Source organism: Paraburkholderia solisilvae, assembly GCF_902859875.1.
Classification (GTDB): domain Bacteria; phylum Pseudomonadota; class Gammaproteobacteria; order Burkholderiales; family Burkholderiaceae; genus Paraburkholderia; species Paraburkholderia solisilvae.
On record NZ_CADIKF010000016.1, the window covers coordinates 57,672 to 115,342 of the forward strand.

Annotated in this window: 51 protein-coding genes (1 of these 51 only partly in view); 34 read left to right on the forward strand and 17 right to left on the reverse strand. The window is 59.7% G+C overall.

The features are described 5' to 3' along the window. Positions 1-973, reverse strand: the 5' portion of a protein-coding gene (locus HV675_RS12180; protein ID WP_246270206.1) for an MFS transporter. It extends 281 nt beyond the left edge of the window; the window shows 973 of its 1,254 coding nt (coding positions 1-973); it begins with the start codon at positions 971-973; its stop codon lies off the left edge, out of view. 363 nt (positions 974-1,336) lie between these two features. On the opposite strand from HV675_RS12180, the gene HV675_RS12185 reads away from it, so the two are divergent. The 19 genes from HV675_RS12185 (at position 1,337) to HV675_RS12275 (ending at position 19,936) form a co-directional block, all read left to right on the forward strand. After that, positions 1,337-2,137: a transporter substrate-binding domain-containing protein gene (locus HV675_RS12185; protein WP_175111167.1), complete on the forward strand. Its 801-nt coding sequence runs from the start codon at positions 1,337-1,339 to the stop codon at positions 2,135-2,137. 117 nt (positions 2,138-2,254) lie between these two features. After that, a complete protein-coding gene (locus tag HV675_RS12190; RefSeq protein ID WP_175111168.1) occupies positions 2,255-2,935 on the forward strand; it encodes an amino acid ABC transporter permease in 681 nt (226 codons plus the stop codon). Next, positions 2,932-3,582 (forward strand): amino acid ABC transporter permease, encoded by a 651-nt coding sequence (locus tag HV675_RS12195; protein ID WP_175111169.1) that lies wholly within the window; start codon positions 2,932-2,934, stop codon positions 3,580-3,582. Before HV675_RS12190 ends, HV675_RS12195 begins: the two co-directional genes overlap by 4 nt. After that, complete coding sequence (locus HV675_RS12200; RefSeq protein WP_175111170.1) at positions 3,569-4,288, forward strand: amino acid ABC transporter ATP-binding protein; 720 nt, start codon at positions 3,569-3,571, stop codon at positions 4,286-4,288. The genes HV675_RS12195 and HV675_RS12200 overlap by 14 nt, the downstream gene beginning before the upstream one ends. A gap of 525 nt (positions 4,289-4,813) precedes the next feature. After that, a complete protein-coding gene (locus tag HV675_RS12205; protein WP_175111171.1) occupies positions 4,814-5,863 on the forward strand; it encodes a porin in 1,050 nt (349 codons plus the stop codon). A gap of 182 nt (positions 5,864-6,045) precedes the next feature. After that, positions 6,046-6,792, forward strand: coding sequence for a GntR family transcriptional regulator (locus HV675_RS12210; RefSeq protein ID WP_175111172.1), 747 nt, complete (start codon positions 6,046-6,048; stop codon positions 6,790-6,792). Continuing rightward, positions 6,789-7,574, forward strand: a complete 786-nt coding sequence (locus HV675_RS12215; RefSeq protein WP_175111173.1) for an ABC transporter ATP-binding protein — start codon at positions 6,789-6,791, stop codon at positions 7,572-7,574. The genes HV675_RS12210 and HV675_RS12215 overlap by 4 nt, the downstream gene beginning before the upstream one ends. 61 nt (positions 7,575-7,635) lie before the next feature. Next, on the forward strand, positions 7,636-8,394 hold the full coding sequence (locus HV675_RS12220) for an ABC transporter permease (protein WP_246270207.1): 759 nt from the start codon (positions 7,636-7,638) through the stop codon (positions 8,392-8,394). Positions 8,395-8,457: 63 nt separating this feature from the next. Further along, positions 8,458-9,471 carry a zinc-binding dehydrogenase gene (locus HV675_RS12225; RefSeq protein ID WP_175111175.1) on the forward strand — a complete coding sequence of 338 codons (1,014 nt, stop codon included), beginning with the start codon at positions 8,458-8,460 and terminating at the stop codon, positions 9,469-9,471. A 12-nt stretch (positions 9,472-9,483) separates the two neighbouring features. Next, positions 9,484-9,930 carry a PaaI family thioesterase gene (locus HV675_RS12230; protein ID WP_175111176.1) on the forward strand — a complete coding sequence of 149 codons (447 nt, stop codon included), beginning with the start codon at positions 9,484-9,486 and terminating at the stop codon, positions 9,928-9,930. A 19-nt stretch (positions 9,931-9,949) separates the two neighbouring features. Beyond that, positions 9,950-10,861 carry a VOC family protein gene (locus HV675_RS12235; RefSeq protein ID WP_175111177.1) on the forward strand — a complete coding sequence of 304 codons (912 nt, stop codon included), beginning with the start codon at positions 9,950-9,952 and terminating at the stop codon, positions 10,859-10,861. After that, on the forward strand, positions 10,848-12,395 hold the full coding sequence (locus HV675_RS12240) for a class I adenylate-forming enzyme family protein (RefSeq protein ID WP_175111178.1): 1,548 nt from the start codon (positions 10,848-10,850) through the stop codon (positions 12,393-12,395). Before HV675_RS12235 ends, HV675_RS12240 begins: the two co-directional genes overlap by 14 nt. A 43-nt stretch (positions 12,396-12,438) precedes the next feature. Beyond that, positions 12,439-14,034 carry a UbiD family decarboxylase gene (locus tag HV675_RS12245; protein WP_175111179.1) on the forward strand — a complete coding sequence of 532 codons (1,596 nt, stop codon included), beginning with the start codon at positions 12,439-12,441 and terminating at the stop codon, positions 14,032-14,034. A 75-nt stretch (positions 14,035-14,109) separates the two neighbouring features. After that, on the forward strand, positions 14,110-15,117 hold the full coding sequence (locus tag HV675_RS12250) for an ABC transporter substrate-binding protein (RefSeq protein ID WP_246270208.1): 1,008 nt from the start codon (positions 14,110-14,112) through the stop codon (positions 15,115-15,117). Positions 15,118-15,353: 236 nt separating this feature from the next. Further along, a complete protein-coding gene (locus HV675_RS12255) occupies positions 15,354-16,082 on the forward strand; it encodes a GntR family transcriptional regulator (RefSeq protein ID WP_175111180.1) in 729 nt (242 codons plus the stop codon). 74 nt (positions 16,083-16,156) lie between these two features. After that, positions 16,157-17,152, forward strand: coding sequence for an ABC transporter substrate-binding protein (locus HV675_RS12260; RefSeq protein ID WP_175111181.1), 996 nt, complete (start codon positions 16,157-16,159; stop codon positions 17,150-17,152). Further along, entirely contained in the window at positions 17,149-18,405 is a 1,257-nt protein-coding gene (locus HV675_RS12265) for an aromatic ring-hydroxylating dioxygenase subunit alpha (RefSeq protein ID WP_175111182.1), read from the forward strand. The genes HV675_RS12260 and HV675_RS12265 overlap by 4 nt, the downstream gene beginning before the upstream one ends. Next, complete coding sequence (locus HV675_RS12270; RefSeq protein WP_175111183.1) at positions 18,398-18,907, forward strand: aromatic-ring-hydroxylating dioxygenase subunit beta; 510 nt, start codon at positions 18,398-18,400, stop codon at positions 18,905-18,907. The genes HV675_RS12265 and HV675_RS12270 overlap by 8 nt, the downstream gene beginning before the upstream one ends. Positions 18,908-18,919: 12 nt before the next feature. Beyond that, positions 18,920-19,936: a D-2-hydroxyacid dehydrogenase gene (locus HV675_RS12275; RefSeq protein ID WP_175111184.1), complete on the forward strand. Its 1,017-nt coding sequence runs from the start codon at positions 18,920-18,922 to the stop codon at positions 19,934-19,936. 176 nt (positions 19,937-20,112) lie between these two features. Here HV675_RS12275 and HV675_RS12280 read toward each other — a convergent pair whose 3' ends face one another. After that, positions 20,113-20,862: a sulfite exporter TauE/SafE family protein gene (locus tag HV675_RS12280; RefSeq protein WP_175111185.1), complete on the reverse strand. Its 750-nt coding sequence runs from the start codon at positions 20,860-20,862 to the stop codon at positions 20,113-20,115. 94 nt (positions 20,863-20,956) lie between these two features. Between HV675_RS12280 and HV675_RS12285 the strand changes: the two genes are divergently transcribed. After that, positions 20,957-21,853 (forward strand): LysR family transcriptional regulator, encoded by an 897-nt coding sequence (locus HV675_RS12285; RefSeq protein WP_175111186.1) that lies wholly within the window; start codon positions 20,957-20,959, stop codon positions 21,851-21,853. A 244-nt stretch (positions 21,854-22,097) separates the two neighbouring features. Here HV675_RS12285 and HV675_RS12290 read toward each other — a convergent pair whose 3' ends face one another. The 3 genes from HV675_RS12290 to HV675_RS12300 all read right to left on the reverse strand — a co-directional run bounded on the left by HV675_RS12290 (position 22,098) and on the right by HV675_RS12300 (position 26,143). Beyond that, positions 22,098-22,994 (reverse strand): helix-turn-helix transcriptional regulator, encoded by an 897-nt coding sequence (locus HV675_RS12290; protein ID WP_175111187.1) that lies wholly within the window; start codon positions 22,992-22,994, stop codon positions 22,098-22,100. A 647-nt stretch (positions 22,995-23,641) separates the two neighbouring features. Then, positions 23,642-24,637, reverse strand: coding sequence for an aldo/keto reductase (locus tag HV675_RS12295; protein WP_175111188.1), 996 nt, complete (start codon positions 24,635-24,637; stop codon positions 23,642-23,644). 129 nt (positions 24,638-24,766) lie between these two features. Next, positions 24,767-26,143 carry an FAD-binding oxidoreductase gene (locus HV675_RS12300; RefSeq protein ID WP_175111189.1) on the reverse strand — a complete coding sequence of 459 codons (1,377 nt, stop codon included), beginning with the start codon at positions 26,141-26,143 and terminating at the stop codon, positions 24,767-24,769. A 362-nt stretch (positions 26,144-26,505) separates the two neighbouring features. On the opposite strand from HV675_RS12300, the gene HV675_RS12305 reads away from it, so the two are divergent. The 4 genes from HV675_RS12305 (at position 26,506) to HV675_RS12320 (ending at position 31,655) form a co-directional block, all read left to right on the forward strand. Then, the gene (locus tag HV675_RS12305; RefSeq protein ID WP_175111190.1) at positions 26,506-27,369 is read left to right on the forward strand and encodes an alpha/beta fold hydrolase; all 864 of its coding nucleotides are present in this window, start codon (positions 26,506-26,508) and stop codon (positions 27,367-27,369) included. Positions 27,370-28,053: 684 nt separating this feature from the next. Next, positions 28,054-29,130, forward strand: a complete 1,077-nt coding sequence (locus HV675_RS12310) for an AraC family transcriptional regulator (RefSeq protein WP_246270209.1) — start codon at positions 28,054-28,056, stop codon at positions 29,128-29,130. A gap of 495 nt (positions 29,131-29,625) precedes the next feature. Further along, complete coding sequence (locus HV675_RS12315; RefSeq protein ID WP_175111191.1) at positions 29,626-30,654, forward strand: SMP-30/gluconolactonase/LRE family protein; 1,029 nt, start codon at positions 29,626-29,628, stop codon at positions 30,652-30,654. Positions 30,655-30,866: 212 nt separating this feature from the next. Then, a complete protein-coding gene (locus tag HV675_RS12320; RefSeq protein WP_175111192.1) occupies positions 30,867-31,655 on the forward strand; it encodes an alpha/beta fold hydrolase in 789 nt (262 codons plus the stop codon). Between the two features lie 76 nt (positions 31,656-31,731). Here the strand turns inward: HV675_RS12320 and HV675_RS12325 are convergent, their stop codons facing one another. From HV675_RS12325 to HV675_RS32850, 3 genes are all read right to left on the reverse strand, one after another. Next, positions 31,732-32,703, reverse strand: a complete 972-nt coding sequence (locus HV675_RS12325) for an AraC family transcriptional regulator (RefSeq protein WP_175111193.1) — start codon at positions 32,701-32,703, stop codon at positions 31,732-31,734. 371 nt (positions 32,704-33,074) lie between these two features. Continuing rightward, positions 33,075-33,989 (reverse strand): LysR family transcriptional regulator, encoded by a 915-nt coding sequence (locus HV675_RS12330; protein ID WP_175111221.1) that lies wholly within the window; start codon positions 33,987-33,989, stop codon positions 33,075-33,077. A gap of 203 nt (positions 33,990-34,192) precedes the next feature. Then, positions 34,193-34,498, reverse strand: a complete 306-nt coding sequence (locus HV675_RS32850) for an alcohol dehydrogenase catalytic domain-containing protein (protein ID WP_343056781.1) — start codon at positions 34,496-34,498, stop codon at positions 34,193-34,195. Between the two features lie 60 nt (positions 34,499-34,558). Here HV675_RS32850 and HV675_RS12340 point away from each other — a divergent pair, with 60 nt between their 5' ends. Together HV675_RS12340 and HV675_RS12345 are read left to right on the forward strand one after the other, a co-directional pair. Further along, positions 34,559-35,452: a LysR family transcriptional regulator gene (locus HV675_RS12340; RefSeq protein ID WP_175111194.1), complete on the forward strand. Its 894-nt coding sequence runs from the start codon at positions 34,559-34,561 to the stop codon at positions 35,450-35,452. Between the two features lie 314 nt (positions 35,453-35,766). After that, positions 35,767-36,216, forward strand: a complete 450-nt coding sequence (locus HV675_RS12345; protein ID WP_175111195.1) for a MarR family winged helix-turn-helix transcriptional regulator — start codon at positions 35,767-35,769, stop codon at positions 36,214-36,216. Between the two features lie 345 nt (positions 36,217-36,561). Here the strand turns inward: HV675_RS12345 and HV675_RS12350 are convergent, their stop codons facing one another. From HV675_RS12350 to HV675_RS12365, 4 genes are all read right to left on the reverse strand, one after another. Beyond that, positions 36,562-37,239 carry a metal ABC transporter permease gene (locus HV675_RS12350; protein WP_175111196.1) on the reverse strand — a complete coding sequence of 226 codons (678 nt, stop codon included), beginning with the start codon at positions 37,237-37,239 and terminating at the stop codon, positions 36,562-36,564. Positions 37,240-38,023: 784 nt separating this feature from the next. Continuing rightward, positions 38,024-38,512: a MarR family winged helix-turn-helix transcriptional regulator gene (locus HV675_RS12355; protein ID WP_175111197.1), complete on the reverse strand. Its 489-nt coding sequence runs from the start codon at positions 38,510-38,512 to the stop codon at positions 38,024-38,026. 315 nt (positions 38,513-38,827) lie between these two features. Continuing rightward, entirely contained in the window at positions 38,828-40,375 is a 1,548-nt protein-coding gene (locus HV675_RS12360; protein ID WP_175111223.1) for a DHA2 family efflux MFS transporter permease subunit, read from the reverse strand. 32 nt (positions 40,376-40,407) lie between these two features. Continuing rightward, complete coding sequence (locus HV675_RS12365) at positions 40,408-40,839, reverse strand: MarR family winged helix-turn-helix transcriptional regulator (RefSeq protein WP_175111198.1); 432 nt, start codon at positions 40,837-40,839, stop codon at positions 40,408-40,410. A 1,226-nt stretch (positions 40,840-42,065) separates the two neighbouring features. Between HV675_RS12365 and HV675_RS12370 the strand changes: the two genes are divergently transcribed. After that, entirely contained in the window at positions 42,066-43,895 is a 1,830-nt protein-coding gene (locus HV675_RS12370) for an extracellular solute-binding protein (RefSeq protein WP_175111224.1), read from the forward strand. 443 nt (positions 43,896-44,338) lie between these two features. Here the strand turns inward: HV675_RS12370 and HV675_RS12375 are convergent, their stop codons facing one another. Further along, positions 44,339-45,511 (reverse strand): amidohydrolase family protein, encoded by a 1,173-nt coding sequence (locus HV675_RS12375; RefSeq protein ID WP_175111199.1) that lies wholly within the window; start codon positions 45,509-45,511, stop codon positions 44,339-44,341. A gap of 240 nt (positions 45,512-45,751) precedes the next feature. Between HV675_RS12375 and HV675_RS32755 the strand changes: the two genes are divergently transcribed. The 5 genes from HV675_RS32755 to HV675_RS12395 all read left to right on the forward strand — a co-directional run bounded on the left by HV675_RS32755 (position 45,752) and on the right by HV675_RS12395 (position 51,305). Next, positions 45,752-45,877 (forward strand): hypothetical protein, encoded by a 126-nt coding sequence (locus HV675_RS32755; protein ID WP_281364050.1) that lies wholly within the window; start codon positions 45,752-45,754, stop codon positions 45,875-45,877. A gap of 471 nt (positions 45,878-46,348) precedes the next feature. Further along, on the forward strand, positions 46,349-46,909 hold the full coding sequence (locus HV675_RS12380; RefSeq protein WP_175111200.1) for a (2Fe-2S)-binding protein: 561 nt from the start codon (positions 46,349-46,351) through the stop codon (positions 46,907-46,909). Positions 46,910-46,919: 10 nt separating this feature from the next. Beyond that, positions 46,920-47,924 carry an FAD binding domain-containing protein gene (locus HV675_RS12385; protein WP_175111201.1) on the forward strand — a complete coding sequence of 335 codons (1,005 nt, stop codon included), beginning with the start codon at positions 46,920-46,922 and terminating at the stop codon, positions 47,922-47,924. 19 nt (positions 47,925-47,943) lie between these two features. Next, entirely contained in the window at positions 47,944-50,184 is a 2,241-nt protein-coding gene (locus HV675_RS12390; protein WP_175111202.1) for a xanthine dehydrogenase family protein molybdopterin-binding subunit, read from the forward strand. A 311-nt stretch (positions 50,185-50,495) separates the two neighbouring features. Beyond that, the gene (locus HV675_RS12395) at positions 50,496-51,305 is read left to right on the forward strand and encodes a lysophospholipid acyltransferase family protein (RefSeq protein WP_175111203.1); all 810 of its coding nucleotides are present in this window, start codon (positions 50,496-50,498) and stop codon (positions 51,303-51,305) included. Positions 51,306-51,355: 50 nt separating this feature from the next. On the opposite strand, the gene HV675_RS12400 is transcribed toward HV675_RS12395, so the two are convergent. After that, complete coding sequence (locus HV675_RS12400) at positions 51,356-52,402, reverse strand: sensor domain-containing diguanylate cyclase (RefSeq protein WP_175111204.1); 1,047 nt, start codon at positions 52,400-52,402, stop codon at positions 51,356-51,358. 319 nt (positions 52,403-52,721) lie between these two features. After that, positions 52,722-53,033, reverse strand: coding sequence for a DUF4148 domain-containing protein (locus HV675_RS12405; RefSeq protein WP_175111205.1), 312 nt, complete (start codon positions 53,031-53,033; stop codon positions 52,722-52,724). 609 nt (positions 53,034-53,642) lie between these two features. Here HV675_RS12405 and HV675_RS12410 point away from each other — a divergent pair. Next, the gene (locus tag HV675_RS12410) at positions 53,643-54,731 is read left to right on the forward strand and encodes a helix-turn-helix domain-containing protein (protein WP_175111206.1); all 1,089 of its coding nucleotides are present in this window, start codon (positions 53,643-53,645) and stop codon (positions 54,729-54,731) included. A gap of 211 nt (positions 54,732-54,942) precedes the next feature. Further along, the gene (locus HV675_RS12415; RefSeq protein WP_175111207.1) at positions 54,943-55,143 is read left to right on the forward strand and encodes a copper chaperone; all 201 of its coding nucleotides are present in this window, start codon (positions 54,943-54,945) and stop codon (positions 55,141-55,143) included. A gap of 52 nt (positions 55,144-55,195) precedes the next feature. Here the strand turns inward: HV675_RS12415 and HV675_RS12420 are convergent, their stop codons facing one another. Continuing rightward, entirely contained in the window at positions 55,196-56,218 is a 1,023-nt protein-coding gene (locus HV675_RS12420) for an ABC transporter substrate-binding protein (protein ID WP_175111208.1), read from the reverse strand. A gap of 295 nt (positions 56,219-56,513) precedes the next feature. Beyond that, on the reverse strand, positions 56,514-57,650 hold the full coding sequence (locus HV675_RS12425; protein ID WP_175111209.1) for a phosphatidylinositol-specific phospholipase C1-like protein: 1,137 nt from the start codon (positions 57,648-57,650) through the stop codon (positions 56,514-56,516). Positions 57,651-57,671 lie beyond the last annotated feature (21 nt).

Here is a 57,671-nt window from a genome sequence, read left to right on the forward strand (position 1 = left end):
ATATCAGCACGACCATCGCAATCGGGCTATGCATCAGCAGGCCGATGAGCGCCAGCACGCCGATCAACGCGCCGAGCGTCAAGCGCAACGCACCCATCAGGTTGCGGTCGGCAAGCCGTCCGCCGACCGGATTGCCAACCGTCATGCCGAGCCCGAAGAGCAGCAATAATGGTGCGACCACCTTGGCGCTCATGCCGGTCACTTCGGTGAGCATCGGCGCGATATAGGTGAACGCGGTGAACGTGCCGCCGAACCCCAGCACGGTGATGAGCAGCGCGCGCAGGGTGCCGGGCTGCGTCAGCGTGCGCAGCTCCCTGCCAAAGTGGTGATCCTCCGGACGCTTGAGATGCGGCACCAGCGCGAGGATGGCGAGCGCCGCGAGGATGCCGATCGCCGTGACCGCGATGAAGGTCGTGCGCCAGCCGAACCATTGACCGATTGCGGTTCCCGCAGGCGCGCCGAGAATGTTGGCGACGGTCGCGCCGAGGAACATCGTCGAAATTGCGCTCGCTTGCCTGTCCGGAGCCACGAGACTCGCCGCCACCACCGCGCCGAGACCGAAGAATGTTGCCTGTGCGAGGGCTGTCACCAGACGGGCCAGCAAGAGCAGCTCGTAGTTCGGAGCCAGCGCGCACGCAATATTGCCGATCGCAAATAGCACCATCAAGCCGATCAGGACTGGCTTACGTGGGAGGCGCGCGAGGAACGGCGTCAGCAACGGCGCGCCGATCACCACGCCCATCGCATAGCCCGTCACGAGAAATCCCGCATTGGGGATGGAAATATGGAGGTCGCGAGCGACATCGAGCAGCAACCCCATGATGACGAACTCGCTGGTGCAGATAGCGAAAGCGCCTATCGCTAACGCAAAGATCGCAACTGGCATGACAATTCTCCGATTGGACAGGACACGCGCCGTAGTTTCCGGACTATGGAGAACTGCATAAAGTAGGCTGCGCTGTTTTAACTTCACAGCGGCATTAAGGAATCGACTCGCGCGCGCGATGGCCGGCAGGCGCTTCTATACGGACCGCTCTCCGCTGTCGATCGCGTATGTCGCGTTAAAAGTTAATGCTGCGTAGATCGCGCCCTATTGGTGCATGCGCGAAACTGGTGCGTCGTTAGCCCTCCCTGGCAGGGCGCGGCGGGAGGCCTATCCGCATCATCCGGCATGAGCTGATCGTGTTGCACTGCCGTCCAGGCGCCGGCGCGCGAGTCTCGTCACGCTTGGCGCGCTTATTGCTCCAAGGCTCCGCGGCGCTCCGGCGCATCGGACCGCCACGCATCGCGACGGCATGCTGCGTGCCGTCCGCAACCTCCCTTGGAATTCAGAACAATGAACCGCATCCGCCGCCTCTGGCTTGCAGCTATCTCCTTCGCTGTCGTTATCCCAACGCTTCTGTTGAACGCCACGCCCGCCTATGCCGATGCGCTTAGCGCAATCATGCAAAGCGGCACGCTGCGCGTGGCCGTGCCGGAGGACTACCCGCCTTTCGGCTCGATCGGCCCCGACATGCAGCCGCGCGGATACGACATCGATATGGCCGCGCTGATCGCGAAGTCGCTCAAGGTGAAGCTGCAGCTCGTTCCGGTGAATAGCGCGAACCGCATTCCGTATCTGCAAACCAGCAAGGTCGACCTCGTGATCTCGTCGCTCGGCAAGACACCCGAGCGCGAGAAGGTGATCGACTATTCGACGGCCTATGCGCCGTACTTCCAGGGCGTGTTTGGGCCCGCGAGCGTGAAGGTGACAAGCGCCGCCGACCTGACGCCTGGTCTGACGGTGGGCGCGACGCGTGGCGCCCTGGAGGAAATCGCGCTTACGCAAATGGCGCCGAAGGCCAACATTCGCCGCTTCGAAGACAACAACGCCACGATTCAGGCGTTCCTGTCGGGCCAGGTCGACCTGGTCGCGGCGGGTAACGTGGTGGCCGCCGCGATTCTCGCGAAGAATCCGCCGCGCCGGCCAGAGATGAAGTTCGTCATCAAGAGCTCGCCTTGCTTCGTTGGCTTGAACAAGAACGAACCGGCGCTGCTTGCAAAGGTCGACGACGCGATCGCGCATGCCAAACAGGACGGCACGCTCGAAGGCATTGCGCGGAAGTGGCTCGGCCAGCCGCTCCCCGCGGGTCTTTGAACCGGTATCGATGGTTGTTGCGCGGCAGACGTAGGGCGGCGGTTTGAGCGCTCATGCCGCGCGCGTGCGCGCCGGCAGCGGCGCAAGATCGATCTTGTCGAACGGATTCCGTTTCTCATGAGTTATCAGCTTGAATTCAGCGACCTGGCCGCTTATGCCGGCCTGTTCGCAAGCGGCGCCGCCGTGACGCTCGGGCTCACCGCGGCTGCCACCGCACTCGGGTTCGCGGTCGGCGTGGGTGGCGCGGCCGCGTGCAACACGCGCGCACCGGGCCTCGCGTGGTTGCGCGGCGCGGTCGGCGTGTATGTCGAGGCGATCCGCAATACGCCGTTTCTTATCCAGCTATTTTTCCTGTTTTTCGGCTTGCCCGCGCTCGGCGTTCATATCGACGAATACGCAGCCGCGGTGCTCGCAATGACGCTCAACCTCGGCGCGTACAGCGTCGAGATCGTGCGCGCGGGCATGTCCGCCGTGCCGCGCGGCCATCTCGAGGCCGCTGCGGCATTGGCGATGTCGCCCGCACAGACGTTTCGCCATGTCGTGCTGCCGCAGGCATTCGCGAAAGTGTTTCCCGCACTGGTGAGTCAGATTGTCATCACGATGCTCGGCTCCGCTGTCGTCTCGCAGATCTCGGTCGCGGATCTCACCTACGCGGCAAGCTATATCCAGTCGCGCAATTTTCGCGCATTCGAGACGTACTTCGTGATTACGCTCGCGTATCTCGGGCTTGCGCTGCTGCTGCGCTTTGCGCTGAATGCCGCCGGCCAGCGTCTGTTCGCGCGGAGAACCTGGCGATGATCGAATTCACGTTCTGGCAGATTCTGGAGAATCTTTTGCTCGCGGCGCGCTGGACGATCGTGCTGTCGCTCGTTTCCTTCATTGCCGGTGGAATCGTCGGCGTCGCGCTACTGGTCATGCGAGTGTCGAACTCGCGATGGCTGCGTGCAATCGTGCGCGTCTACATCGAGATCTTTCAGGGCACGCCGCTACTGATGCAGATATTCGTGGTCTTCTTCGGCCTTCCGCTTGCCGGCATCGACGTTGAACCGTGGCTCGCCGCAACGCTTGGCCTGACGTTTTTCACGAGCGCCTATCTGGCCGAGATCTGGCGAGGGTGCGTCGAAGCAATCCCGAAAGGGCAATGGGAGGCATCGGAGAGTCTCGCGATGAACTACTTCGAACAGCTTCGGCATGTGATTCTGCCGCAGGCGGCACGCATCGCGATTGGGCCTACCGTCGGCTTCGGCGTGCAAGCGATCAAAGATACCGCGCTCGTCTCGATCATCGGCTTCACCGAGCTCACGAAGGTCGGCGCGGCCATATCGAACGCGACGTTTAGACCGTTCCTCGTGTACGGACTCGTCGCAGTCATCTATTTCGTACTCTGTTATCCGCTCACGCTGTCTGCGCGTGCGCTACAAAGGAAATGGCATGCCGCTCGTTGAAGCCAAAGGTGTGGAAAAGAATTTCGGCACGAATCAGGTCCTGAAAGGCATCGACTTCGCGGTCGAGCGCGGGCAGGTGGTGACGATCATCGGGCGCAGCGGGTCGGGCAAGAGCACGTTCCTGCGCACGCTGAACGGGCTCGAAGGGATCGACGCCGGTACGATCGAAATAGACGGCGAGCACATCGATGCGCGGCATGCGGATCTGCGCGCGCTACGCAAGAAAGTCGGCATGGTGTTCCAGCAATACAACCTGTTCCCGCATCTGTCCGTGGGGCAGAACGTCGCGCTCGCGCAGACCGTCGTGAAGAAGACGCATCGCGACAAGGCGTATGCCGTCGCTGAAACCATGCTCGAACGGGTCGGCCTCGCGGACAAGTTCGACGCTTATCCTGAGCAGTTGTCGGGCGGCCAGCAGCAGCGCGTCGCGATCGCGCGTGCACTCGCGATGAAGCCGGCCGTGCTGCTTTGCGACGAGATTACCTCGGCGCTCGACCCGGAACTGGTCGCCGAAGTGCTGGGCGTAGTCGAGAGCCTTGCACATGAGCACATGACGCTGATCATGGTCACGCATGAAATGCGCTTCGCCAAAGCGGTCAGCGATCGCGTCGTATTCATGCATCAAGGACGCGTATGGGAAAGCGGCAAGCCCGAGGACATCTTCGAACGGCCGTCGACCGTGGAGTTGCGGCGTTTCATCCAGTGACGCGCGTAAAGCCGCCTGCCTGACCGCGTTACAACGCACACGTTCCGTGCGCACTCCTCGCCATGAATGGCAGGCGGATCCTGCCGTTCATGCATCACCACTCTCCGGTTTGATTGGCCGGCTGCCAGGATTCGCTTCTTCGAGCCGCTGACCTCCGCCTGCGCAAAGCGATCGTCACGACAGACGGCTTCTCTCGTACATCGACAGCTTCGACGCCGCGGCGACGATACCTGAATATCGCGCAGATAAACCGTCGCGAATCTTCTCGCACATCCGTTCTCTTCCCTCATTTTTTCGCTCTTCGTGAGCATTTCACGGCGAAAAAATATTGAAATTCTTCTTGTGCCGGATTTTTTTGTCATTCTAAATTCCCCGAAACGAACGATCTACCTGTTGCTCGTGAGCATCTCACAGAGCACTCGATAAAGCGCATGGAAATATCCCGATCGGAAAAGCAATTTATTTTATGTTCAATATTATTAGGTATCCAAATTTAAATATATTCATACAACCGGATTTTGGAAAATGATTAAATTAAAACCAGGCTGTTCAGCGGCTGTGCTCGTGCTTGCGGCGATCGCGTCCAAACCCGCCTGTGCGGAAGTCACGCTCTACGGAATTCTCGACACGTTTGTCGGCTACACCAACGCCGGCGGCAAGGGCGCGCAGACCGCGGAACAGAGTGGCGGACTCTACGCAAGCCGGGTGGGGCTGAGAGGGAGTGAGGACCTGGGCGGCAGCCTGCGTGCGACGTTCGACCTCGAGAACGGCATTCTGACCAACAACGGCTCGGCCACGAATTCGACGCAGGCGTTCAGCCGCAACGCGTGGGTGGGTCTCGCGAGCCGCTACGGTGAAGTGCGCTTTGGCCTGCAGAATTCCGCGCTGCTGATCATGCACAGCAGGTTCGATGCATTCAACGGCGGCACATATGGCTCTCTGCTGCACAACGCATCGACGTTCACGTTCCGGTACAACAACATGATCACGTACTGGTCGCCGAATGTGGCGGGCTTCACCTTTTCCGGCGGTGTGAGTCTGGGTGGCCAGACATCGCCGCACGATGCGTTGAATGCGTACGTGGGTGCGATCGACTACCAGCGCGGTCCGGTTTACCTCGGCGTAAGTCACGCCGAGCAGAACGGCGCAAACGGCGAGGTGCTGACGAAAACCACCTTCGCCGGCGGCAGCTATCAGTTCGGCAATCTGACCGGCTACGTTGGCTTCTATCGCGGCAACAACCTGGGCGCGAATCTCAACACGAATGTCGCGGGCACCTATCACAGCGTGTACTGGCTATCGGCCGGATACATGGTTACGCCTGCATTACACCTGATGGCAGGCATTGGCTATGTGCAGGACAGCACTGCGCAACATGACAACGCCGGCGAGGTCAGCATCGGCACGTACTACAACCTGAGCAAACGCACGCTTCTTTACGCGACCGTGGCTCGGCTCGTCAACCGTCATGGTGCGAGCTACGCGCTGATCGGGAATGGGCCGTTCACGCCCAATACACCGGCTCGCGGTGAAGGCGTTACCGGCGCTCAATTGGGCATCGTGCAGTTTTTCTAACGATGGGAATCGCGATCGCAGAGGAATGCACGTTCGAACGAATGCGCCTGCTTTTTCTCATCTGAGCAGCTCAAAAGCATTCAATTTTTTCGCGTGCAATTTTTTTATGGCTGTTCTAAGTTAACTCAACGCCTGCCCAGTAGTACGTCTGTGAGCAGCTCACGAGTCGAAGGAGAGATGTCGTGAAAGAGTCAGCCGTAGCGTTGCCTGTGCAGTTGATCGATTGTTCGAGCGAAGCGAAGCTGCTTAGCGAGCGTGCGTGCTCAACCATCCGGCATGACATTCTGTCGTGTGTGATCGAGCCCTCGGCGACACTGACTGAAGCTTCGCTGATGACGCGTTACGGAATCGGCAAGGCGACTTGCCGGGTTGCGCTGCAGCGGCTCGCACAGGAAGGTTTTTTGCGAGCGGTGCCGCGGCAGGGCTACGTGGTGCGGCCGATCACGCTGAAAGACGTCGAGGAAGTATTCGCACTGCGGTTGCAGCTCGAACCGCTTTCCGCGCGGCTTGCGTCGGGCAGGGCCGATATCGGTCTCTTGAAGGGACTCGAACGCGCTTGCCGTAACGACGATGTTTCTCTCGGCATCAGCAACCGCATCGGCATTTTCATGGATGCAAACGCGGCCTTTCATATGGCGATCGCGGAATCGTCGGGCAACAGCCGGCTCGTGAAGACCTTGGGCGGCTTGCTCAACGAGATGGCGCGGCTCGTTGCGCTTGGCTTTGGCGTGCAGAACACGAAGCCTGAAATACGTCACGACCACACAAAGATGATCGAGGCGCTCGAAAGCGGCAACGGACGCCGCGCTGAACAGATCGCTTACAGGCACGTCGCGACGTTTCGCGACATGACAATGGAGAAAGTGATGGCCAGTCTCAGAGACACCCACGCCGGCTCACCGATCGTGCCGTTGCGAGGCACGCGATGAGCGCGTTGCCGATGCGGGCGATGGCGGCAACGCTTGCGAGCGAACCGGTACGCGTTGCGGTCGAGCTGGCGCATGTATCGAAGCGCTACGGCAAGCTGGACGTGCTCGACGACATTTCGCTTGCGGCGCCGGTCGGCTCGGTGCTGGCCATCGTCGGCGCATCCGGCTGCGGCAAGAGCACGCTGCTGAACATCATCGCCGGGCTCGTGAAGGCCGATAGCGGCAAGATGCGAATCGACGGGGTGGCGGGCAAGCGCTCCGAGGACACGCGCGTGATCGGCTACATGTTTCAGGAGGACCGGCTGCTCCCGTGGCGCACGATTGCCGCCAACGCGGAATTCGGGCTCGAGGCGGGGTCGCTCAATGCAAACGTGCGCCGCGAGCGCGCGCTCGAAATGCTGCATATGACCGGCCTCCAGGGTTTCGAAAACGCGTATCCGCACGAACTGTCCGGCGGCATGCGCAGCCGCGTCGCGCTTGCGCGCAGCCTCGTCGTCAAGCCTTATATCCTGCTGATGGACGAGCCGTTCTCGAAGCTCGACCCGCAGATGCGCTCGCAAATGCACGCCGAACTCCTGCGCGTGCGCGAACAGCTGAAGATGACCGTTGTGTTCGTCACGCACGACGTCGAAGAGGCAATCGTGCTGGCCGACCGTGTCGTCGTGCTGCGGCCTCGCCCAGGACGGGTGCGCGACGTGCTCGATATCGAACTCGCGCGTCCCCGCAACCCGCTTGCGGCTGAAGTAGCCGAAACCGTGCGCCATGTGCGCGCCCTTATCTAAGGACAATGCGATGTCATCCGTTTTCGCAGCACGCTCTGCTTCGCCGACGCGATCCGCACGGATGGGTGGGCTTATACGCGTCGCGTTGCAGCGTCTGTCGCTTGTCGCAATCTTGCTGGTGTTATGGTGGCTCGCCGCGCAACGCGTACCGGCGTTCATTTTGCCGGGTATCGGCAAAACCTGGGACGCGTTGCGCGAACTCATCGCGTCCGGCACCTTCACCGAAGATCTGGGCATCACGTTGTACCGCGTTGTCGCGGGCTTCCTGCTTGCTGCGCTGATCGGCGCGCCGCTCGGTATTCTGCTCGGTTCGAACCGGCGCCTCGGTCTGTACTTCGAACCGGCACTCTCGGTGCTCAATACGGTTTCCGCGGCTATCTGGGCAATCTTCGCGCTGATCTGGTTCGGCATCTCGAACGGCACGACGATCTTCGTGGTGTTCATGGAAGCGATGCCGCTGATCCTGACCAACGTCTGGCAGGGTTCGCAAAGCGTCAACGCGGAGTACGTGGAACTCGCACGCAGCTTCCAGATGTCGCGTGCCAAGGTGATGGCGAAAATCTATGTTCCGACCGTGCTGCCGTACTTCTTTTCAGGCGCGCGGCTCGCATTCGGGTTCGGCTGGCGGGTGTCGCTCGTTGCCGAAACGATCGGCTCGTCCAATGGCGTCGGCTACCGGCTGCGCCAGGCCGCGGACCTCGTGCAGACCGACCAGGTCTTTGCGTGGACACTGACGTTGATTGTGTTAATGGTCTTGCTCGAATACGGCATTCTGAAACCGATCGAGAACTATCTGTTCCGTTGGAAGAAGCGGGTGTGATCCGCTGACAGGAACCCATCAAGACACTGGATAATTACTTCCGCTATATATATAGGATTCCATATGAGTGAAAAGATGAAAGCGCTGATTCTCGATGAACACGGCGATGTCGACAAGTTGCGAGTCGGCGAAAAGCCGATGCCGAGGGCGATCGCGCAGCACGTCGTGATTCGCGTGCGTGCGTCGTCGTTCAACTACCACGACGTGTTCACCGTCCGAGGCATGCCCGGCATCAAGGTGCCTTTGCCGGTCGTGATCGGGCTCGACATGGCGGGGGAGATCGTCGAAGTCGGCGACGATGTCGAAGGATGGAAGGTCGGCGCGCGCGTGCTCGTGAACCCGCTCAATAAAAAGAAAGGCCTGATGGGCGAAATGCTCGACGGCGGCATGGCCGAGTATTGCCTCGTCGCTGCCGATCAATTGATCGCGATGCCCGACGAAGTGAGCTTCGAACAGGCAGCGTCGTTGCCGGTCGCCTATGGCACCGCGCACCGGATGCTCGTCACGCACAAGACGATCAAGGCGGGCGACCGCGTCGTGATTCTCGGCGCGAGCGGCGGCGTCGGCACGGGCTGCGTCGTGCTCGCCAAGATGCTCGGCGCCGAAGTCGTGGCCGCGGCGGGCAGCGCCGATAAGGCCGAGCGGCTGAAGGCGCTTGGCGCCGACCACGTGATCAACTACAAGGAAGCCGATTTTTCGAAGTGGGTCATCGAAAAATACGGCAAGCCGCAGCGCCGCAGCTATGAAGGCGGCGCGGACGTCGTGGTCAATTTCACGGGCGGCGACACGTGGGTGCCGTCGCTCAGATGCATCAAGCGCGGCGGCAGTCTGCTCGTCTGCGGCGCGACGGCCGGACACGATCCGAAAGAGGATTTGCGCTACATCTGGAGCTTCGAGATCCGTGTGATCGGCTCGAACAGTTTCTATGACGACAACCTGTCCGCATTGATGGAGTTGATCCGCACGAAACAGATTTCCGTGCAGATCGACAAGGTGCTGCCGCTCGAACAGGCGGCAGAGGGGCTGCGCATGATTCGCGATCGCGAAGTGCTCGGCAAGATCGTCGTTACGCCTTAAGCGGGGGCCGGCATGACAGAAGCGAAACAACTGGAAGCCGCAGACGTCGAAGCGATGCTCACGCGCGGTCCCTATCATCAATGGCTCGGTTTGCGGGTGCTGAGCGTCGGCGACGGGGAAATCGAAATCGCGGCGAAATGGCGCGAAGAATGGGTGGTGAACCCGGAGCGACGCTATACGCACGGCGGAATTCTGGCGGCGCTCGTCGATCTGACCGCGGACTGGGCGCTGGTGTCGAAAACCGGCAGAGGCGTACCGACGATCGACCTGCGTGTCGACTATCACCGCGCAGCGATGCCGGGCGATCTGGTCGCGCGCGGCAAGGTCGTCAAGTTCGGCAGCTCCGTGTCGGTCGCGGAGGCCGCCATTTATGACCAGTCGGGCGTGTTGCTCGCGAGCGGCCGCGGCGTCTACTCGACCGCGCCGGCGCCGGTTGCCGCTCCCGTGTCGAAAGCGTGACGTCGGCGTGAGTCTGCGTATGAACACGAGCACGTCGAGTGCACCCGGGCAGACGCTCGATCACGTCGTCGTCAACGCGATGTTCGACATCGACGCCGCGGCGGCCTGCTTTGCCGAACTCGGCTTCGCACTGACGCCGCGCGGTTATCACTCGCTCGGCTCCGTCAACCATCTGATGATGTTCGGCGACCACTACCTCGAACTGGTCGGTTTGCCGGCCGGTTCGATGCGGCTGCGGCGCGAAATACTCGAAAGCCGCCTCGGCATCGACGGGCTCGTGTTCAGAACGGACGACGCGAGCGCGACATATGCAAGGCTGATCGCCGCGCACCTCCACGCAACCGAACCTCAATCGTTCTCGCGACCAGTGGAAATCGACGGCGTCGAACAAGTGGCGAAGTTCGCGACGACGCGCCTCGAGCCTGGTGAACTGTCCGCGGGACGCGTCTATTTTTGCGAGCATCTGACGCCGCAATGGGTGTTTCGCGATGAATGGACGAAGCATCCGAATCGCGCAACGCGGCTTGCCGAACTCGTGGTGGTGAGCGCGGATCCGCACAGTGAAGCGCAACGCTATGCATTGACGGCCGGCGAGGACAGCGTGACGGCCACGCCAGGTAGCGCCGGTGTGCGATTGAGCCTGCGCGGCTTCGATTTACGGTTCGTCGGCGAAGCCGCGTATCAAGCCCGCTACGGGCCGCTTGCGTGCCACGCCGCCGGCCGTGCGAGCTACTTCGGCGCGCTCGTGGTCGAAACCGCCGGACTGCGTTCCGTGCGGGAGAAACTGGCGTCGATGGCGCAACGCGACCCCGCATCGGTGAAGGTTGCGCACGCAACGACAGGCGACGGCGTAGCGGCCGTTCGCGTGCTGCTTTCCCCACTCAACACTTTGATCGAATTTATCGGAACTGTCGAACATGCACATTCCTGAGAATCTCGGCGACCTGATCGACACCGCACGCGATCCGCACAAGCTCGCGCTGGTCGCGCTCGGGGACCTGGACGAAACGGAGGACGGCTGGCGCGATACGCGCATCACGTATGGCGAACTCGATGCGCTCGCCAACGGCGTCGCGCGAGCCCTCGAACGGCGAGGACTGGCACGCGGGCAGCGCGTCGCGATTCTGGCCGCCAATTGCGCGGAGTACGTGGCGGCGTTGCTCGGCATCATGCGCGCGGGGCTGGTCGCGACGCCGGTCAACTTCAGGTTTCCGCAAGCGCTGTCGACCTTCGTGATACGCGACAGCGACGCGCAACTGGTGTTTTGCGATGCGGCGCGGCTCGCCGATTGCCCGGCCGATCTGCCGACCGTGGTGTTCGATACGGACGGCGCCGACGGGTTTGCGTCGTTCGTGGACCCTGGCGCGTACGACGCGGTCAGACCGGAGCCGGGCGCGCCGGCGATGTTTCTCTATACGTCAGGTTCCACCGGCAAACCCAAAGGCGTGATGCTGTCGCACGACAGCCATCTGTGGGTCGCGCGTACGCGCGCCGCCGCGCAGCCGCCGCAGGCGCATCGCTTCCTCGTCGCGGCGCCGCTTTATCACATGAATGCGCTGACGCTGGTGCTGATGTCGTTACACGGCCACGGCACGGTGGTGCTGCTGCCTCAGTTCAAGGCACGTGCCTACATCAGCGCGATCGAGCGCTATGGCGTCACATGGCTCACGTCGGTTCCGCCGATGATCGCGATGATGCTGCGTGAACCCGATCTGCTCGCGCGCACCGATCTGGCGTCGGTGCGTTTTATCCGGATGGGCTCGGCGCCGGTCGGCGAAAGCCTGCTCGCGCAGATTGCTGCGGTGTTCCCGAATGCAAAAGTAACGAACGTCTATGGAACCACCGAAGGCGGTCCGATCGTGTTCGGCCCGCATCCGGACGGCCTCGAGCCGCCGCCGCTTTCGGTCGGCTACCCGCATCCCGAAGTACGGGTGAGGCTGCTTGATGTGCCCGAAGGCGCGTCTGAAAGCGGCGCCGCGACCGGCGTGCTGGCGGTCAAAAGCCCGGCCGTCATGCTCGGCTATCACAACCGCAAGGATCTGCCGGTGCCGCTGACCGACGACGGCTTCTATGTGACGGGAGACGTGTTTCATCGCGACGAGCAGGGCTTTTACACATTCGTCGGCCGCGCGGACGACATGTTCGTTTCCGGCGGCGAGAACATTTTCCCCGGCGAAGTCGAACGCATGCTCGAAACGCACCCCGCTATCGCGCAGGCCTGTGTCGTGCCGGTCAACGACGACATCAAGGGCACCAAACCGGTGGCATTCGTCGTGCGCCGCGCGGGCAGTGCGCTGACCGAGGACGACGTGAAGCAATACGCCCTCGCGCACGCACCGGCGTATCAGCATCCGCGGCGGGTCTGGTTCATCGATACGCTGCCGCTCGCGTCGACCAACAAGATCGATCGGGCGGTATTGAAGCACACCGCCCATGCGGAATTGTCCGCAAGCGGAGCCGCCTGATGTCCAGGCCGAACTTCGCATTCACCTCATCGAGGAGACCGGCATGAAAGAAAATTTTCGCGAGTTTCTGGAGCGGCTCAGGGCCGGCCAGGAATTGATCGACATCCGTCAGTCAGTCGATATCCGGCACGTCGGTACGCTCGTCGACCAGAGCGACAAGGCGCTGCTGTTCCATAACGTGATCGGCTACGGGATGCCGCTGCTGTCCGGCATCATCCGCACGCAGAAGCGCGCAATGATGGCGATGGGCTGCGACAGTTACTTCGAAATCGAGAAGATGCTGCAGCGTGGCATTCAGAATCCGATCGCGCCCATCTATGTCGACACCTCGCCGACCAGGGACGTGATTCTCAAGGGCGACGATGTCGATCTGTTCCGCCTGCCCATTCCGATGTCGTCGATTTTCGATGGCGGCCCGATGATCACGGCGGGCATCGTGATCTCGCGCGATCCGGAATACGGCCTGAACAGCGGCATATATCGCTTCATGGTGAAGGAAAAGGCGCTGACCGGCATCGACATCGTGACGCCGAACAATATGCGCATGTTCGCGCAGCGCGCCTATCAGCAGGGCAAGCCCTGTCCGATTTCGATTTCGATCGGCAACCACCCGATGGAGATCATGGGGGCGGGCTACCGTGCGCCGATCGGCGTCGACGAAATGGCGATCGCGGGCGGCATTCGCGGCACGCCGGTCGAACTCGCGCCGTGCGAGACCGTGGATCTGCCGTATATCGCGGACTCCGAAGTTGTGATCGAAGCGGAAATCCTGCCGACCGGATGGACCCAGCCCGAAGGCCGTTTCGGCGAATTCACCGCGTTGATGGGCGGCTTGCACTGGAACCCGAACGTGCGCATCAAGGCGATTTTGCATCGGCGCGACGCCATGTACTACTCGCTGCATATGCCGTGGGAGAACACCTGGCTCGCCGCGCCGACCCGTTATCAGGCGATTCGCAGCGCATTGCGCACCGCGGGCGTGCAGGTCAAGGACATCAACGTCACGCTCGGCGGCCGCGCGTTCTGGCACGCGGTGATTTCCATCCGCAAGCAGGCGGGCGAGGGGAAGAATGCGCTGCTCGCGGCGCTTTCGGTGATGGACCTCAAGCACGTGGTGGTGGTCGACGACGACATCGACGTATTCAACGGCGAGGAGGTCGAATGGGCGATCGCCACGCGCGTGCAGGGCGATCGCGATCTGATCGTGATTCCAGGCGCTCGCGCGAAACCGCTCGATCCGAGCTTGCCGGTCATGCCGCCCGGACAGGTGCCGACGGGCGCGAAAGTGGGCATCGACGCGACGATTTCCGAAGGCATTCCGCACGAACGCTATGAGCGAATCTCCTATGCGTACGCGGATACCGCGCACATCGCCGACTACATCGCGGGCAAAGCCGACGAGGGAGCGGTGTCCGGCCCCGGCAAGGTCGAAGATGCGGCCCGGGATGCGCTGGCGTCGATCGGCGAAACCCCGCTCTACTACACGGCGCTTGCCGAACGTCTTTCCGGTTACGACTTCCAGACGCTTGCGCGCGCACTGGGGCTGCTGCATGAGCGCGGGCAGATCTGGAAAACCGCGGAAGGCAAGCTGTGCATCCGCGGTTCGCGCTTCGACGCGGTGCCGCCGGCTGCACGGTAATAGAAGGCAGCCGGCAATTCACCTTCAACCGGGGTCGCGCCGCTGCGGCGCGCGCCTCTTTAAAGAAGAGCGGACATGATGCATTTTCACAAGCATGCGTCGCGGCTGTTGTGCGCCGCGGCGTTTTGCCTCGTTTCGATCGCCGTACAGGCCGCGCCGCTTCGTATCGGCTATTGGACAAGCGGTGTGAGCCTCGGTCTCGGCGCGGTGCTCGAGACGGGCGATTTCCTCAAGAAAGCGGGCATCGACGACGTGCGCTTCGTGCACTTCGCTGAAGTCAACGCGCCGGCAAGCGGGCTCGCGGCCAATGTGATCGACATCAGCTTCAGCGTGGCCGGCGCGAGCGCATTCAGCATCGCGGCGAGCGGCGTGCCGATCAGGATATTCGGCGCCACGGCGCCGGCGGACGTGACCTTCGTTGCGCCTGCAACGTCTCCGGTGACATCGCTTGCCGCCTTGCGCGGCAAGAAGATCGGCATGTCGCCCGCGGGCAGTTCGGTGGCGCTGATGACGGCCGCGGTGCTGCGCGCGAACTACGGCTTCACGCCGGCGGATTACGCGCTCGTGCCCGGCAATGAGGCCCGGCTTGCGCAGTTTCTTGCGCAGCAGCAGGTAGATGCGGCCGCGTTGCGCTCGGTCACCGTCGCGCAGTTGACGGAGGTCAAAACGAAACGGCTCGGCACGCTGGCCGACGAATGGCGCAAGCTCACGCACTCGAACGCGATGCCGTACCTCGGCGTCGGTGCTGCGCGCAGCGAACTGGTTCAGCGCGATCCGCAAACGGTGGCGAAATTTATCGTCGCGATTCATAACGCGATCGCATGGGGCAATGCGCATCCGGACCAGGTCGCCGCGATTCTGCAGAAAGTCGCGAATCTGCCGGCTAACGATGCGCGTATTTATGCCGCGCATTGGGCCGAACTCAACACCATTTCGTTCGAGCCAGCCGATATCGAAACGCTCAAGCGCGAACAGCAGATTTTCGCGGCAAGCGGCACGATCAAGGGGACGCTGCCGCAGGATGTATTCGACAGCGGGCCGTATCAGCTCGCGGCGAAGATCATCGCCGCGCAGAAGCCGTAAGCGCTATGCGCGGCCCGAATCGATTACACGCCTGGCAGGGTGCTCGATCTGTTTGACATGGATGCCCGCATGGTGCGCCGGTGGCAAGGAACCGTTAGTTGAATCGAAAATATTTTGACCGCTGTACTTCGAAAATTGCCTCTCTTAGAATGGGTTTCAAAGGCTGTGAGGTGCTCACAAAATCACGTAAGCCTAACAAACGAAACAACAACGACGGGTGAGTAAAGCGAGGTCCTATGCGAGCAAAGATCGTATCAGCGGGTAAGGCGGCGGGCGAGAGCATGCTGCTTGGCGAATCGACGTATATCGCCATCCGGCAGGCCATTCTGTCCTGCACATTGCAGCCGGGCAGCATGCTGACTGAAGCGGAATTGATGGATCGATACGGCGTCGGCAAGTCCACCTGCCGTCTTGCGCTTGCGCGCCTGACGCACGACGGCCTCGTTCGCTCGGTGCCGCGGCATGGCTACGTGGTCGTGCCGGTCACGCTGAAGGACGTCGAGGAAGTATTCGCGTTGCGCCTGATTCTCGAACCGGAAGCGGCGCGGCTTGCGGCCGGCCAGGTCGACGCGAAGGCCCTGATGCGGATCGACAAGGCCGCGCGCGGCAATACCGCGTCGAAGAATCACGGTAATCAGATCGGTTTCTTTCTCGATGGAAATCGCGCGTTTCACTTGCATATAGCGATGGCGTCCGGCAACGAACGTCTCGCTCGCAATATCTCGGTGCTGTTCGACGAAATGGCGCGGCTGGTCGCACTCGGCTTCAGCGACGAAGACGACAGCCCCGAGATTTCCGGGGATCACCGGCTGCTTGCCGAAGCGCTCGGCGCCGGGGATGGCAAGACTGCATCGCGCATCGCGCGGCGGCATGTCGAACGGTTTCGCGACATGACGATGGAGCGCGTATTGCGCAGCATGAAGCAGGACTTCGAGCACGCACCGCTGATGGCGATAGGGAAGTAGGCGCGCAGCAGGATTCGGGTCCTCGATTCGAGGTGTCTCACTCAGGCCGCATGGCCGCACTCGCGTTCGACACAATGAAGATATCTCGCGTGATCTCGCAGTTTCTGGCGGTGTGCATCTTCGCGCTCGGCGCCGTGCGCGGCGCCGCGGCGACCGAATTGCGCGTCGGCTACTGGACGAGCGGCATCAGCCTCGGCTTCGGCGCCGTGCTCGAAGCGCAGAAGTTCTTCGAGAAGCAGGGCCTGCAGGTGAAGTTCGTGCATTTCCCTGATGTGAACGGCCCCACCACGGCACTCGCTTCCAACGCGATCGATCTCGCGTTCGGTGCGAGCCTCGCCGGCGCATTCAGCCTTGCGCAGCAGGGCGTGCCGGTGCGCATCGTCGCGGCCACGCAGCTCGTCGACGCCGAACTTGTCGTGCTTGCCGATTCGCCGATTCGCAGCCCCGCCGAACTGCGCGGCAGGAAGATCGGCATGTCGCCGCTCGGCAGCGGGACGACCGGTGTCAGCACCGCGGTGCTCGACGGCAACTATGGGCTGAAGCTGGCCGATTACCGGCTGGTGGCGGGTGACGAGCCCCGTCTCGCGCAGTTTCTGCTGCAGAAGAACGTCGATGCCGCGGTGATGCGCCCGACGACGGTCGCGCAAGTGGCCGACCGCGCGACCCGGATTCGCGTGCTCGGCACCTTGTCCGACCAGTGGAAGCAGATGACGCGGTCGTCGTCGCCGCCGTATATCGGCGTAGCGGTGATGCGTGACGAGTGGCTGAAAAGCAATCCGGCCGACGCGGCAAAGGTGCTGGCGGCGATGCGCGAAGCGGTGCAATTCGGCGCTGCGAATCCGGATGCGGTCGTGTCGATCATGAAGAAGGCGGCCAACCTGAACGATAGCGGCGCGCGCTTTTACGGCGAGCACTGGACCACGATGAACACGGTCGCACTCGGGCCGGACGACATCGCCACGCTCAAGCGAACGTTCGACGTATTCAAGGCGGCGGGCACGCTAAAGGGCGATCTGCCCGCGGATCTGTTCTACCCGAAACCCTATGTTGACGCGGAGAAAATGAAATGACGACGAGTTCCGTCGCGCTGCCGGCCAGCAGAATCGTATGGCCTGCCGAGGGCATGACGCGCGTGCCGCTGCGCGTGTTTTCCGATACGCACACCTATGAACGCGAGCAGGACGCGGTGTTTCGCGGTCCGACTTGGAGTTTCCTCTGCCTCGACATCGAGATACCGAACGCCGGCGATTACGTTACGACGAAAATCGGGCACACGTCCGTGATCGTCGTGCGGCACGAGGACGGCGGCATCCGCGCGTTGGTGAACAAGTGCGTGCATAAAGGTTCGGTGCTGTGCTACGAAGCGCAGGGCCATCGCAAACGGCCGAACTTCGTATGCCCGTACCACAACTGGGTGTACAACTTCGAAGGAGCGCTCACGAGCGTCGCATTCGAAAAAGGTGTGCAGGGCAAGGGCGGTATGCCCGACGATTTCGACAAGACGCAGTTCCGTCTGACCACATTGCGCGTCGCAAGCATCCGCGGTCTCGTGTTCGGCTCGTTTTCCGATGCGGCGCCGCCGCTCGAAGACTACCTCGGTCCGACGATGGTCGCGCACATCGAGCGCACGCTATACGGCAAGTTGAAGATTCTCGGCCGCTACAGCCAGGTGATGCACAACAACTGGAAGCTGTACGTCGAGAATAGCCGCGACAACTATCACCCGAGCCTGCTGCACGCATTCTTCTCGACCTTCAAGATCAACCGCCTGTCGGCGGAGGGCGGCACGTTGCAGGACGACGCCAGCCGGCATCACATCACGTTTACGAAGCGCTTCACGGACGCCGGCGATGCCGTGTACGACTCCGGCATCATCCGCGCGATGCGCGACGACTTCGGGTTGAAAGACCCATCGCTGATCGATCAGTGGATGGAGTACCCGGACCAGATCACCAACGCGATCCAGAGCATCTTCCCCGGTTTCGTGCTGCATCAGATCATGAACTCGATCGGCGTGCGTCAGGTGGTGCCGCTCGCGGTCGACCGCTGCGAGTTGATCTGGACGGTACTTGGTTTCGAGGAAGACACGCCGGAACAGACGCTGATCCGCCGTAAGCAGAGCAATCTCGTCGGTCCGGCCGGGTTTGTGTCGATGGAGGACGGCACGATCGGCGCCTTCGTCGAAAAGGGCATTCGCGGCGACCTCGACGATGCGGCGGTGATCGAGATGGGCGGCAAGGGCACCGGGCCGATGGCGACCCGCGCGACGGAGACGTCGGTACGCGGCTTCTGGAAATTTTACCGGGAATTGATGCATGTCTAGTACGACCACGCGTTTTCCAGACATCGAAGTCGATGCGCGCATTCAGGCGTGCATCAGCCGCCTGAATGCGCACTATTGCAGCGCGATCGACAACGGCGATCTCGACCGGTGGCCCACGTTCTTTGCCGACGATTGCACGTATCGCATTCTGACCCGCGCCGATTTCGACGCGGGCCGCGATTTCGGCATCTGGTTCTGCAACACGCGCGGCATGCTGCTCGATCGAGTCAGTTCGATACAGTCGGTCAACGTGTTCGAGCCGCACGTGTATCGCCACGTGATCGGCCCGACGGAAATCACGGGCATCGACGCGGACGGCACGATTCGTTGCGAAACCAGCTATATGGTCGTACGCACGGGCTACGAGGGCGCGATGGTGGTCTTCAGTGCCGGCCGGTACGTCGACGCGGTGAGCATGGAAGGCGACGCGGCGCTCTTGCGAGAACGCACGGTGGTGACCGATTCGTGCCGCTACGATACGCTCGTCGCGTTGCCTTTGTGACGGGTCATGCCCATGCATAGTACGACGAAACGTTATCGTCTTCATCTCGAAAGCCAGAGCCGGCAAGCCCCGGCGTTCCATCTCGATGCCGCGGCATGGCATCAGGCGTCGCTGCGGCACGCGGAGCTGGCTGCGTTGCTCGATGTCTCGTTCGGCTGGGACGGCGAGCGGTTCGCTTCACCCATCGACGATGTCGATTTTCTGCTGGCGTCGCGTTTTCCGCACGCGGCGGTCAACGATGCACGGCGCTTGTGCTGGATTCATACGACAGGCGCCGGAGTCGATCAGCTGTTACCGCTCGATCGCCTCCGCGACGATCTGATTCTGACGAACAGCAGCGGCATTCATATCGACAAGGCCGGCGAGTTCGTGCAGATGACCTTGCTGATGTTGAATGCGCAACTGCCTGCGGTGATGCGCGCGCAGCATGAACGTCGCTGGGACGCGCGGCTCACCGCGCCGATTCGCGGCAAGACGGTGCTCCTGATCGGTCTGGGCGATCTAGGACAAGCGGCGAGCGGCGCGGCGAAGGCGCTCGGTTTGCGCGTGATCGCGTTGAACCGGAGCGGCCGCGCGCCGGTCTCGCTGCTATCGGGCAGTGGCGCGCCGGATCTGCTGGAGCCGGTGTCCGAATTGGACAGATGGCTTCCCGAAGCGGATTTCGTCGTCGTCACTGCGCCTTTGACGCCCGCCACGCGCGGCTTGCTTAGCGCCGCACGGCTTGCGACGATGCGCGCGGGTGCGTGCGTCGCGAACCTGTCGCGCGCCGCGCTGATCGACTATCCGGCATTGTTCGAGCGTTTGCGCGCGGGGACGTGCGGCGGCGCGGTGCTCGACGTATTCGACCCGGAACCGCTGTCGGGAGATAGCCCGGTTTGGGATGTGCCGGGTCTGATCGTCACGCCGCATATTTCCTGCGATGCGCCGGACTATAGCCAGCGCGTGCTCGACGTGTGGTTCGGCAACTTCGCGAGATGGCTGCGCGGCGAGCCGCTTGCGAACGTCGTCAGTCGCGAGCAGGGGTATTGAACCGATCGGTACGGGCCGGTACAACGGTAGTCCAACGCGGCGTACGTATTGGGGACGCGGCCACCGGAAGTCTTCTTCACCCGCGCATAGATATCGGCGGTGGCGCTGGTGGCGTACGCGATGTCGGGAATGGCAATACGGCTCGTCGTGTGAACTCTTCGTCGGGTGGCCGGAACTCAGGAAAACGGACGCAGCGTCAGTTCGAAGCCCCGGACCACGAGAAAGAGGAGAAAGCAGCGGCGGAAAGCTTTCGGGCTGATCTTCTGCCGCACAATCGAGCCCAGCCACATTCCAACGAGAGCGGGAAGAACAGCCAGCAACGATAGACCGAACTGGTCAAGCCGGAACGCGCCATGGGCCAGAAGCCCTCCTCCGAGAGCAACCGTGGAGACGGTGAACGAAAGGCCAAGAGCCTGTACAAGTTCGTCTTTCTGTATGCCTAACGACTGGAGATAGGGTGCGGACGGAATCACGAAGACGCCGGTGGCGCCAGTCACCACGCCAGTAACAATGCCGATGACGGGTGAAAGCCATGACTCCAGCCGTTGCGGGACCGAGAGCGTCGGCGAGAATAGCGCATAGACCGCATAGGCAATCAACGCGAATCCCAGCGTACGTCCCGACCAGACAGGGTCGACGATCACCAGCAGCCGGGTACTCAGAACGGTGCCGATCGCGATGCAGAGCATCATTGCCCACAGCCGCCGCATCAGGCGGAGTTTGTCCGGCCCAACCAGCATTTGCCATACGTTGGTCGCGAGTGACGGGGCTACCAGGATTGCCGCCGCTGCGACCGGCGACATGGCGGTACTGAGCAGGCCCACAGCAACCGTGGGCAGGCCCATTCCGGTCACACCTTTAACCACGCCGGCTCCGAGAAACGTGGCAAGGAGCAGGCAGGTCAATCCGATGGTCAGAGTATTCATGCAGGGTATTACGCCTTCAACCGGGAACTGGCACAATGCGGCTTTTCCGATATCACCTTCGGATTGTCCGAAGGAACTCTGTCCTGGTGAGGGTATGAGATTCGATCTTACGGATCTGCGCCTGTTCGTTTGTGTGGTCGATGCTGGCAGCATCACAGCTGGAGCCCGGCAGGCAAATCTCGCATTGGCGTCGGCAAGCGAGCGGATCAGTAACATCGAGTCAGATGCCGGTGTCGTTCTGCTTGAAAGAAGCCGCAGGGGAGTGGTAACCACCGAGGCAGGAGAGGCGTTAGCGCACCATGCGCGTCTGATACTCCGACAGCACAGCCTGTTGCAGGGAGAACTGCGCGACTTTGGCGCCGGTGCGCGAGGTACGTTGCTGCTGTACGCGAATACGGCGGCGTTGATGGGCCTCCTGCCGCAGAAGCTCGCGCCATGGCTGGCTCAGCGTCGGCGCCTGAACATTGATCTGAGAGAGCGTTCGAGTACCGAGATTGTGAGGATCATCGGCGCGGGCCTGGCCGAAGCGGGTGTGGTATCGGATGCGGTCAATCCCACAGGCCTCACACTCCAGCCCGTCGCGAGCGACCATCTCGTCCTGATTGTTCCTGTTGCGCACAGACTCGCAGAATCGAAGGCAATCGGCTTTGCCGATGTCACGGATGAACAGTTTATTGGCCTGGAGGCTGGGAGCGCGCTTCAGAACCATATCGACGAACATGCTGCCGAGCTGCACAAGACGCTAAAACTCCGGATCCGTATGAAGAGCTTCGAGGGATCGTGTCAGATGGTGTCGCAGGGAGTGGGGGTCGCGATCATACCACTGGCCGTCGCTGGGCGCTTTCGACGCAGATATCCGTTCAAGGCTATTACGATCAGCGATAACTGGGCACGCAGACGGCTTTGTCTGTGCTTCCAGCAATGGGACACGCTGTCTGCGCCGATGCAAAGCCTGCTGGCGCAGCTTGGCGGCAAAGCGCGGACCCTGTAGCCGCGCGGCCGGCTGCGGGTGAATGCCATCTGGATTTGCTCGCCGAAAGGTCCATGTCGCAGTGCGCCGATTTCATGTTCACTCCACCGACATGCGGCGTCGCTGTCCAATCTCTCAGGACAGCCTGGTGCCGCCACCGTCGCTGCGATCTGCCGCGCCGACCGCTCTACGACGTTTCTTCTTGCAGTTGCCGCTCACGGAGAACAAAACCGAAGTCGCACGACGGACGTGGCAATCGCCGGCGTTATCGGCCATTTTCAGCATCCTCTTTAGAGGTGAAAGTCGCGTTAGATTCCACCGCCCTCAGCGACACATAGCCACTGGGAGACATGCCGAATCGCTCTTTAAACACGCGACTGAAATGAGCATGGTTCGTGAATCCGCAGCTGTAGGCAATCTCACCGATTGAAATGTTTGACCGGTCGCGTCTCCGGAGAAGATCGGCAGCGCGGTCCAAACGGCATGACCATACGTAACGCATCACGGTTTTGGAGCGGTCTTTGAAGAGGCGATTTAACTGACTGGGTGAAACTCCAATGGATGTTGCAATGCGCGACACGTTTAGATCCAGGTCATCCAGATGCTGTGCGACGTAATTTTTAGCGCGCAGTAGGGTCATGTCGCGTTTTCCTGGACTAACCACCGCTAACGGATTTCCCACCAAGATGCCAACCAAATCCAGGAGATGTCGTCCCTGTCGCTCACGCAACGCCAGGCTAGTAGACCCGTTCTGTTCAACAATCGATAAGATAAGGTCAGCGACGGCACGTGCGTCAGGATTCGACATGTTTGCAGCGATGCCTTCAAACGATTTAGTGATGAAGCCACCTTCAAGAAATAAGTGCTTCGGAATAGATATTGAGATCAACTTCGTTTGAGAATCAAAATTCTGTTGTTTGTATATGGCTAAGGGGTTCGCAATATATAGGCATTCCGAATTCAAACGTTGCAATCCTGATACGGATTTAAGCGTTATGAAACCGGATTTCACGAAAATCAGACTTAAATCGCCGGGAAACATGGATATACCGTGCTTCGACAGGCCAACCGCATCGAGGGTGACGACATTGAGGTCGCCAAGGGTCAACCTTCCCGTACGGAGAACAGCTTCGGCGCTCATTTCAGGCGATGCAAGGTTCATGTTGCACAGACGGTTATCTCCGGTGCTTCCACCGGAAGTTGACAATAGTGAAGACGAATGGAAAGCGTACCAACGCCACGTGCTGATCTCACAGCTGCCTCACGACAGTTCACCGGATATTTAGGTGAAGATCACTATTACGTTGGAAGCGACTTCGCCGATTTTATTGAACGAGTAAATCGAGAAGTGCCGGAAATGGTAGTGGTTTAAATAAAAGCTTCCCATATCCGGAAAGCCGAATTTTATGATCCAGGATCCGGGCAGTAGTCGGTGTACGAGATAAACGGCCACTTTCAGAGAACTTCTTTACCACGCACGTGGCGGCGTGTTTTTTTGCAGGGATGGTTAGGAAGGTTAAATTCCGACAACACGCAGTGTGCACGCTTGAACAGCGCGCGCGGCACTGGGGAGGGGATGTCTGGCCAGCCTAAGCAGGTAGGCAACCAGTCGATGCCGTTCAGCGGCATCGACTGCAAAGCGGAGTCGCAGCGATGTCACGTCCCCACAGTCGGAACGCTGAGCAAGTCACTAACAGGTTATGAGCGTGGAAATCGGTCTTTCAGACGGAGCTCCACTCGAACCTCGCAGCGAGGTTCGATCCCGCGAGAAGTCGCCGTCTATCTTGCCTCGTGAGTTCGACCTGCCAATCAGTCAACCATGGCAAAATCGGCTTCACCATAACGTGAGCCGATGATCGGCGTGGAGGTGAGAATTTCGTCCAGCTGCGTGAGATCGTCGGCTGTGAATGTCACTTCAGCCGCCGCGAGGTTTTCGTCCAGGATTGTACGGCGACGCGTACCGGGAATCGGAACTATCCATGGCTTGCGGGCGAGTAACCACGCGAGGGCGATCTGGGCGACTGTTGCTTTCTTGCGCGCACCAAACTCCCTAAGCGACTCGACGAGCGCAAGATTTTCACCTCGTGCTGCTTTAGAAAAGCGAGGGAGATAAGCGCGGTAATCGTCTGCGTTAAAGCTGGTATGGTCGTGAACGGCCCCGGTCAGGAAGCCCCTTCCCAATGGACTGTAAGCAATAAAGCCGATACCTAGCGCCTCCACTGTGGGGATGACGTCGGCCTCCGGATCGCGCGCCCACATTGAATATTCAGTCTGCACGGCAGCAACCGGAAGAACCGCGTGAGCACGGCGAATGGTTTTGCCACTCGCCTCGGAGAGCCCGAAGTGCAAGACGTTGCCGGCTTTCACGAGGTCAGCCACCGCTCCAGCAACGTCTTCGATCGGAACAGCGGGGTCCACGCGATGCTGAAAGAACAAATCGATCCGGTCGGTTCGAAGACGCTTGAGGGCCGCGTCGGCGACAGACTTGATGTTGTCGGGTCGACTATTCAACGCCGTCGGCCATGCACCATCAGCCGCTGATTCCAGGGCGTAACCAAACTTGGTCGAAATCGCCACTTTGTTGCGTACCGGAGCGAGCGCTTCGCCCACTAACTCCTCGTTGATGAACGGGCCATACACTTCAGCTGTGTCAAAGAGCGTCACACCTCGGTCTACCGCATTCCGTATCAGTGCCACCATCTCCGAATGACTGCCGGGCGCCCCATAGGCGCTGGTCATTCCCATACAGCCGAGCCCTAGCTCTGAAACAACGAGTCCAGCATTGCCGAGGGTACGTGTTTTCATGGAAGGTTTTCCTGCAAGAAAGAGTAGAAGCAACCGGTCCGTGGCTGCCTGACGAATAGGCGATAAGACCGGAACGACGATCTGACAGACACAGACCAAGACCAAGACAGTAAGCCGGCCAAGCGGGGCTTAGTCGGGTAAGGGAATAGCAGAGGAAAAGGTGTTGGACGGATCGAATTTAAGCTTGGTCTCACGCAAGAGGCGGGCGTTGCCGCCATATGCAGCTTTTATTTGCTCGATGGAATTCGGTGCCAACAGGTTTGCATACCCCCCAGGCAGCGCCCATTGTGAAAGGCGGTTACTCAGCTTGACACCCCACGCGGAATGTCGTTCTTGGTCGTAATCTTCGTCTTCGAGCCATGTTGAATAGATCAGTGCTGTGAAATGCTCGGTACGCATGCCGAAGGCTGTCGACTCTGGAGCGACTTGCGAGCCGGCACCGTGAAAATGATGAAGCACGACACTCGAGAATCGGGATGTTCGAGACTCGAAAGCTTCCGTAAGTGTCGAGATGACATCGCTCTCGAGCCTGCTTAGCCACCTTGTCTGGACCAGGTTGTGGCGGCCGGTTACGACCTGAACATCGTCGTAGCCTGAAAGCATCGCTCCGATTCTGGTCGGTCCGACTTTGGTCATAAGAGGGCTGCCGAAACTCTGGAGCCGCGCCACGATGTGATTCATTTGCTCCGGCTCCCCGGTCCACGTGGGAGCCAGGATGACCGCTGGGTCGCCGCTCGGCGCGACGGACAATATCGCAGCGACGGAAAGTTCTGGCGGAGCCGATAGCATCATGTCGGCGTACGCCGCTAACGCGCTTTTTGCGTCCGACCATGGGAACATGATCATGCCGGACATGATCGACGGAAGGACATGAGCTCGCACGCGCATAGAGGTCACCACACCAAAGTTACCGCCTCCGCCGCGCAGTGCCCAAAAAAGGTCGGCGTTGCTGCTTTCGCTGGCTGTGACTAATCGACCATCGTCCAATATGACCTGAGCTTCGAGAAGGTTATCCGCGGCCAGGCCTAATCGTGTCGTCAAAGGTCCGTAGCCGCCGCCGAGCAGCAACCCAGCCATGCCGACTGCGCCGGAGTAGCCGGTTACCACGTTCAGTCCAGTTGACTCTGCCACGGCAACCACGTCCGCCGCTAAGGCACCGCCCGAAAATGTGACCTCATTGTTGTCGCGATCCGCGGTTACTGCGCGCATCCGGGAAAGATCCAGGACGATAGCGGAATCCGCGATACCCCGTCCGCACCAATCGTGGCCGCCGCCCTTGACCGAAATGGGAAACTGGTGCGCCTTGGCGGTCCTCACGACGCTCTGAACGTCGCTTGCCGATTTGCAGTGTACGACCAAAGCAGGCTCATGCTTCACAGCACCGTTCCAAATACGGCACGCCTGGTGATATTCCTCAGACCCTCTGTCGAATGCCTGAATTCTCGCAGCCGAAAATTGATGAAGAAGAACAGAGCGTTTGAAGTCGTCCTTCGTTGCACGGTCCATGTCAAACCTTGTAGTGGAGATGTCAGGGAGGTGATCTTCCTTGAGAAAATGCAAACAACCGACTGGTCGCGTTTATTCCATAGCACCGGGTTCCACTCACTCAAACCGCCAGGTTAAGCACGACGAGTTCGGCTGTCACGAGAGTGACTTGCATTGCGAGGCGTTTGCCGTACTTGCCCTTCGCATGGCTGTAGTCTCAATCGAGCAAAAGAACTGGACGATTCATCATGCATTCCGGAGAAGAAGATATGGCGCCAGCCCTTTCAGGGGCTTATCTTTGGATCGTCGAATTCAAAGATGTTTAGATTAAACAAAGAAGATTGTTTGTCTCCGGAAGCGAGGAATGAGTGATGAGGGAAGACATGACCAGGGCTGATCTTCGAACCAGGAAGGAAGACGTGACGCTTCAAACTGCGTCCACGCGTTATGTCGACGGCGATGGCATCCGATTCGCTTACCGTCGGGTGGGTCCGGAAAACGGAATTCCCCTGGTGTTATTGCAGCACTTCTCGGGCAACATCGATGCCTGGGATCCCGCAGTCGTCAACGGACTGGCCAATGAACGTCCTGTCATTGTCTTCGACAATGCAGGAGTCGGGCGCTCCACCGGTCAAACGCCGGACAATGTGGAAGCGATGGCGCGTGATGCCATCACTTTCATCACGTCCTTGGGCTTGACCCAGGTTGATCTGCTGGGCTTTTCGCTTGGCGGTTGCGTTGCACAACAGATTGCCAGCGTGCAAAGCGGCCTTGTCCGAAAACTGATTCTGGTCGGGACCGCCCCGCGAGGCGGGGAACAACATCTGATGGCTGTTCTTCAGGCAGCGTTCTCGGACGCAGGCGCGCCGGATCCACGACTCCCTCTGTTTTTTACGTCCTCGGTCAATAGTAAATCGGCAGGGCTCGCTTTCCTGAAACGGACAAAAGAGCGCATCGAAGATCGCGACATCGAAAGCGGCCCGGCTGTTACTGGACCACAGGCGAGGGCGCTGATCAGCTGGTGCGCCGCACTCGATCCAGAGCATATCTCGCTTCGGTCCATTTCCCATCCCACACTAGTTGTAGGCGGCGGCGCCGACGCGATGCTGCCAGCCAATAATGCCTATACCATGTTTAAAGCCATGATGAACGCCCAGCTCGTTCTTTACCCCGACTCTGGCCATGGTGCGATTTTCCAGTACCCGGAAATTTTTGTGAGCAACGCCCTGAGCTTCCTGAAGGTATAAATTAGCCGGCCGCCGGCGACGGTTCGTCGTATGTTGTGAGCCGTCGTGCTCAGGCGTTTGCCACGAATACGCATGTACGTAGAGCACTGCACGGTTCGAAGACGGGCGGGGAAAGGGACGAATGAGGTGTCTGTTCTAGCCGCCATTCGACCCGTCGCGCCAAGTCCGGATGGAGCGACTTGGCGGGCCTAACAAGCGGCCTCGTAGGCAGAGCTCATTGGCGTTCCTACGCTGTTTACGATCTAAAAAATCCCGTTGCTTGTGCAACGATGCTTTGCGGACTCTAAAAGTACTTCGGACTAAACCCGGGAAGGTCGCAGCTTCGAAAGCATCACCGAGTGAAGAACTCAGACGGAACTTTGTCAGTGCACAAAAAATGGAGTAAGCCGGAGTGTCCGCCGGACGATAGATCATGCATACCGGACGCCGCGATATGGTCAGTGCCGGACACTTTCACTAAAGTGGCCACGTGAACTCCTCAGATATCTATAAAGGATAAGTGTTGCTGAGCCTTGATGTGTGGCTCTCATGCCCGGGTTTCGTAGAACCTGGGATGACATCTTTGGCGCAACGTCAAAGTTTGACGTCGGACTTCATTTTTAGAATGTCCACGTCATGATGAGGCATTGCCCGGATGATACGCCAACCTCCCAGGCGCCAGGTTCCAGCCCGACGGAACAGCGAGTGCAATCAAAAAATGTCATTGTGAAAGATTCGAAGAAAGCGAACGAGTCCGGAAAGAGGGCAGTAGGTCGATCTGCGTTAGCTGAAGTCGGATGCCACGACACGCGAGAGGAGCGAGGTGACGCTCTATCGCAGGTGCTTAAACTGGTTCGTTTGCGAGGCCATGTTGTTATTGAGGGTGAATTGGGTGCTTTCACCGAAGGGGTCTTTCCCCCGGGCCGGGCGAGCTTTTTGCACCTGCGTGACGGCGAAGCGGTTTTTCTCCCGCGGGATGGAGAGCCCCTGATATTGCAGCCGGGCGACTTCGTTTTTTCGTTCCACGCGGACGGGTATAGGATACGAGCAGGGCGTAGCAGCGAAGTGCGACGCGTCTTCAAAGCGAATTTATCCTCATCCCGACCTGTGCACCAATCGCAGAGCGCGCGATGGGCTATAAATTCCGATATCGTTGGGCGTTTTCTTGCAGGTGCATTCTATTTTGATGCAGGCCCATTAGGTTCCCTGATCGCGGAACTCCCTGAGCTAATCCATTTGAAGCGCAATAACAGCCAGGTGCCGCAATGGCTGGATTCCGTCTCCCGGGTTTTGATCGATGAGGCGACCAACGTTGGCCCGGGTTCTTCTATCCTGATCGCGCTTCTTATAGATTTGCTTGTAATTCGTACTTTGCGCACATGGATCAACGGCCATGGAGACCGTTTGGATGGTCTTTTCGGATTGAGGGACAAGCGGATCGGGCGGGCGTTGGACGCAATTCACCTAAAGCCGACACAGGCATGGACGGTTGAGTCACTGGCAGAGATCGCGGCGATGTCCCGATCGAATTTCTCGGATCGGTTTACGGCCGCTGTGGGTGTACCGCCACTGCGATATGTGACGCGATGGCGCCTGACTTTGGCGGCCGATTTGCTGCGGGCAGGGAAGCTCAAAGTGACGGAAGTCGCCTTGGCCGCAGGATACGGATCGGAGGCCGCCTTTAGCCGTGCATTTAAAGCGCAGTTCGGATATCCGCCGCGCGACTCCCGCCGCTTCGCGAATGCGGAATCATCGTTCCCGGCGATCCCGGATTCCGATTGACGAACTTTCTGACACGCTCGACCAGAAGTGGGCGGCATTGCTTTCGACATGTGCACACAATGAAGATGTTGCCTCGCCAGACTTAAGGAAAGCAGAAGAAGACAAATTTAAAGAGACAACACGGAGCGATAGAATGCAATGCCAGCTCGTGAGGGAAATAGCGCGATTCATATATATGGCTAGCGAGTGAGTCTGAGGTCAGCCATAACAGGACGTCTGCATCGCATGATCGATCGTACGATTGGTGCATTGAGAGATCGGCCTTGTCCTGGTCCAACCAGCTGTCTTGACGGCCCGCAAGCCGTCCATCGGATACGAACCACGGATTTCTCGCTGCACGGAAGAGAAATTCGACTGCTACTCTGGAGAGACGCCAGTCTGGCGACCATAGTGCGGCGTCCGGGCCGTATGATCCATCGTCCGACTATTGGATCTTGAAACACGCTCGTTCCGTGAGACGTAGTAGTCTGAAGTCCATGGAACGCGTTTAATACGGTGAAAATTCGTATGATGCTCAACTGTTTCACGCAATATAGCGGTGGCTATAAACAAATTCTTTTGACCAACGCGTGTTTTCGTTTTGGCCACAAGATTGCGATCTTGCTACTGTTGCTTCTGGCATCTGTGCACGCGTTCGCTCAGGTTGACGAGACGACGGGTATCAAGGAAATCGCCGATGGGCTGCGATTTCCAGAGGGGACCGTGTTCGTCGCTAAGGCGCTGTACTTCGTTGACTATGGCAAGTCACAAGTACTACGCATCGATCAGGGCCGCGTTCATGTCATATGGCAACACGATGGGTGCGGTGCGAACGGCCTTGTACAGAGCGCCAACACGCTTCTGATTGCGTGCTATGACGACAACTCGATTGTTGAAATATCTACTGACGGGCGCGCCATCAGTTCAATCAATGCCGACGTCGACGGAGAACCGCTCATACACCCGAACGACCTGACAGGCGATCACCATGGCGGGGTGTACTTCACTGCATCTGGCTCCGCAGACACGCCGGGCAAGGTCTACTACCGCGATGACGCTCATCGCATACGCGAGGTGGCGACCGGACTCAGCTACGCGAACGGTGTTGCCGTCTCGCCAGACGGCAGGACGTTGTATGTCGCTGAAAGCGACGCAGCACGCATCCTGGCTTTTACGATTAGCGCGCCGGGTAGTCTGGAGAATCGACGTGTTTTCGCCACGCAGGCAGCACTTGGCAACCTCTCTCCCACGGAGCGGTTTACGCCTGACGGTGTGCGCACCGATGCCCAAGGTAACGTATTCATCGCAGAGTACAACGGTGGGGGCATTGCTGTCTTCGATAGCGACGGACAACTGCGCGCCACTGCGCGCCTGCCGGGGGCGCATCATTCGAACCTGGCAATCTCACCAGACGGTAAGTCCATATTTGTGACCGCAGTAGAGAATGAAGCGAATGGTGAATCGCATGGCAAACTATTGCAAATTCCCAACCCGATTGTTCATCAACACGTCGGAGCCGTCAGAGTCCCGTCTACGGCGCGTTAGCAGTCGCGCACGGTCGACTAATCATGCTGCCAGACAGGCAAAAAGGATGACGCGCTCGTCCCCATGACCCCGGCAAAACCCGCCTTCGTACGATCGATCATGCAAACGAGACGCTGCGGTATGGCCGATTTCCAGCATTTTTCTTAGAGTGGCGCGCTACCCCACCTATGGCGTTCGAATGGATGCCTCTCTGAATCAAGGAATCGACGCAAATGAAACGTCTGCTCGCTGCTCTAATCGCCCCCGTTCTCGGTTTTAGCGTCAACGCGAAGGCTGCGGAAAAGCCGCCCATCGTCCTTGTCCACGGCGCCTTTGAAAACGCGCAGGTTTGGAGCCACGTCACTGCAAAACTTCAAGCCGACGGCTACAAGGTCGTTGCCGTCGACCTGCCCGGACGTCCGGGCGCACCCGCCGCACCGGACAAGGTCAGCCTCGACCTCTATCGCGACACCGTGGTCAAGGCACTGGCCAAGCTGCATCACCCGGCCGTCGTGGTGGGTCACAGCTTCGGGGGAATTGTCATCTCCGCCACGGCGGAAAAAGAGCCGGCCAGGATAAAGACCCTTGTCTTTGTTGCGGCCTACCTCCCCCATGACGGTGATTCCCTCGTGTCTATGGCACAGCAGGACGCCGACGCGAAGATCGGTCCGCATCTGCAGATCGACAAGGAAAAGGGTATTGCGACCATCGAATATTCGGCACGCGCCGACCTCTTTGCAAACGGCGGTCCCGAGGCCTTGAGAAAGGCGATTCCCGACCTGATCCTGGCTGAGCCTCTTGTCCCTCTGACTACCCCTGTGCATGTCACTGCCGGGCGGTTCGGCAAGGTCGATAAGGTGTACATCCATACCGCACTCGATCAGGTCATCAGTCCATCGTTCCAGGCCAGGATGGTTGCCAGCACACCGGTGCGCGCCGAATATATGTTACAGACGGGCCACACGCCGTTCCTGACGGACCCTGACGGTCTGGCAAACGATATTGAGGCTGCTTCCAGATAAGGAAGCCGAACTTCAAGAAAAACGCGAGGCGGCCGCGTCGCCTCGCCGTCCAGTTGGGCGAAAGGCGGCGAATCGGTTACAGCAATTCCGAACTTCGTGCGCGAAAAACGCTGCTGTGGGACATTCGATGCGCGTCACTTGGCGGATATCCAAACTGTGCCTTGAAGGCGCGACTAAATGCAGCTTCCGAACCATATCCCGCGCCGTAGGCAACGTCCGTCACTTTAAGGGTTCCGGCACGCAAGAGGTCAGCCGCGATCGTCAATCGCCAGCGCGTTAGATATCGCAATGGCGGCAGCCCGACTACCGCTGTGAAGCGATCTGAAAACGTAGACCGTGACATCATTGCAGTATCAGCGAGCGACTGTACGGTCCACGGGTGGTCAGGTGCCTGGTGCATTGCGTTCAACACGAGTCCAATGCGTTCGTCGGTCAATCCGGACAACCAGCCAGCCCGGCTGCCTTGCCTGCTGACCCACATCCGCAGTGTGCGGATGACGAGAAGATCGATGAGCCGCGAGACCATCAACGATGCTCCCGGGCTAGCGGCACGTGACTCGACGTCCAGAAAATGGGAGATCGCTGCGAGCCAGGGCGGCTCCATCGATTTGTCGCATGTCAGGTGGATAAGTCCGGGAAGTCCTGTAAGCAACGATCGCAGCGGCGCTCCATCAAAATAGAACGCCCCTGCCAGAAAGGATCCTGCAACACCCTCGTCAGCTGCCCATCTGAAAGTCTGAGCTTGCCGTCTTGAGGCGGCAGATACATCGACCTCGAAGCATCGAGGTGCTTTCACGTCCAGGCTGCCTCGGATCGTATGCCCGTCTGCGTGAGGCAAAAGAACGAAGTCGCCTGGCCGTAGCAGCACGGCTTCGCCATCGTGTTGCGACACCGACAGTTCCCCTGTGCGCAAATGCATGAAGGTGGCGGGCCCCGGCGGGAAAATTACTTCTGCCCGGGCACTCAACTCGCCGTGGAACACATGATCACCTCGCAGACGAATGAGTTTGAGCACCTGGGACAAGACATCAGGAGCTTCGGAGAGCATAGTTCCACCTCGTACGATTTCATGCCTGGAGGGAAGTTCGCATTCGAAAACAGAACTTATTAAATCATACTGACGGATCTGAATTGCAGTCAAAGTCTGAAGTCTCTCCCGGCTGCTCATCGAGGGTGAACAGCATGTTGCGCTGACTGACAAGAGCAATCAATTGTTTAAGCTTGTTCGGGATTGACGTCTGCGATATGAATGGGACGCACTTGAAAGTGAAGTCACGAAGCCAGTCTGGAGAGCGCGCCGGACCGGTTCAATAACGCTGGGCAGGCATGCGTCAGCCTCACGCTAACGATGTGAGAAGAGCGCAGGCCGACTGTTGGGGGAGTGCGACGAAACCATGCAGCCGAGGCGACAGCGAAAGACTAACGCGTACGTCTTGCACTTAGACGGCAAACGGCCATAAGCGCCAGGATATTCGGATCGCGCTCACGCGCGCGCACGAAACTCAGGCCGATGGTCTGGCGCATCAGATATTGCGATTGCAGCGGAATGAATTGCACCTTGTCGCCGAAAAAGCCGCGCACGCGGCCCGGTAGCAGCGTATAGCCCAAGCCGCCGCTGACGAGATTCATCAGCGGAAAAATATCGCCTACTGTCATTGCGACATCGGGCGTGAAACCGGCGACGCGGAACGCCTCCACAAACCCGCGATAGGTGACGAATCCTTCACTGAGCGAAACGAACCGCTCGTGACGACAGTCACGTAAATCGATGGCTTCCTGATTCGCGTATGGCGACCCCGCGGGCGCCGCGAAAAAGATATCGTCCTCGAAAAGCGGTATCGATTCAATTTCAGGCTCCGCCTTCGGTAAGGACATCAGCGCCGCATCGATTGTGCCTTGCTTCAATCTTTCCAGCAGCTCCGTATTGGAGCCGAGCACCAGCTCCACCTGAAGGGCCGGTCGCCGCCGCTTGATGTCGATGACGACATCGGGCACGGTTTGAATAGTCAGCGAGTAAAGCGAGCCGATCTTCAGGCGATCCGATGAATGGCCCGCAGCCTCACGCGTTGAACGGATGCCGTCGGACATCAACGCCATGACTTCCTTTGCGACATCGGCAAGCGTTCGCGCGGCATCCGTCGGTTTCAGATTGCGGCCCTCGTGCCGGAACAGCGCACACCGCATGCCCTGTTCCAGCGAATGCAACGCCCGATGCACGCTGACCGTGCTCACATCAAGAGCCTCTGCCGTCTTGGCCAGGTTTTCGGTCTCCATGTACGCGAGCAGGACTTCCAGCTTGCGAAAAGTAATTTCCTCGTCGATTCTGTCGCGCATGTCGAGTTTGCGAATGGTCACATCTGGCGTCTATCGGTTTGCGGTTGCTGCGGCTACATAGGGTTAATCCATTTTCTCATACACAACGAGGCGTCACGCGCAGCCCGCCTTCTCCCGTGTCTGTCATGCAATGTGACAAGTTTGTCCGGTGATGGCGGAGCCGCAAACACACCGCGCCGAATCGATTCGCTTTCGTATGCCCTTCACTTGCCCAGCCCGACTCGCTGTCGGACCGCCAGGTTCGTGACGTTTGCACCCACGGCGGCGACGGCGCCGATCACTTTATGGCCCGGCACAAGCGGGTAGGAGCTGATGCCCCACTCGTTGTCGATCATCGACAGATCGGAGTGGCAGAGCGCGCATGGCTCTACCCGGATGTCGATCTGGCTGGCGGCCAGCGGCCCGAGTTCATACTGAAACGGGACGAGGCGTCCCTTCGGTTGCGGGACGCTCGAATCGCATATCGGTTGCGATTGGCTTTGAGCTGTCCGTTGTCTGCTTGGGACGATAGGTGGGTGCGATTGATGGGTCTATACTCCGCAATTTGCATGAACTGGTGATAAAGCGCCATGAATGAGCGTCCAAGCCTGACCGAACTCACTGCCTTCATGGCGGTCGTCCGTCATGCGAGTTTTCGCGCCGCGTCCGATGAACTCGCGATGTCTCCGTCCACGCTGAGCCACATGATGCGTTCGCTGGAGGAGCGGATGGGACTGCGACTTTTCAATCGCACGACACGCAGTGTCGCTCCTACCGAAGCCGGCGCCCGGTTATTCAGCAGCTTGACGCCGGTTCTCAGCGAACTGGATCTCGCGCTCAGCGATGTGAACAGCTTCCGTGACCGCCCGTCCGGAAAGCTTCGAATCAGTGCATCGGAGGCCGCGGCGGGTTTGCTGTTGAATCGGGTGGTCCCCGCATTTCTCGATCGCTACCCCGAGATGCATCTGGATATCGTGACCGACGGACGCTTGATCGATATCGTCTCCGAGGGGTTCGATGCGGGTGTCCGGCTCGCCGAATCCGTGCCGCAGGCCATGGTGGCTGTGCCGCTGAGTCGCGAGATGAAATTTCTCGCCGTTGCGTCGCCGGCTTATCTTCATGCGCATGGCGAACCGCGGACGCCGGACGATCTTGCAAAGCATCGTTGCGTTCGTTTTCGCTTGCCGAGCGGCAAGATGTATCGATGGGAGTTTGAACGTCACGGCCAGCAGTTACGGGTAGACGTGGCCGGGCAGATTACGCTTGATCATGTCAGGTCGATGGTCGATGCCGCGATCAAGGGGCTGGGTATCGCCTACGTGACGTCCGACGCGGCCCAGCCAGCTATTGATCAAGGCTTGCTCGTTCCAATCCTGCTGGACTGGGTTCCGACTTTTGCGGGCCACTGCCTCTACTTTCCAAGCCATAGGCTGGTGCCGGCCGGCTTGCGCGTATTCGTCGATCTCATCAAGGAATTGCGTTGAGCGTGAGCCGATGACAGACCTGCTCTCGCGGTACCCCGGTGCATCGACATGCAATGAAGGCGAGGTGCGAGAAGCGATGTCGCGTTCAGAGGTACTTCCTGAATGTCGCGCAAGCTCAATTGAAAGCGAAAATTCAACACACGGCGTGACTGACCGCTGCGGCCGTGAAGCGACGACCGTGATAGGGCGATTTGTATTTATTCGTTCCTGATACCTTGACTGTACCTGTTATCTGCCAATGTCGGCGTCGTTGACACGTACAGATTTATGGGGATATCATAAAATGAACGAGTGCCACCATACAGGATTGCTCTATGTCACCGGCTAACAGCATCGTCACACCGGACCGGTGTAACAACACGGCCCTCAAAAAAGCATCGAGAAAGCTATCTCAGGTTTATGACGATGCGCTTGTGTCGTCGGGCCTGAAGTCCACGCAGGCGTCACTCCTGTTCGAAATCAATCGATGGAACGAGACACCGCCGACCATGAAAGATCTGGCAGCCGCTCTCGTGATGGATCGTTCGACGCTGGGCCAGAACCTGCGTCCGCTGGAACGCGATGGTCTGGTCGCGCTCGAAGAAAACCCGACGGACGGAAGAAGCAAGTACGTCGTACTCACCCGCGTGGGAAAAAAGAAGGTCGCCGAGGCTGCGGTTCTATGGAGCGAGGCGCAAAAACGGTTTGAGAAGTTTTTCGGTGCTAAAGATGCTGAAAATCTTCGTACCGTTCTGGTCGCAATCGCAAACGCCAGTGAACTGTAAAGCATCCGTTAGCCGCTGTGCGGAGCTTGGGACGGTCATGATAGGCATGAATGGGCTGTGATTAGTCTGAATTCATGGATTGGTCCGCCGAGCTGCTCCTCGGTTTCCCGCTGCAGAAGCGGGCGGGCGACCAAAATCAGAAATTCCAGTTTCAGATTGGCGCGGCGCTTTGATTCGGTTGCGCTGTGCGTGACAGTGAGTCGTGAAGCGCCGACTCATAGATGCCGGGCGTATGTATGCCCGCGACGAGCAGCCCGCCCTTGCGCCGCGCCTCGTTCGGGCTGTGCAGCGCATATTCGGCGAAGGTTCGAATATGTTGTAAAGGGCGGGTACCGCACGCTGCCTTCACATCGGCGGCGTGACGCCCTTGCCTATGGTAATAAGCCCTGCCTTGTCGCCTGGGTTGGTCTTGACGAAGACCGTCGACCCTATGGCGGCCGCCGACCGGTCTGCCAGCACGTAGCGCACGATCGGTGCGTTCGGCGGCACGGTGATATGAAGACTTTTGCTACCGCCGTCATAGGTGACCGTGAGCGTGCGGCCCGCCGTGTTGCGCTGCCTGGCGGCGACGACAATGCCGTTGGTCATATTGGTGTCGGCGAGTGCAGGCGCTGACGACGAGACATTCGACACCCGGCCGTTGGTCACGCCCGTCGCCTGCGTGACGGTTGGGTCGGGCAGCGGATCCCATCCGTAAAAGCCAATTCGCCCGGCGCGCATGTTGTCGGGAATGATAGCGAGCTCGACCGCGACCATTGAGCTCGGCGACCCTTTGACGGCCGACCCGACGAAGTCGCTTACCTTGATCTCGTCGAGGCTGGATGGAATGACATCGGCATACGTTGTGTACTGTCCGGTGCTTAGGGTGAAGGCGCGGCCGTCCTTCTCCGTGACCGTGATGCTGCCGTCATTGATAGCGGTAATGGTGCCGCGAATCCGGGAGGGCGCCGCTTCGCCGAAGACTGGTGCGATCACGAGCATGACAGCCGCCGCGGTGGTAACGAAGAAACGGAAAGAAAACATGTGGGGTTCTCTCAAAATGATGTACTACTCGTGAAAGTGAAAAATTTGACGACAGGTGATGTCGTCGAGCCACTTGGTCGATGAAAATTCCCACCGCTGATGCGGTCAAATCCCGATTCATGAATGACGGAACCGATGCACAGAGCGATAACATCAACTTCCGTGACATGCCTGGACTGCAACTAAGAGCCACGATCGATGTTGCCGATGGTTGGAGGCTACGTCGACATGGAACAATCATATATTGGACTTCTACTCTAATGAGAGGATATCCCCGTATATTTGATGGTGTCAACGACGTAGATTGCCATGGAACCAGGCGCGGAATATTGAAAGGATACCTGCGTAAATCAGCGCGGGCGCTGGACTGTTCGCGAGGTAAGTGAGCTCGACCGTTCGAACTTGTCCGTTTGTCGTAGGGTGAACGGGGCCCGTCTCCGACGCCCCCGATTGGTAACAGTGACTGCGAGCGCAGAACGTCGCTTTGTTAGATGGCGATGCTTACCATTGCCGCACCAGGCGCCGATGACACCGTCGCGATGATGCGCGGCTCTCCGAGCGAGGCATGATCTGTAAGGTACAAGGCAATGCGATGCGGGCGCGAGAAGGTGGGCAACGCTATGGTTCACTGGGCGAAAGCCGCACGGTGAAGCCCGGACACCCGGCACCGCAACGAGCGTTGATTGCGCTACAGGACGGACCGTGTCAGTTGTGGCGCACTGTCGACAAGGTCGCCGCCAAACGTTTCTTCAGCGGTAGCTGTTCGGCGCCCGTCGAGCGGATTTCATTTGCGGGCCGGATTCGCAAGGCCCTTCTCGAAGCGGGCCGCGAAATCGTCGGAAACTAGAAGTTGCAGCAACGTGCGCAGCGATTCCGTTGCTGCGCGACCGAACGCCGATTCAAAGTTCTTTTCCGCCTCGGCCCAGAGCGTATCCGTTTCCGCCAGCTTTGCACGGCCTTGCGCGGTCAGACTGATCAGCCGGTGCCGCCGGTCGTTGGGATCCACTTCGGCGGCAATGTAGCCGTCGCGTTCGAGCGGCCTGAGTGTGTGGGCGAGTGCACCGGAATCCATCACCAGCGCCTCCGCCAGCAATCCGACACTCGTGGATACCGAACGGCCGATTTGTGAAAGGATCGCGCGTTGCGTGATCTTCATGCCGCTCGGCGCAAGTGCGGCGTCGTAAAGCTGCGATATGCGGCGTGTTGCCTTGCGCAACCCAGTGCAGCTGCAGCGGGCGCTGTTCAGTTTCGTTTCAGTCTTTTGTTTCGACATTGCTTTCTCCGGCCTAGTCATTGTTTTCTCTGACCAACCCCTTGCCTGAGACAAATTCTATGCGTATACAGCCATTGACACAATACCGGCGTATACAGGCAGACAATTGTGGCGTATGAGCACTGTTGAGACACCTCGATCTTTTGTTCGAAGGGGGCCGCGAATTTGCACCCCCGCGCAGGTATCTATGTTACGTCGGCGGCACGATACGCGGAAGCGGGACAATCTGAGCGCAACGACGCATGGATTTGGATTCCTATGTTGTCACTCGCTCAGATGGGTCTACTCAACGAGGTTATCAAATTCAAGCAGACCCTAGTGCGCGTCCGGGGGCGGCGCAACGTTACCAATCGGCCGCGTAAAGAGCGCGCTGACGAGACCCACAACGAAGCACAGCGCGACAGCAAGAAACGTGTCGGCGAATGTCAATGTGAGTGCCTCTCGCATTAAGAGAGCATGCAACATGCTCAGCCCGGCATTGGCGGTATTTACCGTATCGCCGGCTGCTTCGGAGAGCCGTGCGGCTTGATATTGCAAAAATGCTCCCACTACCGGACGTCCGATGCTTGCATGTTCGGCGAGTCTTTCATAGTGAAAATTCAAACGGTCGTTGAGCATGGTGCTTGCCACCGCAATGCCGATCGCACCACCAAGATTGCGCATCAGATTGAAGAGACCGCTCGCCGATCGCAGCCGGGAAGGCGGCAGTGACCCCAACGCCATGATGACGATCGGAGGAATCGCGAACTGTTGCCCGAAGCCCCGCAACGCTTGGGGAAGCAGCAGTTGCTGCCAGCCCCAGTCACTTGTCAACGGCTCATAGAGATAGCACCCAATTCCAAACATCGTCAGACCCAGTATCAGCAAGTAACGCATATTGATGTGTCTTGCCAGTATTGTGTAGAAGATCATGCCCAGCAGCTGGAAGCATCCGACCGACAGCATTGCAGTACCAATCTGAAACGAGTCGAAGCCCCGCACGCGCGCGAGAAAAACGGGCGTCAGATACACCGTGCAGAAAATGCCGATCCCGATGATGAATGACAAGAGGCTGCAGATCCCGAAGTTGCGGACCGCAAGCGCGCGCAAGTCAATGATCGGTTCTTTCGCGGTCAGGGCATGGACGATGAACAGGAAGCCACTCAGAGCGGAGATCCATGTGCACAGGAGAATCGCTTCATTCCCAAACCAGTTTTTGCGCGGTCCTTCTTCAAGGATATATTCGAGGCAACCGAGACATCCGGCCATCAAGACGATGCCTACATAGTCGCCCTTTTTCAGCAGCGACAGGTTTGCGTGATCGAAGTTGACATACCGCGGCACGAGTAGTGTCACCGCAATACCCGGTACGACGTTCAGGTAAAACAACCAGTGCCACGACCACTCAGACGTCAGCCAGCCGCCGATGACCGGCCCGATCGTCGGTGCTAGCGTCGAGAGTGCACCGATGGTGGCCGCAGCGATAAGCCGCTGCTTTGGGGGGAAAATCACGAACATCGTCGTGTAGACGGTTGGGATCATGGCGGCTCCCATCGCACCCTGAAGGCAACGGAAGAGAATCATCGAGTTGATGTCCCACGAGAGTCCGCAAAGCATGCTGGTGATCGTAAACCCAAGCGCTGAAAAGGCGAAAACCCAACGCGTGGAGAACACTCTCGTGAGCCAGCCGGACATGGGAATGACGATAATCTCCGCGATCAGATAAGACGTCTGGACCCATGACAGCTCGTCCTGACTCGCGGAGAGTCCGCCTCCAATATCGCGCAATGATGAGGCGACGATCTGGATGTCGAGCGTCGCCATAAAGAAGCCGAGGCACATGACGGAAAAGACGATGAGCTTCGTGCGCGTCGGCAAATCCATTGGATCAGGCAAAGGAGCAACGGTGGACGTATTCACGTTGGGTCGCTCATCGATTTGTCAGTCAGATCGAACAGCTCGTGCCGCAACGCTTTCATTCGTCTACTCCCAAAACATTGTTCGAATTCCGACTGCGCTGTCGCCCAGTGCACTCGAGCTATCTCCAGTCGCGCCGCTCCTGAAGCCGTCAATGCGATGGTCAGCTCGCGGCCCGAGTCCGTTCGGCTCGCCACGAGACCATCACGCTGCATGAGTCTGATCGACTGCATGATGCTCCCAGGGTCCACGACCATCGCCACAGACAGTTGATGCGTGGTCATATCTCCAAGCCTGTGTAAGTGGTCAATGATCGAGTACTGCGTCGTTGTCAAACCCGCGCGCGCAAGGTGGCGCCCGTAGAACCGGGAAATGAGTCGAGACGCCTGGCACAGGGCGAAGCAATCGTCGTCTGCTGTCAACGGTTCCATAGGTCATCCTGACGATGTGGGTGTATATGCACGAATCGAGACAAAAAAATGCCTTCGTACTGGCTAAGGTTGGCCTGGCGAGACGACTCGCCGATGTGTTTGCTCACCTTGTGTTTCCTTTCCGTTCGCGAACATGAAAGTATCAGCATATGCTTGCATATGTCAATTGGCGGCATTTTCTTACAATTTCACCGTAGGAAAACGTTGCCGGAACCGGTCCAGCAAGACGCGGCGGATGAGTCGAAAGAGGCGCTGCAGGCCCTTATAAGACGGGGCGTCGCGACCTCGATGAAGCTTGCTTTGAAGCTGCCCGTTGCCCGTCTCAACGATTTTTTGCGAGCTACGAAACGCCATCCATTGTTGTCTCGACGACGCAGGATGCTCTACTTCTGACGTCATTGTCCGCCGTTGCATGCATGTAACATCGTTGACAAAGACAATTTATGGGGATACGTTCATACAAAAGGGGATATCACGATATATGTTGTTATGACGTCAATTTTCGATGCGGTCGCACCGCACTGGTCCAGCAACGCGCTCGAGTGGGGTTGAGGCCCGCACAGATGTCGGTCCTGTTCGAAATCGATCGATGGAATGCTGAACGGTCGAAAAAATCGAGGCGCCACGCGGCATCTGTGCGGAATGACATGTCGTTGTGGTGTGCAGTCAAGGCGACGACTGTGGTATCCGTGACCCACTTCCATCGACAATGCAACGGCATCGCATGGCCAGGTTGCCTGATGCCAACCCGGCACGAACAAAGAATGATGGTTCGCTGCTGCGAGATGCAATCGGCGATTGTGGAATAAACGAGTTTGTCCGGGTGTCATTAGCCTGTGCGCTTGAGTTCCTCATGACCAACACGACACTACTCCACGCTTCGGCACGTAAAAATGCATAACCCCTTTACGAACGGCTGTCTGCAAAGGGGCGCCAGGCTGGACTCGAGACGCTGAGCTGGAAATACCGCGTCAATCTGTGCGCCATCATTTATCTAATCACATCATGGTAATTTTATGAATAGGATTCCAATGCATCGCAATCGTTTGCTTCGCGGAGAAATGCTTGCGTCACTCAGGTTGCGGTGGCGTGAGCCATTCCGTACAGCGTCACGTATCGTGATGTGTTGGCTGCCTGATGTGACGGCCGGTGCATGGCGAGGTGTGAGCGACGGCAAACGCAACTCGACGAACCGTGACGCGCGACGCGGTACGGTGTGGCCTGCAATGCTTTGCGGCGCGTTGTGCACTGCCTTGATATTCGCCCGGCCGGCCGTCGCCGCGTACGCGATTGCGCAGTACGGCAGTCCAAAATACCCAGCCGGTTTCAAACACTTCGATTACGTGAACCCGAAAGCGCCGAAAGGTGGCACGCTCGTGCTCGCGAATCCGAACCGGCAGACTAGCTTCGACAAGTTCGACCCGTTCACGATGCGCGGCAACCCGGCGCCCGGAATTGATTTGCTGTTCGAGAGCCTTACCATCGGCAGTTCGGACGAAGTCGCATCCGCGTACTGCCTGCTCGCAGACGACATCAAGGTCGCGCCGGACGGTATGTCCACCACGTTCCACATCAACCCCCGCGCACACTTCTCCAACGGCGACCCGGTTACCGCGGACGATGTCAAATTCTCGTTCGACACGTTGAAAAGCCCACAGGCAGCGCCGCAATACGCTGCCTATTTTGCGGACATCACGCGCGCGGTGGTAGTCGACCCGAGTACGATCCGCTTCGAGTTCAGTCACCGCGACCGCGAGTTGCCGCTGCTAGCGGGCAACATGCCGGTGTTCTCGCACAAATGGGGTGTGAAACCCGACGGCAGTCGCACGCCGTTCGATCAGCTTGCGTTCGAAAAGCCGATCGGCAGCGGGCCTTATCAGATAGAGCAATACGACAATGGCCGCAACATCACCTATAAGCGCGATCCGAACTACTGGGGTGCGGCGCTGCCGGTACGCGTCGGCATGTTCAACTTCGATCGCATCCAGTACAAGCTCTATGCAGACCCGACGGCGCGTCTGGAGGCGTTCAAGGCAGGCGAGTATGACGCGCTCGTCGAATACGTCGCGCGTAACTGGGTGCGACTGGACGTCGGCGAGAAATTCGATGACGGCGAACTGGTCAAGCGCGAGTTTGCGCAGCATAACGGCAGTGGCATGCAAGGCTTTATTTTGAACCAGCGCCGGCCGCTGTTCCAGGACGTGCGAGTGCGCGAAGCACTCGATCTTGCGCTGGACTTCCAGCAGCTTGACCGGGATCTTTTCTACAACCAGTACAAGCGGATCGACAGCTTTTTCGTCAACACTGACTGGCAGGCGAAAGGGCTTCCGTCGCCGGGCGAGCTGAAGCTGCTCGACCCGTGGCGAGCACAACTCGACCCAGCGGTATTTGGCCTGCCGCCGGTGCAGCCGAATACCAATCCTCCGGGCTCGCTGCGCGCGAACCTGCTGAAAGCGGGCGAGCTGCTCTCGCGGGCGGGCTGGACCTACCGCGACGGTGCGCTGCGTAATGCGAAGGGCGAGCCGTTCGAGTTCGAGGTTCTTTGTGATTCCGGTTCCGCGCAAAGTCTCGGTCCGGTCATCGCTCCGTACGTGCGTAACCTGCAAACGCTCGGAATTGCCGTTCATTTTCGCGCAACCGATTTCGCCGTCTATCGGCAACGCCTCGATGCATTCGACTTTGACGTGACGATAGAGCGTTATCCGGACTCGCAGGTGCCTGGCGCGGATATGATCGACCGCTTCGGCAGCAAGGCCGCTACCGAACCAGGTTCGGGTAATCTGATCGGGATCCAGTCGCCCGCAGTCGATGCAATTCTGCGCGCGATCGCCGGCGCGCAGACGCGCGAGCAGCTGGTTGACGCGACGCATGCGCTCGATCGCGTGCTGATGCATGGTTACTACGTGGTGCCGCACTGGTATAACCCGACGTTTCGCATCGCATTCAAGCGCGGGCTCGCATGGCCGGATACCTTGCCGCTGTACTATTCGGCGGAAGGGTGGATCACGTCGATGTGGTGGTCGGCACCGCACGCGTTACAAGCGACGCAGCGCTAGCGGGTCTGCGATACGCCGATAACGAAGGCGCTATTCGACCGAACACCTCACCACCATAAATTGCCCGCATGTCACGGTCGGCCAGACTCTGGGCTCAGGGCAGTTTTCGACACTTGAGGTTCTCGAACAGAACAATGCCATGATCATGCAGTTTGTGTCCTTGTGCGGTCAGTATTGCTCTATTACGCAGCAGGATGCGCGTCCCCGGACTGCCAGGGCATCGGGATTTTCTCGTAGTGCGGTATCGCTACTGCACGGCGCCGCGCACGGCTAACGTTCCGCCACACGGTGGCGGAACGTTAGCTCGAACCATCGGCCACTATCGCTGCATGAGCGGCAATACCGACCACGCCGCATAAGCGATGCAGCGTGAAAATTCTGCCGCGCGGCGTTGTGATTGTCGACGCAAGTTGCACTTCATATGCGAGAGCCTGGCGGAATTCCTATGCCGTCGGCGCCAGCTTGAGTTTGAAGAGTTCAACCGCGTTGGCACGCCCAATCCGCCATTTATCGGCATCACTGAGTTTCGCCGCGTCAAACCATTGGCCGCCTTGAATCATGTCCATCCACGGATAGTCGGTCGAGAAAAAGACGCGATCGCGGCCGACCAGGTTCATGACTTCGAGCGTCGCGGTGGTGTCGAAAAAGCCCGCGGTCGTATAGAGGAAGTTCGTTTTCAGGTAGCTGGTGATGTCCTGCTTGAGCTTCACGCGATGAGCATGCCTTTCATAAACGGCCGAAATCCGCCACGCCATGAAAGGAAGAGATTCCCCGAGATGGCCAAGGCAGATACGCAAATTCGGGAACCGGTCGAACAGGCCGCTGGTGATGAGGCGCAGCGCATGCGTTGAAGTCTCCACCAGGTACGCCCAGGTCGCTGCCAGCAGTTCCGGATGGTCACGGAACATCAACTGCTGGCTGCGCACGGGATTGCGCGGGTGCAGGTACAGCGGCACATTGAGATCCTGCACGCGCTCCCAGAAGGGTTCGTATTGAGGTTCGTCCAGAAACGTGACGCCCTCGTCGGTGCCTATATTCGAGAAGCTATTGACCAGCGGCGCATGAAATCCCAACTGGTGTACAGCGCGTTCCAGTTCGTCCGCCGCAGCTTTCGGATCCTGCATGGGTAATGCCGCGAATCCGCCGAACCTGGCGGGGTGCTGGTCGACAATGCGGCGTAGTTCGTCGTTCGCAAACTGTGCATCGCGCACGGCCGCGGCCGGATCGGTCTCACCCTGGATGCCGGGCGTATTGAGAGAAAGAATCGCATACTGAATTCCGGCGCGGTCCATGGTTTCGATGCGCTGTGCACCAACGTCAAGCAGCAGGTCATAGACCGACGTTTCGCCTGTGACCTTGGTGTCGCCGCGAACGACACGGCTAAAATGCGATGTCATGTAATGCTCTTCGAAAGCCACTTTCCACGGCCGTGACGGGATGTTTACCACCTCGTCATCTGCCGCCGCGCCCGGCTCGGCGGTTCGCGCATCTGCAGCCGGCGTGGATAGAAGCGTTCCGCCGAGCATGGCTCCCGCCATGCCGAGCATAAACGCGCGACGCCGCGTTCCCTGCATTGTCTCGTCGAATTCCGGATCCGGATTGTCCGCTTCAAGCATGAATGTCTCCTTGGTTATGCAGGGAATAGTCAATGGAGAGGCCGTATCCTCCCAATTGACGGCGCGTTTGGACTGTTCTTAAACACGCGCCGGGAGACGCTATTCCATTACTGATCGTTACCGTGGCTTGCCAGTTGACGGTTAGCTTCACGGCTGATTTTTCGTGTCAACTCATCGATTACGTTTGGCCCAGACCCTGGATGCAGGCCAGCGAGTTTTCGTGACGAAGGCGAAAGCAAGGTGGAAGAACCGGTCGCGCTGCTGTTGCACGACATCGCTCATTGGGTCGAAGACCACGCGCGCGATCTGCCGGCGTTCATTGAAGCGCTCGAACCGGGTGAGGTTGTGGTCACCGGCGGCTTTTGAATGAGAACATGGCAAACCACGAGGCCGATCGATCACCGGCGCACGTCGGGTCGGGAATACATATGACAACAGCCGGTTCGAGACTGTTTCGATTCGAGCAGATGCGCGTGCATGGCATGACTGGCCAATCCGGCGCGCTCGGGGCATGAAGATAGCTGATTTGCACCGCTGACAAATTCAATCAAACTGGCGGAAGGTCAGGCATCGCGTTTGCTTAGTTTCGACGGAAGTACATCGCATCCTCATGCTCAGCATTCAGATAGTCGTCAAAGAGTCGCCCCGACTGCAAACCGCGACCTATACTTTTCGCTTGCCTCGACCAACGCCAATTGGCGCGACGCACGACCCGCAGCACGGCTGCACACCCCCATTGCCCCGATCGAGGGAAGGTCGTTCGCGCTGCTGTTGCCGGCGCAGCGCGGCTGAGCGCCCGGTCGTTTCTTGCGTCTGCCTTCTAAAGGAGTCCGCTCGATGCAACATACCGCTACCCGTCCCGACGCCTCGGCGAATCACACCGTGGATGAGCGCCGCGACAGCGAATCGCGCAGCACCACTCATACATCGACGCTGACCATACCGGTCGAACTGTCGGTCAATGGCAAAATCTACGCACTCGCGCTCGATCCACGCACCACGTTGCTGGACGCGTTGCGCGAGCATCTGCATTTCACGGGCACCAAGAAAGGTTGCGATCACGGCCAGTGCGGCGCCTGCACCGTGCATGTGAACGGTCGCCGCGTGAATGCATGTCTGTCGTTGGCGGGCACGCACGAAGGCGACGAAATTACGACCATCGAAGGCATCGGCGGTCTCGCTGCGCTGCATCCGATGCAGCAGGCATTTGTCGAATGCGACGGCTACCAGTGCGGATACTGCACGTCGGGGCAAATCATGTCCGCGGTTGCGCTGCTCGATGAGCCGGTCGGGCCTGCCGACGCCGACGTGCGCGAAGCGATGAGCGGCAATCTGTGCCGCTGCGGCGCCTATCAGAACATCGTCACGGCGATCCAGCGCGTGCGCGATAAAGCTTGAGGACGCCGCCATGGAACTCTTCCAGCTCTCACGTGCGAACGACGTGCGCGACGCCATTGCGGCGGGCGCCGCGTCGCCGACTGCACAACACGGCGCGCAGGTACGCTTTCTCGCCGGCGGCACGACGCTGCTCGATCTGATGAAACTGAACGTCGAGCATCCGGGGCGCGTGGTCGACATCAGCCGCCTGCCGTTGAACGATGTCGAAGCAACGCCTGACGGCGGTGTAAAAATCGGCGCGACCGTGCGCAACGCGGACCTCGCCATGCACCCGCTCATCCGCGACCGTTATGCCGTGCTGTCGCAGGCATTACTCTCGGGCGCTTCCGCGCAATTACGCAACATGGCGACGACGGGTGGCAACCTGCTGCAGCGCACGCGTTGCGTTTACTTTCGCGATACCGCAATGCCGTGCAACAAGCGCACGCCTGGTGCGGGCTGCGCGGCGATCGGCGGCTTCAACCGGACCATGGCGATTCTCGGCACGAGCGATGCGTGCATTGCGAGCAATCCCTCTGACATGAACGTCGCCCTGACCGCACTCGACGCGACGATACACATCGAAGGCATACGAGGCTCCCGCCACATCGCGATCGACGACTTTTTCCTGTTGCCGGGCGCGACGCCGCAACGCGAGACGGTGCTCGAACCCGGTGATCTGATCACGCACGTCACGTTGCCGCCGCTTCCCGAGGGCAGCAATTCGCTGTATTTGAAGCTGCGCGATCGCGCGTCGTACGAGTTCGCACTGGCGTCGGCCGCTGTCGTGATCAAGGTGGTCGATGGACGCATGGCGCATGCACGTGTAGCGCTGGGCGGCGTCGGCACGAAACCGTGGCATTCACGCGAAGCCGAAGCCGCGCTACACGACGCGGTTCCCGATGCCGCGACCTTCGCCCGCGCCGCGGACGCGGCGCTCGCCGGTGCGCGGCCGCAGAGCCAGAACGGCTTCAAGGTCGAGCTGGCGCGCCGCTGTCTCGTGCATGCGTTGACGCAAGCCACCCGCACTGCCTGACTTCGAAGAGGACTTCACCATGTCCACCGTGACTGACAGCCTGCTGTCCGTGATCGGACAGCCGCAAGCGCGCGTCGATGGCCCGTTGAAGGTCAGCGGCGCCGCGACCTATACGTCGGATGTCGATCTGCCCGACCTGCTGCATGCCGTGCCGGTATGCAGCACGATCGCGAGCGGCCGCATCACGTCGCTCGAATTCGCGACCGCGCAGGCGATGCCCGGCGTACACGCCGTGCTTCATCGCGGCAATATCGGCCGCTTCTACCGGATCTCGGGCAATTCGATGGATACGGGCTTCGTCGATGAGGCGCGTCCGCCCTTTGAAGACGATGTGATCCGCTACTACGGTCAGTACGTCGCGGTCGTGATTGCCGATACGTTCGAAGCGGCGAGCGCCGCTGCCGCGACCGTGAAGGTCGGCTATGAAGTCGCACGGCACGACGTCAGCGACGAACTCGACAGTGATGACGAGCCGAAAGTCGAAAGCGAGCGCGGTGACGCCGCACGTGCGTACGACAGCGCACCCGTCAAACTGGACGCGACGTATGTGACGCCTGTCGAAACGCACAATCCGATCGAACTGCATGCGACGATCGCGCACTGGGACGGCGATGGCTACACGTTCTATGAAACGAGCCAGGCGGTGTCGAACCATCAGGGCACGCTGATGCAGATGCTCGGCCTGCCAAAAGAGAAAGTGCGTGTGATCTCGCGCTTTCTTGGCTCGGGCTTCGGCGGCAAGCTGTGGATGTGGCCGCACTCGCTGCTCGCCGCCGCGGCATCGCGGCATACAGGGCGGCCCGTCAAGCTCGTCGTCAGCCGCAAGATGATGTTCCAGAATGTCGGCCATCGTCCGGTGACGCAGCAGCGCATGCGGCTGTCCGCCGATCGTGACGGCAAGCTGACCTCGATCCGCCACGAGTATGTGAACCATACGTCCATTGCCGACGACTATCAGGAGACCTGTGGCGAAATCACGCCATTCCTGTACAGCGTGCCGAATCTGCGTGTGACTTCCGGCCTTGCAAAACGCCATGTGGGCTCGCCGACCGCGATGCGCGGGCCGGGCGCGGTTCCCGGGCTCTATGCGCTCGAATCGGCAATGAACGAACTGGCGAGGGAACTCGACATCGATCCCGTCGAGTTGCGCCTGAAGAACGAACCGCGCGTCGACGAAAGCACGGGTCTGCCGTTCTCGTCGCGCCACCTCACCGAATGCCTGCGTACCGGCGCGGAGAAATTCGGCTGGGCGCGGCGCTCGCCCGACGTGGGTTCGATGAAACGCGATGGGCTCACGCTCGGCTGGGGCGTCGGCGCGTGCGGTTGGCCGGGTGTGCGCTTTTCGGCGCAAGCTTCGGTGAATCTGCGCGCGGACGGCACGGCGCGCGTGGTGTGCGGCACGCAGGATATCGGCACGGGCACCTACACGATTCTCGCGCAACTCGTTGCGTCGCAAACGGGTTTGCCGCTCGACATGATCGACGTCGAACTGGGCGATACGACGCTGCCGCTGGGGCCGATCTCGGGCGGCTCGGCGGCGACGGCGTCGGTCATTCCCGCGGTGTTGCAAGCCGCGCGTGCGGCCGTCGATATCGTGCTTGCGCGTGCCGGCGCGCTCGCCGATTCGCCGTTCAAGGGCGCGAAACCCGAAGAGCTCGGGTTCACCGCGGGCCGTGTGCATCGCAAGGGCGCTGCGCCCGAAAGCGGCGTGCCGTATGGCGCGATACTCGAAGCGGCGAAGATGTATTCGGCGTCGGGCAGCGGCAGCGCACAAGGCGGCTTCGACGATCCGCTGAAAAAGGAGTATTCGATTTACTCCTACGGCGCGCACTTCGCGGAGGTGACATGGCAGCCGGAGATTGCGCGGCTGCGTGTGAGCCGCGTCGTCACGGTGATCGACGCGGGACGCATCCTCAATCCGCACGCCGGGCGCAATCAGATCGAAGGGGCGGTGGTGATGGGTGTCGGCATGGCGCTGTTCGAGCACACGATGTATGACCCTCGCAACGGTGCGCCGATCAACAGCAATCTCGCCGATTACATTATCGCGTCGCACGCGGACAGCCCGGCACTCGATGTGACCTTTCTCGATCACCCCGACACGGTGTTCAACGAACTCGGTGCGCGGGGGATTGCGGAAATCGGTCTGGCGGGCATCGCCGCGGCGATCACCGATGCAGTCCATCATGCGACAGGCGTGCGCGTGCGCAAGCTGCCTGTGATGATCGAAGATCTGCTAACCGCGAAGCCGGTCGCTTAAAGCACGCGCCGCGAACTTCGCATTGATGCAATGCTAACCGACATGCGTTTCATGTGACGTTTGCTGCGACGATTTGCGTCGCAGCAAACGAAGCAATGGCGCAGATGGATCGACTACACAATGCGTAGAACTTCGCGATGAAAGCGGTACGAACACAGCCAGGTCGCTTTCAGAAGGCCGTATTTCAGCATTCTGTCAGATCAGGCCGGTGACATCGAAAGGCATCCGTTCCGCGGTGGCGGCCGCGGAATATATCTGCGCGACGAAGTGTTTTGTCTTGGCGTTCATCACTTTGTCACGATATGAAACAGATGCAAGCAGTCCCGCTCACGAGTCGAGCGTGGCGCCGCCCTATCCATAGCTGGCTGCGCATTTTCATTCTGCTTTTTCTCCATTTCGTTTTTGCCTTCGTCGTCCTGCTCGCAATATATCCGTTTGTGAACACTGACGGACGAATGCGTCTTTACGCGCATTGGTGCAGGAAATTTTTGAAGATAACGGGCGTTACTGTTTTCAGATTTGGTAGCGAAATAGCGGATCGTGGATCATTGCTGGTCGCGAATCATGTTTCGCTGCTGGACGTATACGTGTTGAATTCATGCCATCCCGCCTCATCGCTCGCCAAGAAAGAAGTTCGCAAGTGGCCGGTGGTCGGCTGGATGGCCTCACGCCTGGAAACCGTGTTCATTGACCGATCAAATAAAAGACAGGTAATTGAATGTATCGTGGAGATCTCTGAAAAAATGAGATCCAGGATTTCCTTCTGGGTTTTCCCTGAAGGAACGCGGTCAAGAGACGGTGTTAAAAAGTTTCGCTCAGCCATCTTTCAGGCCGCGATAGATTCTTCCTCACCTGTTTACCCCGTGTCGGTCTTTTACCCGTCGATGTCGAAAACATCCAATAGTGAATTCGACGCGCAGGAGTCGGACTTCAAATCGATCCTGAAGATGCTCCATACCATGCGTAGACCCACCGTGTACGTGTTTGTCGGAGCGGCCATCGGCGGGCAGGGCAAGCGCGATGAATACGCAGCATGGGCCGAACAGGCCGTGAAAGAGGGATACGAGCGCTTGCGTGTCAGCGCCGACGTGAAACTGGCGGAGCTTGAAGCGAACCGCTGAGGCTGCGCGTTGCGCCGCGTCGACGGCACAAGGGCGAAAAAAGCAGCGCTTCAGCGCGAATACGCTTTAAAGGCTTCCCCTTGCATCCCGGCTCGATCGACCGCGGCGATGCGGTTGCGGCCGTTCTCTTTTGCGTGATACAGCTGCGCATCGACCAGATTCACGAACGCCGTCCGGTCCGTGCGACCGGTCGGTACGATCGTGCCCACTCCGAAGCTTGCGGTGACGCGTTGCTGGTGCGGTGACCGTACGTGTGCGATCGCTTCTTCCGCGATCAGCGTACGGCACTGTTCCGCAATTCTGACAGCAGTGTCGGCCTCGGTGTTGGCCAGCACGAGCACGAATTCTTCGCCGCCGAAGCGACCGAGAAAGTGATCCGGGCCCGCCGCTTCGCCTAGCAGACGTGCGACGCGCTTCAGGCATTCGTCGCCCTGCAGATGACCATAGTAGTCGTTGTACGACTTGAAGAAGTCGATATCGACCATGATCAACGAGAGCGCCTTGCCCGATTCCTGCGCCGCGGACCATGTACGCTCGATCACCTCATCGAACATCCGCCGATTGCCGGCGCCTGTCAGGCTGTCATGGAACGACAGATGTTCGAGCTCTCTTTGCAGTTGGGCAAGCTTTTCTTCGGTACGCTTGCGTTCACTGATGTCGAACATGAATCCGATCAGGGCTTCCACGTCGCCCTTGTCGTTGCGAACCACGTGCACCACGTCTCGCAGCCACACGTAGCCGCCGTCGCGTGTAAGCGCACGATAGTCGGCTTCGTGATCGGTGCCGGCTTTCGATTGCGCGACGCAAAAATTGACCACGGCTTCGCGGTCGTCCGGATGCATCCGTTCGGCCCAGTCGTTGACCGTTTTCCACGTCGACGGAGCCCAGCCCAGCAACGCTTCGATCTGCGGACCGATATAGGCGAACTCCATCGTCGCCCAGTCGATCTTCCATGGGATGGCTTTGGTCGATTCGAGCAGCGTGCGGTAGACGGCGCTGTCATCCTCGCCGGGCACGCGCGACGACGGCGCGAGGGTGGAGTCGTGCTGCAGGAAGGCGGCCTGGAGCGCGCTCTCCGGGTGACCGTGGTCCGTCATGATGGCCTTGCGGTGGTTGGCTGAGGGTGTGCGATGTCTGGGAGCGTGACGCCAGTCTGCATCTACGGCAGCGAAGCGCGGCTTCTGAAGGTGGCCACGGGTTTTCCACTATGACGGCGGTCGGCCGCTATCGTTTGGCCGGTCGTTTCGACAGCGGCCGGCGGATTTTCCGCGGACCGACGGCTAGCGAAGGACGCTGTGGCCGATGCTCGACATGCCTGACGAGCGAGCTGATTGTGAAGTCGTGCCGGTTCCCACTATTCGCGACTAGCCAGCGCAGTTTGCTTCGGGGCCGCGAGCCAACGCGGCGCTATGCGCTTCAATCGGGCCGGGTCTGCTGGCATTCCGCCTGGTACCAGCGATCGACCTGACGCTGTGCCGTCTGCAGATCCTCCGGATAGTATGGGTCGAAGCCCCATGACGGGTGGTAACCCGCTTGCTCCAGCGCCGCCAACTCGCTCAGATTGAGCTCGTGTGTGCGAGGCGCGTTATTCCTGAGCGCGGTGAGATCGCGGCATTGCGTTGCGCTCAGATGCGTGCGCGGACCTTGCTCGGTGCCGCCTGCGGCACAGCCCGCAAGCGAGAACACTAACGCGCAAAGCATCAGCCAGATTTTCGATGGATTCTTCATGTCGTGTCTTCCTTCATCAGACAACGCTCATCACAATCGGGAGCGTTAGCCGGGAGACCAGGGGCAAGCGGGGCGCGTGGGAACGTAACGCGCCACCGCGGCCCGCAAGAATCCGGATGGAACAAAATAAACGTGTCTTTACTATTGTGAGCCAAAACTGGATACGACGATCGAAGCGCTAATACCCGGCATCGCGATCTATCCGGTGATGTGCGTCGCGCAGACGAGCGGTTGCGATCTGCGGCGCCCCTTTTGCACGGCTCAAACAGCCGTCGAGTCCGACAACCGCGCTCAGCGAGCGCGACACATTCTGCGCGACAGCGACGTCCCGTTCCCATCATGCGAATCGCGCTTTTTATTCTTTTTTTGCATCGCGCCGGGTAGCCTTTGCAAGGATCGTGAAATCGCTATCGCAGCGCGCAGAAGCTTTAGTTGAACCATGTAAAGCTTGAAGTCAAGCGAGTGGGGCGCGTTCCAATCCCACGTCGCCGGAGTTGCGCTTCGATGCAGTAGGTTGATGTCGGCGAATGATTGCCCGCGCAATCTGGATTATTTCCACCGTATGGCGGGCATTGCACGGCTCCCGGTTCGCAAAGGAGATAGATCGAAGTGGATGACCGGCTTGACGAGCATACCTGGAATGGCACACCGATGTGCCGCGGCGCCTGGGTCGACGCGATGTCGTCGGTCGGCTTGCAGTATCGATTCGCTTCCTCGCACTCGGGCACGTCAACCCATCACAGCACGCACGCCGGTCAGAGCGTTATCGTGGACCTCGATATCGCGTGGCAGTCGGCTTCGCCAATCGTGCGTTGCGGCGACGACGAACATCTGTTTGTGCAGGTTGTCAGAAGCGGGATGAGGCGGGTTGAACAGCGAGGGCAAACGATGACGTTCGGGCCCGGCGATGTGGCCGTACTCGACCCGCTGGCCTGGTACGACGCGTCCGTTCGCGAACGCACGCGCATGTCGATCCTGCGCATTCCGAGGTCGGCGTTGCGCGAGCGTGGACTGCGGCACCGCTTTCCAGTCGTTTGCTGTCCGGATCGGGCGTCGCCGGATGTCTGCGCGGTACGCGACTTCGTGCTGAACGCGGCGTCGCAGGCCGGCAAGGCAAGCGAACCCATGCTGGCCCGGTTTGGCGACCAATGCCTCGATCTGATGGATGTGCTGATCAACGATTGCAGCGGAGCGGTTTCGGCCCGCTCGACTGCCGTTACCGCGCTGCGCGCGAAACAGCTGATCGCACGCCACATCGCGGATCCGGATCTGAGTGCCGCGCGCATCGCTGCCGAGCTGCACATGTCGACCAGCAGCCTCACGCGCGCGTTGCAAGCCAATGGGTTGTCGGCGATGCGTTACGCGTGGTCGCTGCGAATCGAGCATGCGGCGCGACGGTTGCGCGCCGACGCGCCGCATGGCGCGATCAAGGCGATTGCGTACCAGTGCGGCTTCACGAATCACGCTCACTTCAGCCGCGCGTTCAAGGCTCGCTACGACATGACGCCACGCGAGTATGCGGCAAGCCACAAAACGGCGCGTAGCGAGGCAGCGCAACAGACGCAGACGTGCGGTGCGTCAGGCTTGCCCGACGTGCGAAACGAACTACAGGCGCCGTTGCGCGGCGAAACCGTCGAAACCCTTTCAGCAGTGCGAGATCCTGAACGCCTTCACGCGATGGCCGGAAATGAACATTAAATGTCCGAAAACCGCCAACGCCACGCTGTCAGGGACAACCCGCAGAACCTAAACTCTTCTCATGGGCGGTCCAACGGATTGCCGATTCTGCCGGCAAGAGATCAAGTGGAACGCGCCGGCCAATTTTCGGCCTGAGCTGGCGCGGACCGTACGGCACTCAACATGGTCTTTTTCCGCGATCGGACGCCGCCATTTACCGGAGAAGCGACAAATGAAATTCTCAGTGAAAAATGAAATTCGCTCTGACGATATCTCGACTATCGAACACGCGATGAAGACCGTCGACGCCGACGCGCGAGTCGACGTCGACATTGATGCAAAGACGGTCAGCGTGGATTCGTGGCTGATGCCTGAAGAGTTTATCGTCGCGTTCGTCGATGAAGACTATGACGTGACCATCGCCGAGGCGTAGCGAGGCTTAGCGAGACGTCGACCGGTCTGGCGGGAACACGGGCTGCGCCCGCTCAGCTACCCGGTTCGGCATAGGCTTCCGGAAAGAAGAAGTCCTTCCACGAAGCAGCCTTGTTCTTCAACACGCCGATCCGGTTCAACTCACTCGCGTAAATGAAGCTGCGCTGCGGCGACACCGTGAATTCAATCTCCGGATCGTTGACGATCTTCTGAACCAGCGGCAGCGGAAGGGTCGAGTGCTCGACGCGGAGATAAGCCGCCGCTGCGGCGTTCCTGTCGCTGTTGATGATGCGCGCGGCTTCGACAAGCGCGTGGTAGAACGCGCGGTAAGTGCGCGGATTTTCGTCGTGGAATTTCTGGGTCGTGTACAGCACGTTGAACGTCGCTTTTCCGCCTAGCGTGTCATACGAGCTCAGCACTTTGTGCACGTTCGGATGCTCGAGTTCCTGGTACTGGAACGGAGGGCTCGAATAGTGCGCGTCGACTTCCGTGTGGCCCGAGATCAGCTCGGCGGTCGCATCGGGATGCGGCAGGCTGACCGAGATGGCATCGAAGCGCTTGTAGTCGCTGTCGCCAAAGACCCTGGCCGTTTCGATCTGCAGCGTGCGCGACTGGAATCCGACGCCGGCCGCCGGCACCGCAATGCGGTCCTTGTCGGTAAAGTCCTTCAGCGTCCTGACGCGTGGATTGTTGGTCAGCAGGTAGTTCGGCATCGAACCGAGCGACGCGATCGCCTTGACGTTCTGCCGCCCGCGCGTGCGGTCCCACACGGTCAGCATCGGCGGAACGCCGGCCGACACCACGTCGAGCGCGCCGGCAAGCAATGCTTCGTTCATGCCGGTCGCGCCCGAAATCGTGCGCCACTCGACCTTGATATCCAGACCTTCCTGCTTGCCGTACTTTTCAATCAGATGCTGATCCTGAACGACATCGAGAATCAGATAACCGATGCCGAACTGCTGGGCGATGCTGATCTTGCCTTCGGCGTGCGCAGTGCACGCGAGGAGCGCAGCGCTGCTGACGATAGCCGCACGCGCGGCATGCCTGTTTATCCAGCCCCGGATAGCTTTTTTCATGCGCAGTTCGAAATGCGTGATGGCCGCTGATGCGTCGTTGAACGGGCAGCCGACGCTGGGCGCCGTCGCTCGATGATCGCGCGACCATTTAGTGATGTCGTGAAGCCCGCCAGCTTACCGGCCGGGATGCGCAAGGACAAATGGCGATTTGGAATATGCATTGCCGGCAGGCGGGATTGCACGCGTGCCGTGGCTTTCAGGAGGTGCAGCGACCGTTGCGACTGCAACGGTCGCGTCCGTTTCAGGTATCGTCGTCGGAACCGGCATGCGCGAACCTCATGACGATTCCGCTCGCCTAGTGCGTCTCGAGTTGCGAATCGAGACAGGAGCCCGGCGCATTGACGAGGTCGCATCGCGCAGTCACCGCTCCGGGCAACTCGACCTTGAAACCCGTCGGCGCCGGCTCCGCGCCCGGGTAGTCCGTGCTGAGGATCTGCGCGCCGCTGGCGAGCGCGAGGTCCCGGCGCGTCGTATCGTTGCGCATCGCCTCGATCGTCCCGTCATCGGTTCTCGTCCGGATCAGGTAGCCGTCGTGCACCAGTTGTTCGATATGCGCGGCGTCGGGCGTGTTGACCTCGATAAACGCCCCATCGGGCGCGCCCGGTGTCGAATTGGTGAATAGCACGCGCCCGGCGAGCGACGGATGTCCATCGCGATAGGTTGCCGCCATTCTCGGCGGGTCGAGCAGAAACACGACTTTTCCACGCGTTTGCGCGAGCGTCGGCCAGCCGTCATGCGTTATCGCTTCGTTGAGCGACGCATGCGTGCCCCGTACATCATCGGGCATCACGATCTCATTGCGTGCGAACACGGAGAGAATCTCGCGATCGAGCGCATCGAAGGTTGCACTGTCAAAGGGCTCCGGCACAACGGTGGGGAGCGGCCATTTAGTCGTCAGCGCGCGGTCCTTGGGCTCGATCAGAATGTACAGCGGCACATGGTGCGGGTGCGCCATCGACCATGCGCGGATTTCCCGCAGACATGCGGTGAACGGTTGGCACGCGCTGCGATAGTCGAGATCCTGCACGTGCATGACCTTGAAGCCGGGTTTGCGCATCAGGTTCTTCGGATCGAACGGCGGGTCGGCCGGCAGTCCGGCGGCCTTCACCATCCGCGGGCCGGCCGGGTCGGCGTAGCGGCCGCCGGCCTTATCGCTAAACACGTCGATTTCGAGCTGCCGCACGCCGCCCGTCAACTGCGCGGTCAGCGACGGATGCTGATAGCTCAGCTCCGGCAACTTGTCGGGGTGATACATTTGCCACACCTGTCTGTCGCCGGGCGCAATGCCGGCGTGGTAGCTATTGTGCGTGCCGATGACCTGAATCTGGTTCATATGCACGGTGTCGTCCGCGCTTGGCGCTTGCGCGTGGCAAAGCGTGGAAACAAGCGCGAGGCCGCCAAGTATCAGGCGTCGATCAAACGGCAATTTCATAAGGCATCCTGTACAGAACAA

Coding starts and splice junctions, on each gene's coding strand:
- HV675_RS12185 (WP_175111167.1), top strand. CDS start 1,337: ATGAACCGCATCCGCCGCCTCTGGCTTGCAGCTATCTCCTTCGCTGTC.
- HV675_RS12190 (WP_175111168.1), top strand. CDS start 2,255: ATGAGTTATCAGCTTGAATTCAGCGACCTGGCCGCTTATGCCGGCCTG.
- HV675_RS12195 (WP_175111169.1), top strand. CDS start 2,932: ATGATCGAATTCACGTTCTGGCAGATTCTGGAGAATCTTTTGCTCGCG.
- HV675_RS12200 (WP_175111170.1), top strand. CDS start 3,569: ATGCCGCTCGTTGAAGCCAAAGGTGTGGAAAAGAATTTCGGCACGAAT.
- HV675_RS12205 (WP_175111171.1), top strand. CDS start 4,814: ATGATTAAATTAAAACCAGGCTGTTCAGCGGCTGTGCTCGTGCTTGCG.
- HV675_RS12215 (WP_175111173.1), top strand. CDS start 6,789: ATGAGCGCGTTGCCGATGCGGGCGATGGCGGCAACGCTTGCGAGCGAA.
- HV675_RS12220 (WP_246270207.1), top strand. CDS start 7,636: ATGGGTGGGCTTATACGCGTCGCGTTGCAGCGTCTGTCGCTTGTCGCA.
- HV675_RS12225 (WP_175111175.1), top strand. CDS start 8,458: ATGAGTGAAAAGATGAAAGCGCTGATTCTCGATGAACACGGCGATGTC.
- HV675_RS12230 (WP_175111176.1), top strand. CDS start 9,484: ATGACAGAAGCGAAACAACTGGAAGCCGCAGACGTCGAAGCGATGCTC.
- HV675_RS12235 (WP_175111177.1), top strand. CDS start 9,950: ATGAACACGAGCACGTCGAGTGCACCCGGGCAGACGCTCGATCACGTC.
- HV675_RS12240 (WP_175111178.1), top strand. CDS start 10,848: ATGCACATTCCTGAGAATCTCGGCGACCTGATCGACACCGCACGCGAT.
- HV675_RS12245 (WP_175111179.1), top strand. CDS start 12,439: ATGAAAGAAAATTTTCGCGAGTTTCTGGAGCGGCTCAGGGCCGGCCAG.
- HV675_RS12250 (WP_246270208.1), top strand. CDS start 14,110: ATGATGCATTTTCACAAGCATGCGTCGCGGCTGTTGTGCGCCGCGGCG.
- HV675_RS12255 (WP_175111180.1), top strand. CDS start 15,354: ATGCGAGCAAAGATCGTATCAGCGGGTAAGGCGGCGGGCGAGAGCATG.
- HV675_RS12260 (WP_175111181.1), top strand. CDS start 16,157: ATGAAGATATCTCGCGTGATCTCGCAGTTTCTGGCGGTGTGCATCTTC.
- HV675_RS12265 (WP_175111182.1), top strand. CDS start 17,149: ATGACGACGAGTTCCGTCGCGCTGCCGGCCAGCAGAATCGTATGGCCT.
- HV675_RS12270 (WP_175111183.1), top strand. CDS start 18,398: ATGTCTAGTACGACCACGCGTTTTCCAGACATCGAAGTCGATGCGCGC.
- HV675_RS12275 (WP_175111184.1), top strand. CDS start 18,920: ATGCATAGTACGACGAAACGTTATCGTCTTCATCTCGAAAGCCAGAGC.
- HV675_RS12280 (WP_175111185.1), bottom strand. CDS start 20,862: ATGAATACTCTGACCATCGGATTGACCTGCCTGCTCCTTGCCACGTTT.
- HV675_RS12285 (WP_175111186.1), top strand. CDS start 20,957: ATGAGATTCGATCTTACGGATCTGCGCCTGTTCGTTTGTGTGGTCGAT.
- HV675_RS12290 (WP_175111187.1), bottom strand. CDS start 22,994: ATGAACCTTGCATCGCCTGAAATGAGCGCCGAAGCTGTTCTCCGTACG.
- HV675_RS12295 (WP_175111188.1), bottom strand. CDS start 24,637: ATGAAAACACGTACCCTCGGCAATGCTGGACTCGTTGTTTCAGAGCTA.
- HV675_RS12300 (WP_175111189.1), bottom strand. CDS start 26,143: ATGGACCGTGCAACGAAGGACGACTTCAAACGCTCTGTTCTTCTTCAT.
- HV675_RS12305 (WP_175111190.1), top strand. CDS start 26,506: ATGACCAGGGCTGATCTTCGAACCAGGAAGGAAGACGTGACGCTTCAA.
- HV675_RS12320 (WP_175111192.1), top strand. CDS start 30,867: ATGAAACGTCTGCTCGCTGCTCTAATCGCCCCCGTTCTCGGTTTTAGC.
- HV675_RS12325 (WP_175111193.1), bottom strand. CDS start 32,703: ATGCTCTCCGAAGCTCCTGATGTCTTGTCCCAGGTGCTCAAACTCATT.
- HV675_RS12330 (WP_175111221.1), bottom strand. CDS start 33,989: ATGCGCGACAGAATCGACGAGGAAATTACTTTTCGCAAGCTGGAAGTC.
- HV675_RS12340 (WP_175111194.1), top strand. CDS start 34,559: ATGAATGAGCGTCCAAGCCTGACCGAACTCACTGCCTTCATGGCGGTC.
- HV675_RS12345 (WP_175111195.1), top strand. CDS start 35,767: ATGTCACCGGCTAACAGCATCGTCACACCGGACCGGTGTAACAACACG.
- HV675_RS12350 (WP_175111196.1), bottom strand. CDS start 37,239: ATGTTTTCTTTCCGTTTCTTCGTTACCACCGCGGCGGCTGTCATGCTC.
- HV675_RS12355 (WP_175111197.1), bottom strand. CDS start 38,512: ATGTCGAAACAAAAGACTGAAACGAAACTGAACAGCGCCCGCTGCAGC.
- HV675_RS12360 (WP_175111223.1), bottom strand. CDS start 40,375: ATGGATTTGCCGACGCGCACGAAGCTCATCGTCTTTTCCGTCATGTGC.
- HV675_RS12365 (WP_175111198.1), bottom strand. CDS start 40,839: ATGGAACCGTTGACAGCAGACGACGATTGCTTCGCCCTGTGCCAGGCG.
- HV675_RS12370 (WP_175111224.1), top strand. CDS start 42,066: ATGCTTTGCGGCGCGTTGTGCACTGCCTTGATATTCGCCCGGCCGGCC.
- HV675_RS12375 (WP_175111199.1), bottom strand. CDS start 45,511: ATGCTTGAAGCGGACAATCCGGATCCGGAATTCGACGAGACAATGCAG.
- HV675_RS12380 (WP_175111200.1), top strand. CDS start 46,349: ATGCAACATACCGCTACCCGTCCCGACGCCTCGGCGAATCACACCGTG.
- HV675_RS12385 (WP_175111201.1), top strand. CDS start 46,920: ATGGAACTCTTCCAGCTCTCACGTGCGAACGACGTGCGCGACGCCATT.
- HV675_RS12390 (WP_175111202.1), top strand. CDS start 47,944: ATGTCCACCGTGACTGACAGCCTGCTGTCCGTGATCGGACAGCCGCAA.
- HV675_RS12395 (WP_175111203.1), top strand. CDS start 50,496: ATGCAAGCAGTCCCGCTCACGAGTCGAGCGTGGCGCCGCCCTATCCAT.
- HV675_RS12400 (WP_175111204.1), bottom strand. CDS start 52,402: ATGACGGACCACGGTCACCCGGAGAGCGCGCTCCAGGCCGCCTTCCTG.
- HV675_RS12405 (WP_175111205.1), bottom strand. CDS start 53,033: ATGAAGAATCCATCGAAAATCTGGCTGATGCTTTGCGCGTTAGTGTTC.
- HV675_RS12415 (WP_175111207.1), top strand. CDS start 54,943: ATGAAATTCTCAGTGAAAAATGAAATTCGCTCTGACGATATCTCGACT.
- HV675_RS12420 (WP_175111208.1), bottom strand. CDS start 56,218: ATGAAAAAAGCTATCCGGGGCTGGATAAACAGGCATGCCGCGCGTGCG.
- HV675_RS12425 (WP_175111209.1), bottom strand. CDS start 57,650: ATGAAATTGCCGTTTGATCGACGCCTGATACTTGGCGGCCTCGCGCTT.